This window comes from Gordonia sp. IEGM753 (assembly GCF_050321825.1).
In the GTDB taxonomy this organism is placed as follows: Bacteria; Pseudomonadota; Gammaproteobacteria; order Pseudomonadales; family Pseudomonadaceae; genus Aquipseudomonas.
Map to the genome: position 1 here is coordinate 230687 of NZ_JBNQGB010000006.1, position 56774 is coordinate 287460.

Below are 56774 nucleotides of genomic sequence, written 5' to 3' on the forward strand. Positions count from 1 at the left end.
CGGCCGCCCGACAGGTGATCCAGCGATGCAAACTTGCGTGCCACGTGATACGGCTCGTTGTAGCTGGTGGTGGCGGTGGCGATCAGGCCGATGTGTTCGGTCACGGCGCTCAGGGCCGAGAGCAGCGTCAGCGGCTCGAAGTGATCCGAGCGCGCCATGCGGCTGGCGATCTCGCCACTGGCCGCCGCCACGCTGTCGGCGACGAACAATGCATCGAACTTCGCCGCCTCGGCAATCTGTGCCAGCCGTTTGTAGTGGCTGAAGTCCAGCCCGGCGTCGGCGGGTACGTCGGGGTGGCGCCAGGCAGCAACGTGGTGCCCGGTCGCCATGAGGAACGCTCCGAGTTTCAACTGACGTGTCATGTTCAGAAGTCCTTGCGCAGTTGCACGCCAAAGTAGCGTTCGTCGTCACGCGGCACAGCTCGGTAGATGTAGTTGCCGCCGCTGGCCAATAACGGGGAATAGGATTTGTCGGCGAGGTTCTTGCCCAGCAACGCCACCCGCCAGCCATTGCTGTAGTCCGCCAGTGCGACGCTGGCGTTCCAGATTCCGTAAGCCCCTTGTTGGGTGTCGACGTTCTGGCTGATGTCGTATTGCACCTCACTCTGCCAGCTGAAATCAGTGCCCAGTTCTATGTCCAGACCGTTATCCAGCGGGACGCTGTAGTCGGCGCGCACGTAGCTTTTCCAGTCCGGGCTGAATGGCAGCGGTTTGCCGTTGACGTTGCACGATGCCGCCGCGCCTGCCGGGCAGGCGAACTCATCAATTCGCGCGCGGGTATAGGCCAGCGCGCCAGAAAACTTCAGTTGCCGCGTGGCCTGCAAGGCGTAATCGAGCTCGACGCCTTCGGTGCTGACGCTGCCCGCGTTAATCAAACGCGTCACCACCTGGCCTGCCACTGTGTCGAAAAAGTTTGCCTGGTAGTTGTGGTAGTCGCTGTGGAACACAGCGAGGTTGGTGGTCAGACGATTGTTCCAGCTTGTCGCTTTGACCCCGACTTCCCAAGTGTTGGAGGTTTCCGGTTTAAGCGCGTCGGTGTCCCGTGGCTGCATGTTGAAGAACACGTTATAGGCCGGGCCTTTGTAGCCACGCGAGTAAGTCAGGTAACTGGTGACCGCGTCGCTCAAGTCATATTGCACACCCAGTCGGCCGGACCAGCCGTCCTCGTCCACAGAGCCGGAACTGCTGGTGGCCGGTTGAATGCCGCTGACTGTGGTCGCGGACGTCGACACCCGACGGTGGTCATATTCCAGATCGTCGTGGGTCCAGCGCAAACCGGCAATGCCGCGAAAGTTCGAGGTGAAGTTGAGCGTGCTTTCACCAAATACCGCATAGCTGTCGCTGGTGGTGCCGTAGTCAGCCACGCCGCGATTGACGCTGACAGGCGTGGTAAGCGTGCGCTGGTACGTTTCTTCGTCTTTGCCGTGCATGTAGAACAACCCGCCGACGTACTCCAGAAATTCACCTTTCGGCGAAGCCAGGCGCAGCTCTTGCGAGTATTGATCGAACGCCAGTTCGCCTTTGTCAGCTGTGCCGGGGAATGCTGCAGTGACGGTGCCCAAACGGTCCCCGTCCTGATACTGCGTGTTGTCCCAGCCACGCCATGCGGTGATCGACGTCAGCGTGTAATCGCCCAGGTTCCAGTCGAGTTGGCCAGACAAACCTTTGTTGATGTCGTCGACGTGAGTGCGCGTGTCCGTGTTGATGTCGCGGTTGTCACTGGAGGCCCGCACCGGGTTCAAGGCATTGGCGAATGCCGGGGTCAGCGACTTGCTGACCACACCGTTCGGCGCGTCATCGTGGGACTGCATGTAGTCGGCGATAAAAGTGAATTTAAGGTCATAGTTCGGCGTGAATTCAAGTTTGCCGCGCGCACCTTTATGGTTATACCCGTTGACCTCCTGCCCGTTGTGCTGGTTGTCGACGTTGCCATCGTAGGTACCAAACAGCGTGGTAATCGAGCCCTTGAGGGTGTCGGGGATCAGGCTGCCACCGATACCGAAACGGGTGCGGCTTTCGTTGCCGCTGTAGTACGACTGATCGATAAAACCGTGGTTCTCGGCGGTCGGTGCCTTGCTGGTGATGTTAAGCACACCGGCCGAAGCGTTCTTGCCAAACAGGGTGCCTTGCGGGCCACGCAGCACCTCGACGCGCTCAAGATCGAGCAGGTCCAGAGTCGACTGGCCGGGCCGAGCGTAAACCACGCCATCGATCACCGTGGCCACGGTCGGTTCTACACCTGGCGAAGTGGAAATAGTGCCGACGCCACGGACGAACAACGAGGTGTCCTTGTTTGAAGCGCCGGTGCGGAAGTTAAGCGACGGCACTTGCTGCACGATGCTTGCCACGCCATTTCGGTTATCACGCTCAAGCTGCTCACCATCAATCACCGAAACGGCCACCGGCACTTTCTGCACCGACTCTTCACGACGTGTCGCTGTGACCGTGACGGACTTGAGCGTAGGTTCCTGATCCGGGTTATCGGCGGCGAATGCACCTGGCAGTGGCAACGCGGCCAACCCGGCAAGTAACCAGCTCAACGGCCGTTTGCGTGGTAGGGCAGCACGAATTGATCGCGCCAGTTTCAGTGAATCCCCAGGAATAGTGTGCATGGTCTGTCCGCTCGAAATTTGCCCTGAACCGCTGCCGTTCTGTGACGACAGCGCCTGTGATGTTGTCTTGGGCATTCGCTCGAGCGAGTAGCAGACAGAACGCTTTGTTAGCGCTAACATCGCCAGTATCTGCAAGCGTTACATAGATCGTCCAATACTTATAAATTACTTTTATATGCTTTTTGATTTTTAAAAAGGATTGCCCTTTGAGCGATGAAAAGCCCCGCAAGCGCCGTGGCGCCGGCCGTGTCACCCTCAATACTGTCGCCAGGCAGGCTGGCGTATCGGCGATCACCGTGTCGCGATTTTTCAACCAGACCGAACAAGTCTCGCCAGAGCGACGCGAGCGTATTGCAGCGGTCGTGGCAGCGTTGGGTTACGTCCCGAACCTGGTTGCCGGCGGACTGGCGTCGGCCAAAGGGAAAATCGTCGGCATGGTGATTCCCAACATCTCTGGGCCGATTTTTGCCAATACCATTCAAGGGTTCAGCGACACCCTCAGCCGCCACGGCTATCAGTTGCTGCTGGCATCGAGTTACTTCAGTGCCGATCAGGAAGAAAGCGCCGTGCGGGCGTTTCTCGGTTGGTCACCTGCGGCGTTGGTCCTCACCAGCCACTTTCACAGTGCGGGCACTGAAAAAATGATCGCCGAGGCAGACATTCCGGTGATTGAAACCTGGGATTACCAACCGGAACGGCAGCCGATGCAAATCGGCTTTTCACACTTTGAGGTCGGCGTGACGGCTGCGCGGTACCTGCACGGCAAAGGCTATCGGCGCATCGCATTTGTGCAAAACAGCGTGGCCGCAGACTTCAGTGCGCTGGAGCGACGCGATGGCTACGCGGCAACGGTGGGTGAACTGGGACTGCAGCCGTGGGTGTTTGCGCCCGATGCGGATCGAGCGCCATTCGAGGCTGGCAAACAGGCGATGGAGGTGCTGATGAAAAACTCACCAGCGCCCGATGCCATCATTTTTGCCAACGACAACCTGGCGGCTGGCGGCTTGCTGGCAGGTCAAAGGGCGGGGCTTAAAATTCCCGAGGATTGCGCTGTGCTCGGCTTCGGCGATTACCCGTTCGCTGAAATGTTGCTGCCGAGTTTAAGCACCATCAAACCACCGGCGCTGGAGATCGGTGTGCTCGCAGCAACGCGCGTGCTGCAAAGCCTGGGCGTGTTGCCGGTGGAGGATGAGGTGCAGCGTTTGAATCTGCTGGAGTGCCAAGTGATCGAACGCGAGAGCGCGTAAAATACCGACAACATCCACGGATTCATTCCGCTAAGACGGGGTCGATATCAGGCGGATAACTCGCGCAGCGCCGCGGCCGCCAAAAACCCCGATCTTGAGCTGTATCGCTGATCACGCCTGACTGTCTGGTCGATACGCTCAAGCAACTGCTCAGGCAGCGTCGCATTAAAACGCACCGACCTGCCGAAGTAAGGCGTGATATCAAAATCGACTACACCCCAAACACCTCCCGAGTAATCGGGGTTATCAAGGTGGTCGTCAATTTCACGCACCTGTGGCAGTGGATCACCATCGGCAACCAGGCTTTCATAGTGCAAGGACAACGCTTCTTTCACGTTTTCGAATGCTTGCGCAACAGTAGCTCCAGAAGAGAAGCAACCCGGTACGTCGGGAATGATCACTCCATATTCTGAGTCGGCATCCTTATGTAGAACCACCGGGAATTTCATGTCTGTGAGTCCTTCCTGTAATGCAGCCCATTCTGGGCTTTCATATCCGATGTCGAGCCTCATTTCAGACCCGCCTGTTTCAAAATGCTATTGATTGTTCCTTTTGGAAGGTCCGAATCCGGATGTTTTATCGTCACCCTGCCCGGCCGGGCAGGGTGCTTATACTGATGATGGCTGCCTTTCACAGCCACCAGATACTAGCCATCCTCCTCGATCATCCTGATCATCCTGATCATTTCCCGACTTCGCATTACCTTCGTCCTTGTGGGCAGCATCTGCTGGTGCACACTACGCGAAGATCAATTGCCTTATACACACGATACACACTCAGATAAATAATATCCGAAAACCTGGTCGCTTGATCAGCGCACCAAATGCAAAAACTGCATGTGACGTTCGTACTGGTCGAGGATGTCGTTGATGATCTGCTCTTTGGTGTAGCCGACCAGGTCGTAATCCTGACTGCCTTCGGCCAGGTGCACTTCAGCCCGGTAATAACGCCGGTTGTTGAGTTCTTTCGAGCCCATGCCGCCACGGGCGAAGGATGGCGTGAAGTAGCCGCGCATCTGCACCTGATAGATAAACGGGTGCTGCTCGCCGTGACCGATTTCCAGGCTGACGCTGTCGTTTGACGGATCCGGCTGGGTGACCACGTTCAAGCCTTTTTCGACAAATACCGCAGACACTTCCTCGATCGCCGGGCGCACTGTGGTGTCGAGGAAGCGATAAACCTCATCGCGGGACGGAAAGTGCACCGCCTGACTCAAGCGCTGACGCCAGCCACCACGTCGGGAGCCAGACACCGGCGCCAGGGAATGCAACTGCGCAATCTGCTTCTGAGACTCCAGATAAAACGCCTTGTGCAGTCCCCACATCATCAACAGCAAGATCAACGAGAACGGCAACGAGGTCAGCACCACAGCCGACTTCAACGCGTCGATGCTGCCCGAGAACAGCAGCGCACTGGTGACCAGTGCGGTCATTACGCCCCAGAACACGCGCAGCCATTTCGGCCCGTCCTCATCCGGATTACCGCCCTTGGCCGACAATGTCGAAAGCACCACAGTGCCGGAGTCGGCCGAGGTCACGAAGAACACGAAGCTGATGAACACCGTGACCGCGATGACGGTTTTGCTCCACGGGTACGTTTCCAGCAACAAATAAAGGGTCATCGACGGGTTGTCGATGGCTGACATGCCGAGTGCGCTCATGCCGTGATTAAGGACTTGGTCGATGGCACTGTTGCCGAAAATCGACATCCACGCCAAGGTGAAACCGAGCGGGATCAACAGCACACCGAAGACGAATTCACGGATCGTCCGGCCACGGGAAATGCGTGCGATAAACAGGCCCACAAAGGGCGACCATGCGATCCACCAGGCCCAATAGAACACCGTCCAGCCGCCCAGCCAATCGCTGGGTTTATCGTAGGCATACAGATCGAAACTCTTCATCGGCAGAGCGCCGAGGTAGTCACCGATGTTCTGGATCAGCGTATTCAGCAGGTGCTGCGTAGGGCCGGCGAACAGCACGAACAACAGCAGCGCACAGGCCAGGAGCATGTTGATGTCGGACATCACCCGCACGCCTTTGTCGACGCCGGACACTGCCACAATAATCGCAGCGCCCATCATCAACGTGATCAGGCCAACCTGAATCCACTGGGTGTGAGCGATGCCAAACAGATAGTCCAGGCCCGAGTTGAGGTGCAAGACACCAAAGCCCATGTCAGCCCCGAGACCGAACACCGTGGCGATAATGCCGAAGCCGTCCACCGCGTAGCCAATCGGCCCGTTGATGCGTTTACCAATCAGCGGGTACAGCGCCGAGCGCAGGGCCAACGGCAGGTTGTGACGGTAAGCGAAATAGGCGAGCGCCATGCCGACAAACGCGAACACACCCCAACCATGCAGACCCCAGTGCAGAAACAGAATCTGCATCGCCTGACGTGCCGCCTCAGGCGTACCGGCAGTGCCCTGTGGTGGTTGTGACAAATGCGTGAGCGGTTCGGATACGCAGAAGAAAAAAAGCGTGATGCTGATGCCGGCGGCGAACAGCATGCCGGCCCAGGACAGGTAACTGAACTCGGGTTCGTCGTGGTCGGCACCGAGCTTGATCTTGCCGTAGCCAGACAAGGCGCTGACCACCACGAAGACCAGGTACAGGGACATCGCAAGCATGTAATACCAGCCGACCGTGTTGGCCGCCCAGTTCTGCGCTTCCAGAAGCCAGGCGCCCGCCTGCTTGGGCATGGCGATAACGACGATACCGAACAACAGAATGAAACTCGCCGCGAAATAGAACACGGGCGGGTTCATGCGGACTTGACCGCTGGCGGGGGTGGGCGATGCACTCATGAAAGGTGCACCTCAAGGATGTAACACACGGCGTTCAATAACGGACTCGGCAAAAGCAAGCCTCCTGTTGTGAGCGGGCAGCAAACCGGCGGTTTAAGTTGAATGAACGTTCAATTTAAACATGAATAGCGTGCTGAGGACTAATCGCAGGGCTCGACGGTACGTTGTGTACGCTAGCTCAAGGATGGGTATGAGGCAGGATTTGGAGGATTGGTTCAGTTGAAAATTGGCTGAGGGCCATTTTCTCGGTTCGGGCTCAAACCAATCGCGAGCGACCCCGCTCCCACACGGTTTGTGTCGTTCACAAAACCTGTGGCAACGGGCTTACCCGCGAAGCGGCCGGTGCAGTCAGTCGAAAGTCGGGGCCTACTTCTGCGTCCCGTCATCATGCTGCAGATTGGCCTGCGTCAGGTTGCACCCGGCCGGCACGCTGCGAGTCAACCAGACGTTGCCACCGATGGTGGAGCCTTGGCCAATGGTAATCCGCCCGAGAATAGTTGCCCCGGCGTAGATCACCACATCGTCTTCAACAATCGGATGTCGCGGGTGGCCTTTCTGCAACTGCCCGTCTTCATCTGCCGGAAAGCGCTTGGCGCCCAAGGTGACGGCCTGATAAATCCGTACACGCTCACCGATGATCGCGGTCTCGCCAATCACCACGCCTGTGCCGTGATCGATGAAGAAGCTGCGCCCGATCTGCGCGCCTGGGTGAATATCGATGCCGGTGGCCGAATGCGCGATTTCGGCACTGATCCGCGCCAGCAGCGGCAAACCGGCGCGATACAAATGATGGGCGAGGCGATGGTGAATCACCGCCAGAATACCGGGGTAGCACAGCAACACTTCGTCGACGCTACGCGCTGCCGGATCGCCGTGGTAAGCCGCCAGCACATCGGTATCCAGCAGGGTGCGCAACCCTGGCAACGCCAGCGCGAACTCCTGAATGATCTGGATGCTGCGTGCCTCGACTTCGGTGTCGGCCTGGGCACTGTGGCGAGCGGCGTAACGCAGTTCGAGCCTGGTTTGAGCGAGCAGTGCGTTCAAGGCAACGTCCAGCGTATGCCCGACGTAAAAATCCTCGCTCTCTTCACGTAGGTCCACCGGGCCCAGGCGCATCGGGAATAACGCACCGCAAAGCGCTTCGAGAATGTCCGCCATGGCGGCCCGGGACGGCAGTTCGCGACCGCCCTGCTCGCCGCTGACACGGCCGTTTTGAGCACGCCATTGATCACGTGCTGTACGCAGTTGGCTGACGATGGTCTGCAATTGCCAATGGCTGGAACGCTCGCTCACGTTAAAAAACTCCTGCTGGGCGACCGGACTGTCTGGCCGCGCTTACGGCGATTACTTTACGGCAAGGCCTGCAGGCCAAATTAAGAACCAATAATGCTGAACGCAATACTTTTGGCTATAAGCGATTGACGGTTGCCCGGTTAAAAACCCGTGCCTATAGTCCAGACAACTCTCCCCGCCAGTACGGACCCATGATCAAACAACAGCTTGAGCGCTTTAATCGTCTGGAACTGCTCAGCCACCCAACCCCTCTGGAAAAACTCGACCGACTTTCATCCTGGCTCGGCCGCGACGTGTACGTAAAACGCGATGACCTGACGCCGCTGGCAATGGGCGGCAACAAGCTGCGCAAACTCGAGTACCTGGCCGCTGACGCACTGGCGCAAGGCGCCGATACGCTGATCACCGCAGGCGCCCTGCAATCCAATCACGTACGCCAGACCGCTGCGTTGGCGGCGAAGCTTGGTTTGGGTTGTGTGGCGCTGCTGGAAAACCCGTTGGCCACGGACGACAGTAATTATGTCGGCAACGGCAATCGGCTATTGCTCGACCTGTTCGATACCAAGGTTGAATGTGTGGAAAACCTCGACAATGCCGACGAGCAATTGCTGGCATTGGCTGATCGCCTGCGCAACAACGGCAAGAAGCCTTACCTGGTGCCGATTGGCGGTTCAAACGCACTGGGCGCGCTGGGTTATGTGCGCGCAGGTTTTGAACTTGCCGAGCAAATCAAAGACACCGGCCTGCAATTCGCCGCCGTGGTGCTGGCCTCCGGCAGCGCCGGTACACACAGTGGCCTGGCGTTGGCACTGAGCGAAGTACTGCCGGATTTGCCAGTCATTGGGGTTACGGTTTCACGCAGCGATGAAGATCAGCGGCCCAAGGTGCAAGGGCTGGCAGAGCGTACGGCGCAATTGTTGGGTGTGAGCCTGCCGACGAGCTTCAAGGTCGAATTGTGGGACGAATATTTCGCTCCGCGTTATGGCGAACCCAATGCCGGGACGCTGGCAGCAGTCAAACTGCTGGCGAGCCAGGAAGGCTTGTTGCTGGACCCGGTCTACACCGGCAAGGCCATGGCCGGGTTGCTGGATGGCATCGGCCGTCAGCGTTTTGATGAGGGTCCGCTCATTTTTCTGCACACCGGCGGAGCGCCCGCGCTGTTTGCCTACAAGGACTTCCTGTGACGGGATCAGCGTTCATTCATAAGGCGCTTGATATTCTCTTAAAGAATAACCGATTGATTATTTATTATTTTCCAATCTAAGAAAGCCGTCATATAGTCGCGCCGCAGGCGAATTTGCAACAAGACGCATAAGCTGCTTTAGGGCAGGATATCGCAGTCGTCCGAATGCCGAATTTGCCAACATTCCTAAAAGCGTCTTCATAAGAAAACACAGGGGCTGGTCATGAATTTTTCCGCACTACGTCGAAATCTGCTGGTAGGTTCGCTGGGCCTGGCGCTGAGCGCCGGTCTGCTGGGGCAGGCTGTTGCCGGTGAGCAATTGCAGAAAATCAAAGACGCTGGCGTGATCAACGTCGGCCTGGAAGGCACTTACCCGCCGTTCAGTTTCGTCGACGCCGACGGCAAGCTCTCTGGCTTCGAAGTCGAGTTCTCCGAAGCGCTGGCCAAGGAACTGGGGGTGAAGGTCAAACTGCAGCCGACCAAATGGGACGGCATCCTCGCAGCCCTGGAATCCAAGCGTCTGGACGCGGTGATCAACCAGGTGACCATCTCTGAAGAGCGCAAGAAAAAGTACGACTTCTCTGAGCCGTACACCGTCTCCGGTATTCAGGCGCTGACCCTGACCAAGAACAAAGACACCATCAAGACCGCCGCCGACCTGGCTGGCAAGAAAGTAGGCGTCGGCCTGGGCACGAACTACGAGCAGTGGGTAAAAGAGAATGTGCCCAAGGCTGAAGTTCGCACCTATGAAGATGACCCAACCAAGTTTCAGGACCTGCGCGTCGGCCGCATCGACGCGATCCTGATCGACCGTCTCGCCGCACTGGAATACGCCAAGAAGGCCAAGGACACCAGCGCCGCCGGCGAAGCGTTCTCCCGCCAAGAGGCTGGTGTGACGTTGCGCAAAGGCGAGCCTGAGTTGCTGGCCGCAATCAACAAAGCCATCGACAAGCTGCGTGCCGACGGTACGCTGAAAAAGCTTTCGGAAAAGTACTTCAGCGCTGACGTCACCCAATAATGGAAGAAAGCTTCCAACTTGCGCTGGACTCCGCGCCCTTCCTGCTGAAGGGCGCGTATTACACGGTAGTCCTCAGCCTGGGCGGGATGTTCTTCGGCTTGCTACTGGGATTCGGGCTGGCGCTGATGCGTCTGTCGCGCTTCAAACTGGTGAGCTGGATCGCCCGCGTGTATGTGTCGTTCTTTCGCGGCACGCCGTTGCTGGTGCAGCTGTTCGTGATCTATTACGGCTTGCCGCAGTTGGGCATCGAACTTGATCCATTGCCCGCCGCCCTGATTGGTTTCTCGCTGAACATGGCCGCCTACGCCTGTGAAATCCTGCGCGCGGCGATCAGCTCCATCGAGCGCGGCCAGTGGGAAGCCGCGGCCAGCATCGGCATGACCCGTGGGCAGACCTTGCGCCGGGCAATCCTGCCGCAGGCGATGCGCACGGCATTGCCGCCACTGGGCAACAGTTTCATTTCACTGGTCAAGGACACCGCACTGGCAGCCACCATTCAGGTGCCGGAGCTATTCCGTCAGGCGCAGTTGATTACCGCCCGTACGTTTGAAATTTTCACCATGTACCTTGCCGCCGCGCTGATCTACTGGATTCTGGCAAGTGTGCTCGCGCACTTCCAGAACCGGTTGGAAGACCGGGTCAATCGGCACGATCAGGAGTCCTGACCCAATGATTGTCGTGGAAAAACTGACAAAGCAGTTCAAGGGTCAAGTCGTGCTTAACGGCATCGATCTGCAAGTGAAGGAAGGTGAGGTCGTGGCCATCATCGGGCCCAGCGGCTCGGGCAAGACCACGTTCCTGCGCTGCCTGAATTTTCTGGAAGAACCCACCAGCGGTCGAATCAAGGTCGGTGACATCCAGATTGATGGCAGCCGCCCATTAAACCAGCAGCAAGCACTGGTGCGACGTTTGCGTCAGCACGTTGGTTTTGTGTTCCAGAACTTCAACCTGTTCCCCCATCGCACCGCCCTCGAAAATGTCATCGAAGGTCCGATCGTGGTGAAAAAGATGCCCCGTGAAGAAGCCGTTGCACTGGGTAAGAAGCTGTTGGCCAAGGTGGGGCTTGCCGGCAAGGAAGACGCTTATCCGCGACGCCTGTCCGGAGGTCAGCAGCAGCGTGTGGCGATAGCACGTGCGCTGGCGATGGAACCCGAGGTGATCCTGTTCGACGAACCTACCTCGGCACTCGACCCCGAACTGGTGGGTGAAGTGCTGACGACCATCCGCGGCCTCGCCGAAGAGAAACGCACCATGGTTATCGTCACCCACGAAATGGGCTTTGCCCGGGACGTGGCGAATCGAGTGGTATTTTTCGACAAAGGCGTGATTGTCGAGCAAGGCGAAGCCAAAGCACTGTTTGCCAACCCGAAAGAAGAACGAACGCGTCAATTCCTCAGCAAGTTTCTTAACAACACTCATCATTGATAAAGATGAAATAGACTGCCAACTTCCACGGACGGAAGTTACACCCCTCACCGAACCTTTCTTGCTTCAACTCCCGCCTGCAAACTTATACAACCTCAAACGACCCTGTGCGGTACATAGCTATGCCATGGCGCATTTCTAACCTCTGAGCTGCACCGTACAGGCAATGCCTGGCGCCATTATTCAACGCCCGCCCCCCTGCTGAATCCTGACATCAGGTAGTTATAGTCGACTGTACAGCAGGGCTTACTGACCTGAAGGCGTAGGACACTTCTGAAGTGCATCCCTTGGAACTCCAAACTAACAAACTCTATTGACACCCATTAACACTGACTCTTATCTAGTCATCAACACGACCCACTCGCCACACAAAACACATAATAAAACATGAAGTTCATGAACAGTTTTATTGCCCGGCAATACGCACTTTTTTTGATCTTCCAGAAATGGACTTCGCTGCAATACTCCAAGGAAACCCATGAAAAGCACCTCGAACACCTGCGTACTTGCAGCGCCGACACTCGCGCAAGCGCACAAGAGCGGTATCAACAGTCATTCGGCTGCGCAGTTGCTGATCGACGTGGCGCCCTACCCAGGCATGGATGAAAGCGATTTGATCGAACTGTTCTGGGATAACTGCTACGTGGCCTCCAAGGTGCTGAACGCCTTGGACATCGGCCACCCGATCAACCTGCGGGTGCCCGAAAGCTTTATTGCGAGCGGCTCCTCGCGTGTTCACTACCGGGTTCGGCAAGTCGGCCATGGCACGCAGGTTTCCGCAGCGACACGCCTGCAAATCAAACTCGACTGCCCGGGCGGCCAACCTTCAAGCCTGTGTGGTGATGAAAACCAGAACCTGGCGCCGGTAGGCCTGCCCGATACCATCCGCCGTCAGGGAGTGAACCCGAACCAGATCAAACGCGGCGTTCCGTTGACCATCGACGCCTATTTGAACATGGCCGTCGATGACGAAATCACCCTGCGCTGGGGCGATGTACGCATGGACCTGCCGCGGCTCAAGGCTTGCGATGTCGGCCAAGCAGTGCAGGTCTGGGTGCCGCCGGCCATCATTCTGGAGGCCGGTGAAGACCTCCGACTGGAAGTGACCTACTGCGTGCTCGACCGGGTGGGCAACAACTCGCGCTGGGCACCGGTACGCACCTTGAAAATTGGGTGTGCCAATCCCTACCTCAAGGTCCGGCCAATAGTCATACCGATGGCAGCAGAACCGCGTAAATACTGACGCCCTACAGGTGCACTCACCGGCCCTTGTACGCACAACTGTTGCCCTGCATTCAAAGTGTTGCCCGGCGAACAGTTGCTGAAGACACACTTCTATTCTTATTCCTAAAAGTTAGTTTATTAATTTTTTATACACGCTTAGGGTATATGCACCGGACCACCGGACCTTCTTGTTTTCTTGCGCCGCCACCCCGCGGCGTTCCCATGAGATGTGAGGTAGTTATGGTCCGGAACACAATCACCCCAGTGCAGATCGCCAGGGCATTGCGTGCAGCCAAGGAGTGGCAATGATGTCCAGTCTGGCCGATGCAATTGTCCAGAGTGATCAGGACATCGCCCCGTTATTGTTGCCCGCGCAGGTCTTGCGCAACGATGCCCAAGCCATAGAAGCCGCCCATGAGTTGGCGCACGTCGCCCGCTTGCAGGCGTCGCGCCGTGATCAGCAGCGCAAGTTGCCATGGTCGGAAATCGAACAGTTCACCCGCAGTGGCCTGGGCAGCATTGCCGTGCCCCGCGAGTACGGTGGCCCGCAAGTTTCGTTTGTCACCCTTGCCGAAGTTTTCGCGATCATTTCCGCGGCAGATCCGGCACTGGGGCAAATCCCGCAAAACCATTTTGGCATCCTTAATCTGGTGCTTGGCAGCGCTACCGAAGCACAGAAAAAACAGCTGTTCAAAAGCGTGCTCGAAGGGTGGCGCATTGGTAATGCCGGCCCGGAACGCGGCACCAAAAACACCCTGGAACTGAAGGCGCGCATAACTGCCGACGGCGATGGCTTTGTCATCAATGGCCAAAAGTTCTACTCCACTGGCGCACTGTTTGCGCACTGGGTTGCGGTCAAGGCGCTGAACGATGACGGCAAGCAAGTGCTGGCATTCGTTCGGCGCGGCACACCAGGCTTGCGCATCGTTGATGACTGGTCAGGCTTCGGTCAACGCACCACTGCCAGCGGCACCATTTTGCTGAACAACGTGCGAGTCGATGCCGAGTGGGTGGTGGATAACTGGAAAATCAACGACAAGCCAAATATCCAGGGCTCAGTCTCGCAATTGATCCAGGCAGCGATAGACGCCGGCATCGCCCGCGGCGCCATTGACGATGCCATCGAATTCGTTAAAACCCGCGCCCGGCCCTGGATTGACGCCAAAGTCGACCGCGCCAGCGACGATCTGTACGTGATCGCCGACATCGGCAAATTGAAAATCGAATTGCACGCCGCCGAAGCATTACTGCGCAAGGCCGGAAAAGTGCTGGACCAAGTGGATGCTGCGCCGCTGACCGCCGAGTCCGCCGCACGCGCATCGATCGCCGTGGCCGAAGCCAAGGTGCTAACCACCGAGATATCGCTGCTGGCCAGCGAAAAGCTGTTCGAACTGGCCGGTAGCCGCGCAACCCTCGCCGAATTCAACCTCGACCGGCACTGGCGCAATGCGCGTGTGCATACGCTGCACGACCCGGTGCGCTGGAAATACCACGCGGTGGGGACTTATCACCTCAACGGCACTCTGCCCGCGCGGCATTCCTGGATTTAACGACCAGACATCTGGAGAAACACATGACTCTTTCTCAGCACGTCGCGGTCATAACCAGCGATGAGCAAGCCCTGATTGTCGCCACTGACCTGGCTGAAGACTTTAAACGTGACAGTGCCCTGCGTGACCGCGAGCGCCGCTTGCCACACCCGGAACTTGAAGTATTTTCCCGTTCGGGACTGTGGGGCATCAGCGTGCCGAAGGAATACGGCGGCGCAGGCGTTTCTAACGTAACGCTGGCCAAGGTCATAGCCTTGATCGCGCAAGCAGATGGCTCTCTCGGGCAGATCCCGCAGAATCATTTCTACGCCCTCGAAGTGCTGCGAGTGAACGGCAGTGACGAGCAAAAGCAACGTCTGTACGCCGAGGTATTGGCCGGCCAGCGCTTCGGCAACGCCTTGGCTGAACTCGGCACCAAAACCGCCCATGACCGCACGACCAGCCTGACTCGCGACGGTGACGGCTACCGCGTTAACGGGCGCAAGTTTTACGCCACGGGCGCGATCTATGCCCAGCGCATCCCGACCTCAGTCATGGATGAAAACGGCGTTCAGCAATTGGCATTCGTACCTCGCGATGCCAAAGGCCTGACAGTGATCGACGACTGGAGCGGTTTCGGCCAGCGCACCACTGGCAGCGGTTCGGTGGTATTTGAAGACGTCTACGTTGCCGCCGCTGATGTCATTGCATTCCAGACTGCTTTCGAGCGCCCGACCACCGTTGGCCCGCTGGCGCAAATTCTGCACGCAGCCATCGACACCGGTATCGCTCGCGCAGCGTATGAAGATGCGCTGCATTTCGTGCGCACCAAAACCCGGCCATGGATTGATTCAGGGAACGACAAAGCCACCGACGATCCACTGACCATCAAGAGTTTCGGCCACTTGAGCATTCGATTGCACGCCGCCGAAGCCTTGCTGGAACGCGCAGGCGAATACCTCGACCAAGCACAGGCAAACACCAACGCACAGACTGTGGCTGCCGCATCGATTGCGGTCGCAGAAGCACGCGCCATCAGCACCGAGATTTCCCTGGCCGCCGGCAGCACACTGTTCGAATTGGCCGGCAGCCAGGCCACACTGATCGAACATGGCCTGGATCGCCATTGGCGCAACGCTCGGGTGCACACGCTGCACGATCCGGTGCGTTGGAAGTACCACGCCGTGGGCAATTACTACCTCAATGATGAAAACCCACCACTGCGGGGGACCATCTGATGACGATGCCCGCCGCCGCTAAAAAGAAAATCCTGCTGAACGCGTTCAACATGAACTGCATCGGGCACATCAATCATGGGATGTGGACGCACCCACGTGACACGTCGACCCAGTACAAGACTATCGAATACTGGACCGAACTGGCGCAGTTACTGGAACGCGGATTGTTCGATGGTTTGTTCATTGCCGACATTGTCGGGGTGTACGACGTTTATCAAAACTCGGTGGATGTACCACTGAAAGAATCGATCCAGTTGCCCGTCAACGATCCGCTGCTACTGGTTAGCGCGATGGCGGCGGTCACCAAGAACCTGGGGTTCGGGCTCACCGCCAACCTGACCTACGAGGCGCCCTATCTGTTCGCCCGCCGCATGTCGACGCTCGACCACCTGAGTCGCGGTCGGGTCGGCTGGAACATCGTCACCGGTTACCTCGACAGCGCTGCCAAAGCCATGGGCCTCAGCGAGCAAGTGGAGCATGACCGGCGCTACGACCAGGCCGATGAATACCTGCAAGTGCTGTACAAACTGTGGGAAGGCAGTTGGGAAAACGACGCGGTGCTCAACGATCCGCAGCAACGAATTTATGCGCAGCCAGAAAAAGTGCACAAGGTCGAACACAAAGGCGAGTTCTATCAGGTAGAGGGTTATCACCTGTGTGAACCGTCGCCGCAACGTACGCCTGTGTTGTTTCAGGCGGGCAGTTCGGATCGTGGTTTGTTGTTCGCCGGGCGTCACGCCGAATGCGTATTCATCAGCGGCCAGAACAAACCATCGACCAAGGCTCAAGTGGACAAGGTGCGAACCAGCGTCGTCGAAGCGGGGCGCAATCCCGAGGACGTCAAAGTATTCATGGGCCTCAACGTGATCGTCGGCTCCACTGAAGAACTTGCCTGGGCCAAACACGCCGAATACCTGAGCTACGCCAGCGCCGAAGCCGGCGTGGCACATTTTTCGGCGTCTACCGGCATCGATTTTTCCGAGTACGCCATCGACGAACCGATTCAATACGTGAAGAGCAACGCGATTCAGTCAGCCACCAAAAACCTGCAAAACAACGATTGGACCCGTCGCAAATTACTCGATCAGCACGCACTCGGCGGTCGCTACATCACCGTGGTCGGCTCGCCCGCACAAGTGGCCGACGAGTTGGAATCGTGGATCGCCGAAACCGGTCTGGACGGCTTCAACCTGACGCGCATTGTCACCCCCGAAAGCTATGTCGATTTCATCGAACTGGTGATCCCGGAGTTGCAACGTCGCGGGTCGTACAAGACTGCTTACGACACCGGCAGCCTGCGCGAGAAGCTGTTCCACGACCAAGCGCACTTACCTGAGCAACATACCGGCGCGGCGTTTCGGCGCTAATACCTGTTAATTGACTGGAAATAACCCTCATGACCAAGAATTATCTTTCTCAACCAGTCAAAGCACTGGCCCTGGCCCTTGGCCTTTTCAGTTCCGTGGCGTTCGCTGCGGACGCGCCGCTGAAAGTCGGCACCACCGCAGCCTTCGCCATTCCTCTGGAAGCCGCTGTCGAAGAAGCCAACAAACAAGGCCTGAAAGTAGAACTGGTGGAGTTCAGCGACTGGATCGCACCCAACGTCAGCCTCGCCGCCGGCGACATCGACGTGAACTACTTCCAGCACATCCCGTTCCTGGAAAACGCCAAAGCGGCCGCCGGTTTTGACCTGGTGCCGTTTGCACCGGGCATCATCAACAACGTCGGTCTCTACTCGAAAAAATACAAAAGCTTTGACGAGTTGCCGCAAGGCGCCACCGTGGCCATTGCCAACGACCCGATCAACAGTGGTCGTGGCCTGCAACTTCTGGCGAAGTCCGGTTTGATCACCCTCAAACCGGGTGTCGGCTACAAAGCCACTGAAGAAGACATCATTGCCAATCCGAAGAAAATCAAAATTCTTCAGGTCGAAGCCGTGCAACTGGTACGCGCCTATGACGACGCCGACCTGGTTCAGGGTTACCCCGCTTACATCCGTTTGGCGAAGACATTTGATGCCGGCTCAGCGCTGCTGTTCGACGGTCTCGATCACAAGGAATACGTGATTCAGTTTGTCATCCAGCCAAAAAGTAAAACCGACCCGCGCCTGATCAAATTCGTCGACATCTACCAGCACTCGCCGGCCGTGCGCGCCGCGTTGGATAACGCCCACGGCAAGCTGTACCAACCTGGCTGGGAAAGTTGAGCATGACGGCCGCCACGCCATTGCGACTGGATATTCCAGAGCTTAAGAACGCCGAACACACCGAACTGCACCCGCAGCTCAACCGTGCTCACGTGCGGTTTATCGGCCTGGGCAAGACCTACAACGGCAAACAAGGTCCGGTGGCGGCATTGCACGGCATCGATCTGGCGATCCAGCACGGTGAGGTATTCGGCATCATTGGCCGCAGCGGTGCTGGCAAATCATCGCTGATTCGCACCATCAACCGCCTCGAACAACCGAGCAGCGGCCGGGTGCTGATTGATCAAGTAGACATCGGCGGGTTCGATGAAGACCACTTGGTCGCGCTGCGCCGGCGGATCGGCATGATCTTCCAGCACTTCAACCTGATGTCGGCCAAAACGGTGTGGCAGAACGTCGAGTTGCCGTTGAAAGTCGCCGGAGTGCCCAAGGAAAAACGCCAGCAAAAAGTCCGCGAACTGCTGGAGCTTGTGGGCCTGCAAGAGAAGCACAACGCCTACCCGGCGCAGCTTTCCGGTGGCCAGAAGCAACGCGTCGGCATCGCCCGCGCACTGGTGCACGACCCGCAGATTTTATTGTGCGACGAAGCCACGTCGGCACTCGACCCGCAGACCACCCAATCGATCCTCGGCCTGCTGCGCGAGATCAATCAACGCCTGGGCCTGACCCTTGTTCTGATCACGCATGAGATGGCGGTGATCCGCGATATCTGCGACCGCGTCGTGGTGCTGGAACACGGACGAATCGTCGAGCAGGGCCCGGTCTGGGAAGTCTTTGGCAACCCGCAGCACGAGGTCAGCAAAACCCTGCTCGCGCCATTGCAGCACGCCTTGCCAGAAGAGCTGCACAGTCGCCTTCGGGCCCAGCCACAATCCGCTGACGCCGCCGTGGTATTGCGTTTGCAATTGACCGGTAGCGCCACCGACGAACCGGATCTGGCAGCCTTGTTCGCCGCACTCGGGGGGCGGGTGCGCTTACTGCAGGGTGGCGTGGAACGCATTCAGGGCCATGCGCTGGGGCAATTGCTGCTGGCGGTGAACGGCTCGCCTCTCGGCGCCGAAGAATTGCGGCAACGCGCGGCGAAATGGGCGCAACAGGTGGAGGTGCTGGGTTATGTGGTTTGACCGCTTGCTGCAAGGTTTTATCGACACCTTTTTGATGGTGGGCGTGTCGTCTTTGATCGCGTTGTTAGCGGGTATTCCAATGGCGGTGATTCTGGTCACCAGTGACAAGGGTGGCATCTACGAGGCTCCTGTGCTGAACCGCGTATTGGGCGCATTCGTGAACCTGTTTCGCTCGATTCCTTTTTTGATTTTGATGGTGGCGCTGATCCCCTTCACGCGGCTGATCGTTGGCACCACTTACGGCGTTTGGGCCGCCGTGGTGCCACTGACGATCGCGGCCACACCGTTTTTCGCGCGCATTGCCGAAGTCAGTTTGCGCGAGGTCGACCACGGCTTGATCGAAGCCGCGCAAGCGATGGGCTGCCGACGCTGGCACATTGTCTGGCACGTGTTGTTGCCTGAAGCGTTACCGGGGATTGTCGGCGGTTTCACCATTACGCTGGTGACGATGATCAACTCCTCGGCCATGGCCGGCGCAATTGGTGCGGGCGGTTTGGGCGACATTGCTTATCGATACGGGTATCAGCGCTTCGATAGCCAGATAATGCTGACGGTGATCGTGCTGCTGGTGGTGTTGGTGGCGATCATTCAATTGGGCGGCGATCGATTGGCCCGGGGATTGAACAAGCGATGATGGCTGTGGCGTCTGAAGCGCCGTTGTAGCGCTGCCGCTTAGGGGCTGCTTTGCAGCCCAGCGGGTCAAGGAGCTCTCACCGACATCGAGGTAGCTCGTGCTCGATGACGAGTTGAACAGCATCCTGCTTGAACTGCGCAGTGAACTGGCGTCTAACTTTTTTCTCAGTCATGGGGATCACCTCTTGGGCATTATCTGCCTGAGTTTAGGTGTCCACCAGGCTGGGGGAACATCACGATGACGCCATCGCTGGCAAGCCAGTCTCCTACGGATTGGTGGTGATGCAGGGATTGATGCCTTAACGCACATCCGTAGGAAACCGGCTTGCCGGTGATGGCGCCCGAAAAATCGCCGACGCGGGCAAGCCGGTTTTCATAGGGATGAGTTGTGAACGCCCACGGCGTGTTCGGCACAGATCCACTGTGGTGGATTGCTCGCGATGGCCATTTATCAGGCGACAGCGATGGTGAGTGTTGCTCGCGAATGGCTGCGAAGCAGCCCTCGGTCTGTTGGCGTATATTCGGCGGATTCCAATTGCCTGTGCAGCCACCATGAAACAGTCACCCGAAGACCTCCAGCAGATCACCGCTACCACCGTGGGCCATTACGACTCGGTGGCCGAAGATTTTCGCGAAGGCACTCGCGATCATGACGTCAGCCAGAACATTGATGCGTTGCTGCGGCATATTCCGGGTGCAGCGCCGCGCAGCATTCTCGACTTCGGCTGCGGCCCGGGCCGTGACCTGCAAACCTTTACACGCATGGGCCATACCGCTGTCGGGCTCGACGGCTCGGAAAAGTTTGCGCAGATGGCGCGCGAAGACAGCGGTTGCGAGGTCTGGCACCAGGACTTTCTGAAACTTGAACTGCCGGCTGAGCGCTTTGACGGTATTTTCGCCAATGCGGTGCTGTTTCATATTCCGCGCCAGGAACTGCCGCGAGTGTTGAAGCAGTTGCACGCGACATTGAAGCCCGGCGGCGTGTTGTTCAGCTCCAATCCGCGTGGCGAGAATCAGGAAGGCTGGAACGGACCACGTTACGGGGCTTATCACGATTTGCCAACATGGCAGGCGCTGATGACCGATGCCGGGTTTGTGGAACTGGAGCATTACTACCGGCCGGCCGGACTGCCGCGAGCGCAGCAGCCTTGGCTGGCGAGTGTCTGGCGTAAATCGGTGTAGGCAAATACGTTCTCCAGTGGGAGCGGGCTTGCTCGCGAAGACGGTGTATCAGCCAACACAGATGTTGAATGTCCAACCGCTTTCGCGAGCAAGCCCGCTCCCACACGGCTCAAGTCTTACTGTCTCTCTCACAAGACTTTTGTCCCACTGTGCCTCTCACCAGGTTTGTACCTTACTGCGCCTCTCTCGTAAGGTTTGTGCCTTACTGCGCCTCTTTCTTCGTTTCGCGAATCTTGTACCAGGCCACATACAGCGCCGGTAAAAACAGCAGCGTCAGCAGGGTCGCGATGATGATGCCGCCAATCATCGCGTAAGCCATCGGGCCCCAGAACACCTCCCGGGCAATCGGTATCATCCCCAGGCTCGCCGCAGCCGCCGTTAACAGAATTGGCCGACGTCGATGTTCCGTGGCCTGCACCACTGCATCCCATGGCTCGTACCCATCCTTCTCGTAGGCATCGATCTGGGTCACCAGGATCACCGAGTTACGGATGATGATGCCGATCAGCGCCAGAATACCCAGGATGGCGACAAAACCCATCGGCGTGCCGGTCGGTATCAGCGCCAACACCACGCCAATCAGCCCCAGCGGGGCGACGCTGGCCACCAGGAACATTTTCTGCACGCTGTGCAACTGGATCATCAAAAAGGTTGCCATCAGAAACAGCATTAACGGCACAACCTTGGCAATCGGCCCTTGAGCCTTGCCGCTTTCTTCGACCGTACCGCCCGTGGCCACTTTGTAACCCACCGGCAAACCGGCCGCGAATTTCTCGATGTCCGGCTTCAATTGCTTGACCAGATCGGTCGGCTGAATTTCGTCGCGCACCGCCGCTTTGATCGTGATGGTTGGCTTACGGTCGCGACGCCACACCAGCGGCTGCTCCAGTTCATAACGCACCGTGGCGAACGCCAGCAGCGGAATCGAAGTACCGCTGGGTGTCACTATTTGCAGATTCTGCAGGGTTTCCGGCGTTCCGCGCTCTGCGTCTACGGCGCGACCGACCACGTTGATCAGGTAGATATCGTCGTCGACCTGGGTCACTGGCGAACCCACCACGATGCTGTTCATCAGGTTCGCGACATCCTCTGACGACAAGCCCAATTGCCGGGCCTTGTCTTGCGCGATGTCGATGCGCAGGACTTTACCCGGCTCGTTCCAGTCGTAGATGATTTCGCCGATGTGCGAGTTTTTATCCAGTTCTGTGGCCAGTTCGATGGCGTGTTTGCGCACCTCATCAATGTCATTGCCGCTGACCCGATACTGGATCGGACGGCCCACCGGCGGGCCCATCTCCAGCGCCTGGACATAGCTGCCAATGCCCACAAATTCTTTGCGCAACCGCTCACGCAAACGCTGAGCCAGTGCGGTGCGCGACTCCAGGCCTTTGCTGACGATGACCAATTGCGCGTAGTACGGGTTTTGCAATTGCTGGTCGAGCGGCAGGTAGAAACGGATCGCACCTTCGCCGATGTAGGTGCTCCACCGCACGATGTCCGGATCATCCTTGAGCGTGGCTTCGAGCTTGTCCACAGCCTTGCGGGTTTCGGCGATCGAAGCGTTTTGCGGCAGGTTCAGATCGACCAGAATTTCTGGTCGGTCGGAGGACGGGAAGAACTGGTTCTGCACGAACTGCATCGAAAACACCGCCCCCACGAACAACGCAATCGTGATGCCGATGGCCCACCAGCGGTTGCGCATGGCCCAGAGCATGCCGCCATTGAACGCTCGCCCGATACGCCCGGGTTCTGCCTTATGGGGCTTCACGTTGGCGCTCAGAATGTGCACCCCGAGCACCGGCGCGAACAGCACCGCGACCACCCACGACACCAGCATCGCCACGGCAATCACCGCAAACAGGGTGAAGGTGTACTCGCCCGCAGAGCTGGCGTTCAGCCCGATCGGCACAAAACCTGCGACGGTGACCAAGGTGCCGGTCAGCATCGGGAACGCGGTTGAGGTGTAGGCAAACGTCGCCGCTTGCTCCTTGGTTTCGCCCATCTCCAGCCGCGTGACCATCATCTCGACGGTGATCATTGCGTCATCCACCAACAAGCCGAGGGCGATGATCAACGCACCGAGGGAAATCCGCTGCATGGTGATGCCGCTGTATTCCATGAACACGAAGACCATCGCCAGCACCAGCGGGATCGAGCACGCCACCACCAGACCGGCGCGCACACCCAGGCTGATGAAGCTGACGATCAGCACAATCACGACCGCTTCGAACAGTGCACTGGTGAAACCGCCGACAGCTTTCTCGACCACTTCGGCCTGATCCGAAACGCTGTGCACGCCGACGCCGACCGGCAAGTCGGCGGTCAATTCAGTCATGCGCTGGTGCAGCGCCTTGCCGAACTCCTGAATATTGCCGCCCTTCTTCATGGCGATGGCCAAGCCGATCGCCTGCTGGCCATTGAAGCGAAATTCCGGCGTGGAAGGGTCGACGTAGCCACGGCTGATTTCAGCGACGTCAGCCAAGCGATAAAAGCGATCGTTCAGCCGTAAATTGACGTTAGCCAAATCTTTTTCAGAGGCAAACTGCCCCGTGGTTCGCACCGAAATGCGCTCGGGGCCCGCCTCGATCACGCCTGCTGGAGTCACCGCGTTCTGTGATTGCAGGCTCTGCACCACTTGGCGCTGATCAATGCCGAGTGCCGCCAGTTTGCGAGTCGAGAAATTCAGGTACAGGACTTCATCCTGCTCACCGACCATTTCGACTTTGCCCAGCCCCGGAACATCGCGAATGGCCGCGCGGACCTGTTCGACATAGTCGCGCAACTGGCGCATCGACAAGCCGTCGGCAGTGAAGGCATACACCGAACCGTAGACGTCACCGAACTCGTCGTTGAATCCCGGCCCTTGCAGGCCCTTGGGAAAATCGCCGCGAATATCGTTGATCTTCTTGCGCACCTGGTACCAGATTTCCGGGATGTCCTTGGCGCTGGTGGTGTCGCGCAGGTAGACAAATACCGTGGATTCGCCAGGTCGGGTGTAGCTTTTCACGTAGTCGAGAGAGTCGAGTTCTTCGAGTTTTTTCTCGATACGGTCGGTCACCTGCTTCAGGGTTTCTTCCTGGGTAGCGCCCGGCCAGCGAGTCTGGATGACCATGGTTTTAATGGTGAACGAAGGGTCTTCCTCGCGGCCCAGGTTCATGTACGAAAACACGCCCATCAGCAGCGCGACGAACATCAAATACCAGACAAACGACTGATGCTTGAGGGCCCATTCGGATAAGTTGAAACTCCCTTTCATCGCGGGCTGTCCTCATCGACTTTTACTTTCTGCCCCGGTTTGAGGCTGTTCACACCGGCACTGACCACGCGCTCACCGGACTTCACGCCGCTGGCCAGCACCACGGTACTGTCGGTACGGCTGACAAGACTGACGTCTCGCGGCGCAACGGTTTGTGTGTGCGGGTCGATGACCCAGATTCGCGTTTTGCCATCGACTTCCTGCAGCACACTTGCCGGCAACTCGATACGCGGCTTGATCGCGGAGCGCAGGGTCACGCTGATCGCGGTGCCCAAGCGAAACCCGGGTGGCGATTCCGTTAGCGTCAATCGGGCACGGCGAGTACGTGTGGCACTCTGAGCCTGCGGTTCGATTTCACGAACAATTGCCGTGGTGGTAATGCTCGGGTCCAGTTGCACGGCGACCTGAAACACAACGTCTGATGGCAATTGATCGACCAGCGTATCAGGCAAGTCGATCACGGCTTCCTTGATGTCCGGTTGCGCCAGCGTCACCACTTGCTGGCCGGCAGTGACCACTTGCCCGGCCTCGGCATTCCACGCAGTGACGATGGCTTTGTGATCGGTGCGCAACTGTACATAGTTGAGCTGATCCTTGGCCTGGTTGACCGCAGCTTGTGCCTGATCAAGCGAGGCCTGGGTGGTTTTGAGGTCGGTCTGGGCAACGTCCAGTTGCGCTTGAGCGCCGACGCCACGGTTGAACAATTCCTGCTGCCGCCGCGCGTTTGCCTGTGCGTTGATGAGCTGTGCCTGAACCCGCGCCAAATCACCCTGAGCCGAGCGCAGCTGGTTTTGCTGGTCGGTGGGATCGAGCGTCGCGAGCAAGGCGCCGGCCTCGACTTCAGTGCCCACATCGACATTACGGCTGGCGATTCGACCGGCCACCCGGAACCCTACGTTGCTCTCGTAACGGGCCTGAATACTGCCGGCGAAACGTCCCAGTTCTTCTTGATCAAGGGCTTTGACCTCAACCGACAGCACCGGTCGGACCGACTCCGGCGGCGGTTCTTTTTTCGAGCAGGCAACCAGGACCAACCCGGCAGACAATATCAGCAGGCGCTTCATGGCTTGGCCCCCACTGCCAGATCCTTGTAGGTGTTCTCGGCAATTTCCACCTTGATGCCGGGGTGCAGCAACTGACCACCGGCAATAATGACTTTTTCACCGCCGTTCAAACCGCCGCTAATAATCACTTTGCCGGTCAGGTAACGGCCCACGGTCACCGTATGCAATTGGGCTTTGCCTTCGTCGTCCACCAGCCACACGGCCGGATCACTGATGTTTTTGGTCAATGCCGACCACGGCAGTTCGACCGCGGCTTTACCTGGGGTCTTGGCCGTTGCGCTCACGACCGAACCGAGCTGCATGCCTTCCGGCAAGCTGTCGAGGGTGACTTTGACTTGTACAGTGCCGGTCTGCGCAGAGACGGCCGGGGTGATTTCCCGAACGGTGCCTTTGGTTTTGATCGCCGGGTTGTCGAGCAGGCTGACGATCACGGATTTGTCGGCGGGCGGCTCGGCCAGCAGCGATTCATAGACGTTGAACACCGCGTCGCGCTCCCCGTCACGCGCCAGGCTGAAAATCGGCACCGTGGCTTGTACCACTTGGCCAACTTCAGCTTGGCGTGCGGTAATTATTCCCGGCGCATCGGCAATCAGCGAGGTATAGCTGAGTTGCTCGCGGGCATTGGCGAGTTGAGCCTGGGCAGCCGTCAACGCACTCTGGCTGCTGCGTAATGCGGCCTGGGCAGCATCGTATTCGCTGCGGCTGGTATAGCCTTTGGGCAGCAGTTTTTCCTGGCGTACGAACGCGGCAGCGGTCTGTTTGACTCGCGCCTGCTCGGCAACCACTTGCGCCTGCGCCGAGTCGACATTGGTTTGCAGGTCTTTTGGATCGAGTTTGGCCAGCACCTGTTTGGCGGAGACCCGATCCCCGACATCGACCATGCGCTGGATCATCTTGCCGCCCACACGAAACGACAGCTCGGTCTGAACCCGGGCCTGAACATCACCAGTGAGGGTCACCGAAGCCGCGTAATCAGCCGGTTTAACAACCTGCACGAACACACGCGGGCGGTCCTTATCGACCGGTTTCTTATCACCGCAAGCAGTCAGCAGAACCAAGAGGCTAAGGCCAACCAACATTTTCAATCCGGGACCAGCCATGCAGACTCCTTTGCGTTGTACGGGCGTGCCAGTGACGATACGACTGTGAGCTTAGAACAGGGTTCAACGGTTGCGCGGGTTTGCCACAGGAAACCCACCAACTGCTGCAATAAGGCAAACTGTCGGGCTACGCAGCAGGATGAAACCCATGCTAAAAACCCTCGCGGTGGCCAATTACCGCTCGATCAACAAACTGGTGATTCCACTGGGTCGATTGAACCTGATCACCGGTCCCAACGGCAGCGGTAAATCCAATCTTTACCGCGCGTTGCGCCTGTTGGCCGAAACGGCTCAGGGCGGTGTGGTCAACGCATTGGCACGTGAAGGCGGGCTGGACTCGACCTTCTGGGCCGGGCCGGAAAACATCAGCCGGCGCATGCGCAATGGCGAGGTACCGATTCAGGCGACGGTGCGCCATGGCGCCAAGCGCTTGCGACTTGGGTTTGCGGGCGAAGATTTCGGTTACTCGATCAGCCTCGGCCTGCCCGATTCCAATGGGCATTTCATGCTCCCCGGGCATTCCTCCCCCATTCCCTCTCGTTTCAGTCTCGACCCGCAAATCAAGCGCGAATGCCTATGGGCCGGGCCATTTTATCGTCCGGCCAGCCTGCTGGTGAGTCGCGAAGGCCCGATGATTCGCGCCCGCGCCGACCGCAGCTGGGAAGTACTCGCGCAGCACACACCGAACTTTGACAGCCTGTTTGATCAGGTGGGCAGCCTGCGCACTTCACCGGAAGTGCTGGAGATGCGCGAGTTCATTCGCCGCTGGCGCTTTTATGATCACTTTCGCAGTGATATCGATGCACCTGCGCGTCAACCGCAACTGGGCACGCGCACACCAGTGCTGCATCACGACGGGCGCGATCTGGCGGCGGCCCTGCAGACCATCATCGAAATTGGCGATCCCGAAGCATTGCAGGCGGCGATCAACGACGCTTTTCCGGGCGCACGACTGCACATCGAGCCGTTGCCAGGCGGCCGCTTTGCTATCGAGTTTTATCAGGAAGGATTATTGCGACCTCTTTCAGCCGCCGAGTTGTCCGATGGAACGTTGCGATATCTACTGTTGGTCGCAGCGCTGCTGACGCCTCGTCCACCCAGTTTGATGGTGCTGAACGAGCCAGAAACCAGCTTGCATCCTGACCTGTTGCCAGCGTTGGCGCGGCTGATTATTCGGGCGTCCGAGCAGTGCCAGGTATGGGTGGTCTCCCATGCGCGGCGTTTGATCTCGGCGTTGCAACAGGACCCGGAGTGCAATTGCATCGTGCTGGAAAAAAGCTTTGGCCAAACCGGGATTGTCGGTCAGCGCGTGCTGGATGAGCCGGTGTGGAACTGGCCTGATTGAGGGACGGTTGCCTGTGCAAGGGATGACGGCTATTTTCCCTTTGCTCGTAGGAAGGATCTTTTTATCGGAATACGCCTCCAAGGATGAACGACGTAGGCCAGACTCCCGGCCAAACCATTACAAGGAAGAAACAATGGCTGATGTAAAAGTGCAACAACCCTTGAATCCGCAAGACATCGTGAAATGGCTGATGGCATTGCGCACGGCGCTAAAGACAAAAGCGGCTTAAGCAATAAAAAACGCCGACGCTATTATCAGCCGTCGGCGTTTGAAACCTTGAAGGGGTTTGATGCAACGTCAAATCAGAACGCCGGCAGTACCGCGCCTTTGTACTTTTGCTGGATGAATGCCTTCACTTCCGGGCTGGTCAACGCTTTAGCCAGTTTCTGGATTGCGTCGCTGTCCTTGTTGTCTGGACGCGCAACCAGGAAGTTCACGTAAGGCGAATCGGCACCTTCGATGATCAGCGCATCTGTCGCCGGGTTCAAACCTGCTTCCAGCGCGTAGTTGGTGTTGATCATGTCCAGGTCGACCTGATCCAGAACACGCGGCAACATGGCCGATTCAAGTTCTTTGAACTTGAAGTTGTGCGGGTTCTTGGCGATGTCTTTCGGTGTGGACACAGCGTTTTTCGGGTCTTTCAATTCGATCAGGCCAGCCTTCTGCAGCAAGATCAGCGCACGGCCGCTGTTACTGCCCTCGTTCGGGATAGCGATGGTCGCGCCGTCTTTCAGTTCAGCCAGGCTTTTGACTTTCTTCGAGTAACCACCGAACGGCTCAACGTGTACGCCGATCACGGTCACAAGGTTGGTGCCTTTACCTTTATTGAAGCTGTCCAGGTAGGGCAGCGTCTGGAAGTAGTTGGCGTCGATACGCTTTTCAGCCACTTGCACGTTTGGCTGCACGTAGTCGGTGAACACTTTGATATCCAGGTCCACGCCTTCTTTGGCGAGGGCTGGCTTGATCAGCTCAAGAATCTCGGCGTGTGGAATCGGAGTCGCCGCAACCACCAGTTTCTCGCCAGCCTGGGCCAGGCCCGCAGTCAGGGCAGCCGCCAGAGCGGTGAACAACAGAACCTTTTTCATGCAGTGTCCTTCTCGAAAATCGCGGTCGTCAGCGACGACGGCTTTGAATACAAGTGCCAGTGAAGTGCTATCGCTGGCGTGAGGCGGACAATACCGGGATTTTATATTCCCGAACAATATCTTTTATTCACGTTGATATTCCATTTTGTTCATACAGCATCGACGATCTTGCTCAGCAGCAGCCGCAAGGCTGTTTTCTGTTCTGCGGTTCCTTTGCCGAGGATGTGTTTGACCTGTTGTTCTATCTGCAGCAGGGGCGCCGGCTCCTCAGGGAGGTTCAAATGCTCGGGCAAGATTTCGTCGCCGGTACTCACCAACAATGCAAAGTGAATGACGTTTTCCAGCTCCCGGGTATTGCCTGGCCAACTGTGGCGCTCTAACAGCGCTTGAGCGGCCTCGCTGATCAGCGGCACCGGCAGGTCCAGGCGCTGGCTGTAAATGCCGAGGAAGTATTCGGACAGCGACAGGATATCGCCCACGCGTTCACGCAACGCCGGCAGTTCCAACCGGCCTTCGCTCAGGTAGTGGTAGAGCCGTTCATGAAATTTTCCGGCAGCCACCGCTTGCGCGAGGTCGATGCTGGTGGCGGCCACCAACCGCACATCCACCGGGCTCGGCTGATGAGCCCCGACACGAGTGACTTCATGGTTTTCCAGTGCTGCCAGCAATTTGATCTGAATCGGCAGCGGCAAGTCGCCGATCTCATCCAGGTACAGCGTGCCGCCGTTGGCCGATCCAAACCAGCCAGCGCGGCTGCTGGCCGAACCGGTGTAACTGCCTGGCGCATAACCGAACAACTCGGCATCGGCGTACGTCGGGCTGATGGCTCCGCAATTAACCGAAACGAATAACCCGCCGCGATCACTGCCGCGATGAATGTGTCGCGCCAGCAGTTCTTTACCGCTGCCGGTTTCACCCCGAATCAATACCGAGATCGAGCGCGGTGCCAGTTGTTCGAGCTCCTGGCGCAACTGGCGCGAACGGGGATCGACAAACACCAGTGCCTTGGCGCGGATGCTCAGGGGACTTTTTTCGGCGTCGGGAAAGGTCAGCAATGGCTGACCGAATGTTTCAAAACTCATGGCAGACTCCCGCCCAAAACCGCCGGGAGACGGGGGCGTTTAAAATAGAAAAAGATTCAAGCGCGGCGCAAGGCGTGATGTTCCATGCGGTTCTGCAGGCGATAAAGGTAAGCGAAGCCCTGCTCCCAACGCTGGTGGCCCGACTTCACGTTGATGTGCCCGGCACCCGACAAAATGCCCGCTTCGGCACCCCAGTTGCGCGCCAGCTCCAGCGCTCGCGGCGCACTGACGGCCGAGTCATTGTCGGAGCTGACCACCTGGCTCGGAAAAGGCAACAGGGTGGAAGGTATGGGCGCAAAGTTGCGCAGTGCCGGCGCGCATGCAGGGCGCTCGACGTCTGCCGGCGCGACCAGCAAGGCGCCCCGAACCTGACGCAAAAACTGCACCGGCGCCGTGGCAGCCCAATGCGCAACGGTGATGCAACCCAGGCTGTGGGCGATCAGAATCACTGGCGTGCTGTCGGCAGCAATCGCCTCCGCCAGGGCCGCAACCCAATCTTCGCGACGCGGTGTCAGCCAGTCGTCCTGCTCAACCCGGGCACTGTTTGGCAGACTGTTCTGCCAATGGCTTTGCCAATGATCATCTGGCGATCCTTGCCAGCCCGGCACAATCAGGTAGCGAATTGATTCGTTGCGCATGGGGGAGCTCTCCTGCTGCATGTCTGTTCAGGACTCAGTATAGGGAGCAGAGATATATCCGTTAAGGAATAAGAAGCTATTTATTAAGACCTGTATCGAATATGAAGGAACACCTGCGCAAGTGTTTTCCCCAGGCAAAAAAAAGGGGCCGCACCCTGCCAAGGAGACGGCCCCGCAAACTCTGAAATCTGTTAACGCGCAGTAATCACCGACAACTTGGTAATGCCTGCCCGCTCAATGGACGCCATGGCTCGCGCCACCTCGCCGTAGTTCACGCCATCGTCCGCCTGCAATTGCACACGCACTTCGGGGTCCTTGGCCTTCGCCGCCTGCAGGTTGAATTCCAGCAAATCCGGCTGAACTTCGTCCTTGTTGATAAACAGTTTGCCGGCGCCATCGATGCTCACCACCAGCGGATCTTTTTGCTCCACCGGCGCCACGGCCTCGGTCTTGGGCAGGTTGATCGGTATCGCGTTGGTCAGCAGCGGCGCGGTGACGATAAACACCACCAACAGCACCAGCATCACATCCACCAGCGGCGTTACGTTGATCTCGCTCAGCACCTCATCGCTGTCTTGCGTGGAGAAGGCCATATCAGGACGCCTCCTTCACTTTCTGTGCATTGCCCTGCGCTGCCGCTTTGTGCGTTGCCGGGTGAATCAGTACGCGGAACGAACTCTTCTGCGCCAGGCTGTAGAAGTCATGGGCGAAGTCATCCAGGTCCGCCGCCGTCAGTTTCAGACGACGCAAAAAGTAGTTGTAAACCAGCACCGCCGGCACCGCGACCGCGATACCCACACCGGTTGCAACCAGTGCCGCACCAATCGGCCCGGCCACCGTTTCCAGGCTGGCAGAGCCGGCAGCGCTGATGCCTTTCAACGCTTCCATGATTCCCCATACGGTGCCGAACAAACCAATGAACGGCGACGTACTGCCGATACTGGCGACCACCGCCAGGCCGGTTTCCAGCGAACGGCGCTCCCGCACGATCTGCTGGCGCAAGGCTCGCTCCAGTCGATCCTGATGGTTGATCGCCTGGCTCAAATCCGTTGCCTGTGGCGTGTCGCCCACCTGGATCGCCGCATAACCGGCCTGTGCTACACGTGCCGCAGCGCCGGGCTGGGTTTCGGCCAGCTCCGCCGCCGAATCGAGGCTTGAGGCGGCCCAAAACTGTTTATGAAACTTGCGGTCCTGCGCCTTGAGTCGGCCGAACTGCACACCCTTGAGCAGCGCCAGGCCCCAAGTGGCGACAGAAAAAACCACCAACAGCCAGATCACCGCGCTTTCGATGGATTCCAGTGGAGATGCCAGTAACGTCATGATGTATTCCCTCGTGTAAACGTTTCGCGCGAATTAGGTTTCTGTTTAATGAATCTTGAAGTCGATCGGCACGCTGACCCAACCGTCCTGAGGGACATTGCCCTGCTTGGCCGGCACGAAACTCCAGAGTTTGACGGCGCTTAACGCCGCGTCGTCCAGTTGCTCACGACCACTGCTTTTCTGAATCTGGATCTCACCGGGTTTGCCGCTTGCCAACACATGCACCCGCAACAACACCGTGCCTTCCCAACCGCGACGCTGTGCCAGAGACGGGTATTGCGGCGCCGGGTTTTTCAAATACCCGGCACTCGCCGAGGCCGGCGTCACTGGCGCAGGCGCCGGTGGTGCTGGGGGTGCCGGAGCCGCAACAGGCGCCGCCGGTTGTGGTGGCGCTGGCGGTTGCTCAACGGCTTTGGGAGCAGGCTTGGGCACAGGTTTGGCGACCGGCTTAGGCTTGGGTATCGGCTTGGGTGGTGGCGGTTTTGCCGCGAGTTCGTCTTCCACCGGCGGCGGTGGCTCGACCACCGGCTGCACAGGTTGCGGCGGTGGCGGCTCGACAACGGGCGGCGCCGGACGTGAAAACTCGATGGTCATCGGCGGAATTTCCGGTGGCACGATCGGCAACACTGCGGTGGGTTGCTGATTGACCCAATAGATCACCGCCCCGTGCACCAGCAAGGCCAGTACACCGAGCAGGATGGTTTCCCGTCGACTGAGAATTCCCTTGGGCGCACGCTGCAAACGTAACTGCCCCAAAGGCACGCGGTGCACCCGGCCGAGGTCGACCAACTCGCCACCTGGCGTCTGACGCCAAAGCACCTCGTGTGCGCTGGCGGCGGTCTGGACATTGCCCATTGAATTACTCCTGCGGTCTTTTTGCGAATATCCCGATAAGCCGAACCAGACATCCCCCGTGCGGCGCATCGATGGACGAATCATTGATCCAGACACTTATCTCTTAAAGTGATATTTAATGTTATTGATATAATTTTAAAGAATATGAGAAGCGTGATTTTTCGTCGAACCCACGTCATTCAAGGGCTGCAGGCGAGAGCAAAAACGGCGATGCTTTTTAGGCATTTAAAATAGTTACCAAAGGCATCGCATCTCGCGTCGCTTTATCTGCACAAATGTCGTGTTCAAACTTTGAAATAACCACAGGCGCGCTTAATCCCAATGGGTATTAAAACCCTTTAAGTTCTGTAATTAATGACAGTAGGCAACCCACAACTCTGCCGGCTAAATAAGTGTTCAGACATGAATGCGAAAACCTCATGGGCACTAAATCTGCATATGCCGCTTTATTGTTAGTTTTTTGTTTACCCGTGCAGGCATCGGGATACGGTGATGTGCAGTTTCAAAATGCCACGAAGACCTCCACCATCAATATCTTCATGGAGGGCGAAAACAAGGCAAAAAGCCTGAGACCCGGCGAGTTGTATACCCAAGTGCCCTACCCCGTTGCTGGAGGAACTATCAAGGTCAACGCCGGGCCGGCGGCGGTCAATTCCATTACCTTTTCCGACAGCGACGCCTGCAGGACTGTCTACGCGGCGCTTTGCTTCCGTTTGTTCTCTAACGACCGATGAATAATCCTGTCGGGGCACCCACTGCTTTGCACACGCAAGCATCCGTGAAATCGAGTGTATTGCTGATACTCGCGCTATTGATGTTGAGCCCGTTCGTTTATGCCGCCTCCGACATGACTGACTATATTTTTAATATCAGCAACCAGACGGCCGCCAGTACTTACTCAATTACAGTCATCGGAAAACCCGACGTCATCAATCTTCTCCCCGGTCAGAGCTATAACATCGATAACTTGCCAAAAACCGGCGTGAAAATTGATGGAACGCCGCTGGCAGACCTCATCCTCAGCAAACAGAAATGCGGGTTTGAAGGAAGAGGCTACTGCCTGACCATTCTTGATCCTGCCAAATGAGCACATCGCTAAAACAGGGCATGAAGCTCAGGCTGCATACCCATTGCCAAAGCCCTCGTCAGAAGTCGTAACGACCGGTCACACCCAGCGTCCGTGGTGTGCCGAGCAGGCCTTCATAACCGCCGTTGGCGCCCGTCCAGAGGGTGGTGTAGTAAGTTTTGTCGAAGGCATTTTTCAGCCACAACGAAACGTCCCACTGCCCTTGGTTGAAGTCGCCACGCAGCCCGGTGGACAGGTTGACCACGGCATAACTGGGGATTTGCCCGTAGTCGGAATCTTCCACCGTGCCCACCGCTTTTGAGCGGAAGGCATAACTGGCCGTCACGTACTCTTCAAAGCCGTTACTGAGGTTCCATTTGTATTCACCGTTAGCGTTGCCGATCCATTTCGACGCGCCAACCACTTGGTGCCCGGTCAAGTCGCAAGAGGCTGGTGCGCCCGGAGCCAGACTGACTTCAGGCGGGCACGGGGCATCTTTGTACGACAGATAGCTGACGTCGTTGTACGAGCCGTTGACGTTCAACGTCAGGCCACGCAGCGGAATCAACGTGCTCTCAAACTCCACACCGCGTGAGCGCACTGAACCGGCGTTGGTCAAATACTGCACACGGTTCGCGTCGTCGTAAGCGTTGGTCTGATAGGCATTGACCTGGGTCCAGAAGACGTTGGCATTCAGCTGCAAACGGCGGTCCCACAAGGTGCTTTTGAAACCGAGTTCGGCGTTGTTGGCGCGCTCCGTACCGATCAGCAGCGAGTCGGCACCAGCAGTGGGAGCAGAGCCGACGGCCAGGTTCACGCCGCCGGATTTTTCGCCGTGGGATAAGGTCGCGTAGCCGAGCAAATCGTCAGTGAAGCGGTAGCTGAGGTTCAACAGGCCCGAAGGGCTGGAGCTGTATTGATTCAAGTCGCCGGAGTCGTAAACCCCGGCGCGCCCACGCCTTGCGTTGGCGGCAGCACCGGTTACCGCGACACCACCAATCGGCGCATTGCGCGTGACCCAGGCGCTTTTTTCTTCATAGGTGCCACGCACCCCGGCGGTAAAGTCCAGGCGTTCGCTGAGGTGCCAGGTGCCTTGGGCAAACAACGCAAAGCTGTCGGTTTGAATATGACCGTTGCCCACGCTGCTGACGTTGGCCAGCGCACCGGTTGGCGTGCCGTTCCAGATGTCTGCTTGCGGGCCGTAATACGAGAACGATTTGTTATCCAGACTGTTGCCGAAGTAATACGCGCCAAGCACGTAATCGAAGAACTCGCCCTTGGGTGAAGCCAGGCGAAATTCCTGCGAATACTGTTTGTCTTCCACCGACACGCCAGCGTTGTAGCTCGCCGGAACGTTCAGGCCGTCGTCGTTGCGCGGAGTGAAATTCCACCAGCGATAGGAGCTGACGGAGGTCAGTGTGAAGTCACTCGGCAGTGTCCAGTTAGCCTCTACAGACGTGCCGCCCTGATGCACCGTGACGTGTTGATCGTTGTCCAGGTTGACCTTGCGGTGCGAGCCATTGACCAGTGTCGCCCCTGCCGCACCTGCCCGGGCCTGGTAGAGATTGGTGCCATTGATGGTGGGCCCGGTGTTGTACAACACACGGGTGCCGGCGCTGGAATCCTCTTCGTTGTAGTCACCGATCCAGCGCAGGTTGAACGACTCGTTGGGTTTGAACAGCAGTTGCGCACGGAAACCGTCACGCGAGCCACCGTTCAAATCATGGCCGTCGTATTCGTTTTTGATGTCGCCGTCGCTGCGCGTGCGATAAGCGGAAAAACGCCCGGCGAGTTGGTCATTCAAGGGCCCGGAAATAGTGCCCTTGGTCTGGAAGTAACCGTCCTCGCCCACCGAGGTCTCGATGCTGCGCTCCGGGGTAAAGGTGGGCGCGCGGGTGTTGATGTTGATCACGCCCGCCGTGGTGTTCTTGCCGAATAACGTACCTTGCGGGCCACGCAGCACTTCAAGTTGTTCAATGTCCATCAGATCGAACACGGCCATGCCGGGGCGGCCGAGGTAAACGTTATCGATGTAAAGCCCGACGCTGCCCTCCAGACCATCGCTGGCCGGGTTGTTGCCCAAGCCGCGAATCGACACGCTGGACTGGCGAGCATGCATGTAGGCGACGTTGACGCTGGGCACCAGTTGCTGCAGATCCTGGATGCGATAAACCCTTTGCGTTTCCAGTGCCTGGCCGCTGATTACGCTCATTGGCGTTGGAACATCTTGCGAACTTTCCTCACGGCGGCGAGTGGTCACGGTCACGGTTTCCAGCTGCGAACTGTCGGCAGCAGTTTTACCCGAAGGGGCTGGCGGGGGGCTGGGGTTGTCGGCGGCATAACCGTGGGTCCACGTGGCGCTCCCCGCCAACAATAAAGCCAGGGGCAGGCGTTTGAGCCGTCGTGGTGTTAAGGGTGACGCAAGATTCAACGGACTCATTGGGCGGCTCCTGGTCAAAAAACACACAGTCACTTTTTAGCACTGCATATTCTTAAAAGTTATTTATTTATGTTTTTACAAACATTTACTGCATAAGAGATTGCCTTTATAAGGAGTCGACCTAATGCATATCCAATGCATTTCCCCGATATTTTTTATGTGAAAAATGCATATCGATTTGCGCCAGCTTCGTCACTTCATTGCCCTCGCCGACCAACGCAGTTTTGTCGCGGGTGCGCTGACCGTGAACTTGTCGCAATCGGCATTCAGCCGCAGCATTCAAGCGCTGGAACACAGCGTGGGATGTCAGTTGGTAGATCGCGGGCGTAAGGACCTGGCGCCGACCAAACAGGGCCAGGTGTTGCTCGAACATGCACGGCGACTGGTCAGCGGCGCACAGCAAATGGCCAACGAGATCAGCCAGTTCAATGGGCTGGAGGCCGGCGAATTGCGGTTTGGATGTGGCCCGGCACCGGCCGCCGGACTGATCCCGCGCGCAATCGGCAGCTTCATCGGGCGCTATCCGAAAGCACGGGTGCATTTCCAGGTAGATGACTGGCAAAGCCTGAGCAAGCGATTGCTAAGTGAAGAGTTCGAATTTTTTGTCGCCGACACTCGCCACTTCGAAGCCGATCCGGATTACCTGACACAGCGCCTGCGCCCACGAAAGTGGCACTTCTGTTGCCGCGCCGGACACCCTCTGGCCGGGCGCGACAGCATCACCGCTCAAGAGCTGATGAGCTATCCAATGGCCGCCAGCATCCGCCCGCCCAACCTGCGTAAAGTCATCGTCGACCTCAGCGGTCGCCCGGATTTCACGCCCACTGTGGAATGCGAAAACAGCTACAGCCTGTTGAGTGTGGTGATGCGCTCGGACGCGATCGGCATCGTCGGCGCGTATGCCGATGCCCTGCACAACGCCAATGGCGAGTTGGTGTGCTTGAGGATTGAAGGGCTGGCCGATGACCTGGAGGAGCTGTACACCCGCTACGGCATCGTCAGCCGTGCGGGTTATCGGTTGTCACCGCTGGCCGAGGCGATGATTGCGCAGATCAAGGAGGTTGATGCGCAGGAGGATGACGTGTGCTCACTGGAGAATGTCGCTGTTTGACCCGCCCCCTTCGCGGGCAAGCCCGACTCCCACAGGGTTTGATGTGAAACGCAAATGTGCAGGCAGACTCGACACCTGTGGGCTTGCACGCGAAGGTGACGGCTCGGCTGGCGATGCACCCGCTGCATAAAAACCATTCCCCAAATGCACTTGCCTCAACCCCACGGCAACAGCGAAAAACCTCACCTGTCTTTTGATCGGTGAGCCCCATGTCTAACCCTGCAAACCCTGTGCGTAACGTGCTGTACATCATGTGTGATCAGCTGCGGCGCGATTACCTGTCGTGCTACGGCCACCCACATCTGCACACGCCCAACATTGATCGCCTGGCCGCTGCCGGCGTGCGCTTCAGCCGGGCGTACACCCAAGGCACGATCTGCGGACCGTCGCGGATGTCGGCGTACACCGGGCGCTATGTCAGCAGCCACCAAGTGGCGTGGAATGCGGTGCCGCTACCGCTGGAAGAGCTGACCATCGGTGACTACTTGCGCCCCCATGGCATCCGCACCGCGCTGGTTGGCAAGACCCACGCCACGCCCAACGTGGATGCCCTGCAACGGCTGGCAATCGACCCTGACGGCGAACACGCCAAATCGCTGAACGAAGTCGGATTTGAGCCTTACGTTCGCCACGACGGGATCTTTCCTAACGACCCGCTGTTCGACGATAAGCGTGAATCGGCACCCTATACCCATTACTTGCGCGAGCACGGATTCGCGGGCCGTAATCCGTGGCACGACTGGGCTAACGCCGCCGAAGGCGAGCAAGGCCAAATCCTCAGTGGCTGGAAAATGCGTAACGCGCATCTGCCGGCCCGTGTACCGGAACAACACTCGGAAACCGTCTACACCACTGACCGCGCCATCGACTTTATCGCCGAGCAAAAAGAGCAGCCATGGTGCCTGCATTTGTCGTACATAAAACCTCACTGGCCATACATTGCCCCGGCGCCCTATCACGCCTTATACGGTGCCCTGCAGGTCATTGACCCAGTCCGGGCGCCCGTTGGTGAAACCAGTGATCACCCGGTGTACAACGCGTTTCGACAGCACGAAGAAAGCCTCAATTTTTCCCGGGATGAAGTGCGGTTGAATGTGATTCCGACGTACATGGGCCTGATCAAACAGGTCGACGATCAGCTCGGGCGGTTGTTCGATTTTCTTCAGAGCAATGGCCGCTGGGACGACACCCTGATCGTGTTTACCAGCGATCATGGCGATTTTCTCGGTGACCATTACCTGGGCGAAAAAGAGTTTTTGCTGGAGCCGGCAGTCGGCGTACCACTGATCGTGCGCGACCCGCGTGCGGCAGCCGATGTCACGCGCGGTTCGGTTGATGACAGGCTGGTGGAAACCATCGATGCGCTCCCGACTTTTCTTCAGGCATTGGGTTTACCTGGCGCTGCGCATCGACTCGAAGGACGCTCGCTGATTCCATTGCTGCACGGTGTTGAAATCGACTGGCGCCGCTACGCGATCAGCGAGTACGACTACGCGTTCCAGGCCCCGGCACGTGAGCGGTTAGAGCAACCTATCGACCGCTGCCGCATGACCATGGTCCGCAGCGAACGCTGGAAATACCTGGCGTACGACGGCTTTCGACCGCAGCTTTTTGATTTGCTGAATGACCCGCAGGAGTTGAAGGATTTGGGCGTTGATCCGGCGTATGCGTCGGTTCGCGAAGAACACGCCGGGTATTTGTTTGAGTGGCTGCGCGGGTTGAAACGGCGAACCACCATCAGCCATCAGGAAATAGATTTGCGCGGCCAACGATTCCGCTATGGCGAGCCGCACACCGAGAAAATGGTCCAGATCGGCGTGTGGTAACGCCATCAAATGTGGGCACGGGCTTGCTCGCGAACACTGAGTGTCAGTCGATAACAATGTTGACTGATACACCGCTTTCGCGAGCAAGCCCGCACACAAGGTTTGGTGCCGTTCACATGTGTGTATTCAACACCGCGCCATGGTGGGAGCGAGCCCGCTCGCGATGAGGCCAGTTCAGACGCCGACGATCTCGGCGCCTTTGATCGTTTGGCTGCGCTGCCCCGCCACACCCACAGCCACTTCACCCTTGAGCGTCACGCGCCGCACCACACGGTCCTGAGTGCCGTAGTCGTCTACCGCGTAATGCTGGGTCGAGCGGTTGTCCCAGATCGCCACATCACCGGCCTGCCAGCGCCAGCGAACGGTGTTCTCCAAACGCGTGACATGGCTTTGCAGCAAACCGAACAAGTGTGCCGAATCTGCCTGTGAATAACCTTTGATGCGCTTGACGAAATGCCCCAGCAGCAAGCTCTTCTCACCGCTGATCGGGTGCACACGAACCACCGGATGCTCGGTCTCATAAACGGTAGAGGTAAAGATCTTGCGATACCGCTCCAGCTTCTCGGTTGACACATCAGGCTTGGCGCCCGCGTAGTCATATTCGTTGCTGTGCACGGCCACCAGTTTGTCTGCCAGCTCACGCAATTCCGGCGCCAGTTCGTTGTAAGCCGTCGCGGTGTTGGCCCACACCGTGTCGCCGCCGTAGGCCGGTGCAACGACCGAGCGCAGGATCGAGGCTTTCGGGTAGGCGTCAACGAAGGTCACATCGGTGTGCCAGGAGTTGGCGCGCTGACCTTGCGCACCGTCCAGCTCCAGCAGGTAACGGGTGCCGTCTCGCACCGGAACGGTGGGGTGCGCTACCGGCTCGCCGAGCAGATGAGCAAACGCTTCCTGACGTTGATCGTCGAGGTGAGTCTGCTCGCGAAAGAAGATCACCTTGTACTGCACCAACGCCTGCTGGATGGCTTCGACGGTGGCCGCATCCAGTTCACCAGACAGTTGCACACCTCGAATTTCGGCACCGATGCGGCCGGCCACCGGTTGAATTTCCAATGCATGGACAGCGGGTTTAACAGCTAAAGCGGCATTGCTCATGGGTAGACCCTCGATCTGACTACTGACGGTTAACGGCAAAGAAACAACGCTCTATCTATATTCTATTTAGGTCTAATAGATATTCACATGCTTCGTTGACGGAATAAGAGCTTGCATTTAAAACCTCAAGCACTCTCGTCGCAAATGCCTTCGAGCTATTTTTAGGATGCCGGAAAAGCATATGGATCTTCGTCAGTTGCGCTACTTCATCGCCCTCAACGAGCACCGCAGTTTTGTTCGCGCAGCCGACGCAATGGGCATCACTCAACCAGCGTTCAGCCGCAGTATTCAAGGGCTGGAGCAAGAGTTCGGCTGCGTGTTGGTAGACCGTGGCAACAAGGATTTGCGCCCCACCCCTGAAGGCCAGGTGGTGCTGCAACACGCCCTGACGCTGGTCCAGGGTGCCGCGTTGCTCAACGCTGAAGTGACGCAGATGACCAAACTGGATGCCGGTGAATTGCACTTCGGTTGCGGCCCGGCGCCGGCGGTAAAACTGGTACCGGACGCCGTTGCGCAATTCATCAATGCACACCCGAAAGTGCGCACCTGTTTTCAGGTGGATAACTGGGAAAAACTCAGCCGTGCGCTGAGCCGTGAAGAGATCGAATTCTTCATTGCCGACATCCGTCATTTCGAGGCCGACCCAAACTTCCAGACCCAGGCGCTGACACCCAAGCGTGGGGTGTTTTTCTGCAGGCCGGGGCATCCGTTGCTGGCCAAGGAAAGCCTGTCGACCAACGACATGTTCGATTACCCGCTGGCGACCACGCTGATTCCGCCAGGCATTCGTAAACTGCTGGCGAACCTCAGTGGGCGGATAGATTTTTCACCCACTATCGAGACCGAGCACTTCCCGGCGCTGGTGAAAGTCGTGCTGCAATCCAACGCGATTGGTATAGGCACCGAAGAAGCGTTTATTGAAGACGTCGCGCAGGGCTCGCTGGTACTGCTGCACTGGCGAAATTTACCGCAGAACATCGAAAGCATGAACGCGCGATGCGGAATAGTGAGCCGCACCGGGTTCCGGTTGTCACCGGCGGCGAGGGCAATGATCGAGACGTTGGTGGCGGTGGATAAGCAGCAGATCGCGGTTGCAGTTTAAAACCCCATTGCCAGCAGACTGGCTCCCACACGGGATCTGTGAACAGCACAGAACCCCTGTGGGAGCCAGCCTGCTGGCGATACGGTCGGCAGATTCAGAGTTTTGCGGCAGCCAGTTCAGGCACCACCCAATCGCTCACGTTGAACGGCTTGCGAATAAGCCGCTGCTGCGACGCCAGGTCTACGGCATCCTGCAATTTGCCAAGGAATACCGGGTCCAGTGTCGACGGGAATACCTCACTCAACTTCTGATCCTTCAGGTCCTGAGTGAGAATGATCGGCGGGTAACTCGCCAGCCCCGACACCAGTTGAATGTACGCTTCTTTGTTGCTGTCCTGGGTCAACCAGTCCACAGCCTGTTGCTGCGCTTTGAGCAGCTTCGCCACGACTTCAGGATTCGCCTCGACAAACTTGCCAGTGCCCACCAGCACGCTCTGAATACTGCCTGCGCCGCCCAGGTCCTTGGTGTTCAAGGGCAACTCGGCCAAGCCTTTCGCCTGCAACGCGGTCAGCCCGGAACTGCCCCAGGACGCGTCGATCTGCTTGGCCGCCAACGCCGCAACGGCCCCGCTAAAGTCCAGGTTGATCACCTTCAGGTCTTTCTCGCTCAACCCTTGGCTGGCCAGCGCGGCATCAAACGACAATTGGGTGGCCGTGCCCTTGAAGATCGCCACGCGTTTGCCTTTCAGGTCTTGCAGCGTCTTGATGCCCGACCCCGGCACCACGCCCAGGTACTGTTTCACGCCACGCGCCGAGGCACTCAACAGGCGTGTGTCCAGACCGTTCGCCTTGCCGATGATTGCCGCCAGATCACCCAGGTACGCCAGGTCTACCTGACCGTTGGCAAAGGCTTCGTTGATCACCGGGCCTGCGCCCTTGAAGAAACTCCACTGGATCTTGATGCCCTGATCGGCGAAGGCCTTCTCGTAGATCTGCTGCTCGCGCAATACGTCAACCACGCCGCCACCGCTGTGCTGAGTGCCAGCGCTGAGATCGGGCACCGCGATTCTGATTTCCTTGAGTTCGGCAGCGTTGACGTTCATCGCCAGCAACCCCGCCAATGCCGGTGCAGCAAACAGACTGATGACGCGTTTGAAGGGAATGTGCATGGGTGTGGCTCCTGAAGGCGACGGGCGTTGTGGGGCTGAAAGTAGGCTGAATCAGGAGCTACACTTAAATACTATAAATTCACATTTTTATATCTTTTAGACCTAAGCAAGCAACGATGGGCGTCTTGGACAGGTATGCATAACAAGCATCAAAAATATTCTTCGAATGCATTGGATGCGTGTGGCCTGTAAGCCTTAAATGGCTTGGCTTATCTCTCAATAGCATTGATTTGAATTTTTATAGATCGAATTTGCATACCCGACAACGGAGGTCAATCTTATGGCCCGTGTATCGCCTCTCAGCCTGCCGCTGCCGTCATCGCCGCTTCACGGCAAACGGCGCTGGCCACAACTGAGCCATCGGTTACTGCCCTGGCTGCTGCCTCTGAGCCTGTTCGCGCTGTGGTGGCTGGCCAGCCGCAATCAATGGATGAGCGAGCAAATCCTGCCGGCGCCTTCGCTGGTCTGGAGTAGCGCTTTGGAGCTGGCGCAAGGCGAACTATGGGGCCACTTGTGGATCAGTCTGCAGCGCCTGTTTTGGGGCTTGCTTGCCGGGATTGGCGCAGGCGCCTTATTAGGCGCGGCGCTGGGCTTTAGTAAACGGCTGGAGCGCTTGGTATTTCCTACGTTCGCTGGCCTGGCACAAGTTCCGACGCTGGCCTGGATCCCGTTGTTCATGGTGTTTTTCGGCATCGGTGAAGTGCTGAAACTGGTGGTACTGATCAAAGCCATTGTGGTGCCGGTAACGTTGCACACGCTGGTGGGTGTGCGCGATGCGCAGCCCAAACTGCGTGAAGCTGCCGCCGTGTTACGCCTGCCATCGCACCTGCTGATTCGCCGCCTGGTGTTGCCCGCAGCGCTGCCGGCGTTCATGGCCGGTGTGCGCCTGGCGCTGGCCGCCGGTTGGACTTCGCTGTTGGCGGTCGAACTCTTGGCCTCCAGTGAAGGCATTGGTTACCTGATGGTGTGGGCGCGGCAGTTGTTCATGCTCGACATTGTTTTTGTGTGCATCGTGGTCATCGGCGTGATCGGCGTAGCGATGGATCGCGGCATCGGTTTGCTCGACAAAAAACTGGTGCACTGGCCACACCCGGCGACAGCGGAAATTCGGCGCGGGCCGCGATATGAAGGCTGGCAACGCGTGCAACCGTGGCTGCTGCCCCTGGGGTTATTGGCGTTATGGCAATTGACCACGGATCAGCAGTGGGTCGACGCCAGCATCCTGGTCAGTCCGCTAGCGGTGCTCGCCACTGCCTGGAACGGCCTGCTCGATGGCACGCTGATCGGTGGCATGGCCCTGAGTCTTGGGCGCACGCTTGGCGGTTTGTTGCTGGGAGGTGGCCTGGGGTTCGCGCTGGGATTATTGCTGGGACTGTCACGCACCAGCGAACGCGTACTGGGGCCGACGCTTGCAGCCATCCGCCAGATCGCCATTTTTGCCTGGGTGCCATTGCTGACCGCGTGGTTCGGCCTGGGTGAATTAGCCAAGTGGGTATTCGTCGGCCTGGCAGCGTTTTTTCCGTTGTTCATTGCCACCCAACGCAGCGTCGCCAACCTCTCGCCGCAGCTCAACGAGGCCGCTCAAGTACTGCGCCTGAGCCTGGGTCAGCGCCTGCGTCGATTGGTGCTGCCGGGGGCCGCACCGGGAATTTTCGCAGGCCTGCGGCTGAGCCTTATCTATGCCTGGCTCGGGACCATCGGCGCCGAGTATTTCATGCCGTCCAACGGCGGCATCGGCAGCCAGATGATTGGCGCACAACAACTGCTGCGCATGGACCTGATCATGGCCGGCATGCTGCTGGTGGGCCTGACCGGCGCGCTGCTTAACCTCATTGGCCAACGCCTCGAAATCCGCGCCACACGCTGGAGACACGCATGAACGCACCGATTGTCAGTTTCAACCACGTGGGTAAATCCTTCGACGTCGACGGCTTTCAGCTGGAGGCCATACGTGAATTCAACCTGGACATCGCAGAGGGCGAATTCGTCGCCATCGTCGGTTCCAGCGGCTGTGGTAAATCAACCTTGCTGCGGTTGTTGGTGGGACTGGATACGCAGTTTCGCGGGCAGATAACCGTCGATGGCAAAGCGGTCACCGGCATCGGCGGCGAGCGTGGCATCGTGTTTCAGGAACACCGTTTGTTCCCCTGGCTGACCGTGGCCGACAACATCGGCCTGGGCCTGATCAACGAGCCATTGAGCACCGCGCAAAAACAAAAACGGGTGAGTGATTTTATCGAATTGGTGGGCCTCACCGACTTCACCCGAGCCTATCCGCACCAGCTCTCCGGCGGCATGGCGCAGCGGGTGGCAATCGCGCGTGGCCTGGTGGCGAGCCCACGAATTCTGTTGCTCGACGAACCCTTCGGTGCCCTCGATGCACTGACCCGCCAGCAAATGCAGGATGAGCTGTTGGCCATTCGCGCGCGGGCAAAGATCACCACGATTCTGGTGACTCACGATGTCGAAGAAGCCATTTTTCTGGCCGACCGCGTAGTGGTGATGGAGCCGCGGCCGGGACGCATCAAGCAAGTGGTTGATGTTGCCTTGCCTCATCCACGTCAGCGCAGCAGTTTCGACTTCCATCAACTGCGTGAAGAACTGCTTCACGAGCTCACCAGCGACGATCATTACCAACCCACCGTGCCGGCGCAGATCCGCGATCTGCCGCTGTCCTTCATTGCCTGCTGAACAGGGGATTCCTGATGCCGCAACGTCCCAATTTTCTAGTGATCCTGGCCGATGACCTGGGGTTCTCCGACATCGGTGCGTTCGGCGGTGAAATCGCCACGCCGAACCTCGATGCGCTGGCCAACAATGGCCTGCGCCTGACCGATTTCCATACTGCGCCGACCTGCTCGCCCACCCGTTCGATGTTGCTGACCGGCACCGACCACCATATCGCCGGTATCGGCACCATGGCCGAGGCCCTGACCCCGGACCTGATCGGCAAACCGGGGTACGAAGGCTACCTCAATGACCGGGTTGTGGCGTTGCCCGAGCTGTTGCGCGAGGCCGGTTACCAAACATTGATGAGCGGCAAATGGCACTTGGGCCTGACCGCTGAACTGGCACCACATGCGCGTGGCTTCGAGCGTTCGTTTTCGCTGCTGCCGGGCGCCGCCAACCACTACGGTTTTGAGCCGACCTACGATGCACAAACCCCAGGCCTGTTGAAATCGACCCCGGCGCTGTACATCGAAGACGATAAATTCATCGACGAGTTACCCAAGGATTTTTATTCCTCCGATGCCTTCGGCGACAAGTTGCTGCAATACCTGAAGGAGCGTGATCAGAGCCGGCCGTTCTTCGCCTACCTGCCGTTCTCGGCACCGCACTGGCCGCTGCAGGCACCCGCAGACGTGGTCGAAAAGTACCGTGGCCGTTACGACGCGGGCCCCGAAGTGCTGCGGCTGGAACGCCTGGAAAAACTTAAATCCCTAGGGTTGATCGACGCTGATGTCGAGCCGCATCCGCTGATTCAGCTGAGCGCGCAATGGGACGCGTTGAGTGATGAACAACGGCAGATTTCGGCGCGCGCGATGGAGGTCTACGCAGCGATGGTCGAACGCATGGACTGGAACATCGGGCGTGTCGTGGATTACTTGCGCCAGCAAGGACAACTGGACAATACCTTCATCGTGTTCATGTCCGATAACGGTGCCGAAGGCGCGTTGCTGGAAGCGTTTCCCAAGTTCGGTCCAGAGTTGCTGACGTACCTTAATCAGCACTACGACAACAGCCTGGACAACATCGGCCGCGCCAACTCTTACGTTTGGTATGGCCCGAACTGGGCGCAAACAGCCACCGCGCCGTCGCGGCTGTTCAAGGCCTTCACCACCGAGGGCGGCATCCGCGTGCCGGCGCTGGTGCATTACCCGCAGCTACCACTCAACGGTCAGATCAGCCACGGGTTTGGCACGGTGATGGACATCACGCCGACGATTCTCGACCTGGCCGGCGTGCGGCATCCGGGCAACCACTGGCACGGTAAACCCGTGGCGCCGGTTCGCGGTAAATCGTGGCTCGGTTTTCTGTCAGGCGAGACGGCGCAAGTACATGACGAACACACGGTGACCGGGTGGGAGTTGTTTGGTCGAAGGGCGATTCGTCAGGGCCAATGGAAAGCCGTTTATATTCCGGGGCCGGTGGGGCCGGCAACCTGGCAGCTCTATGATTTGAGCAGTGACCCCGGGGAAATTCATGACCTGGCGCTGAGCCAACCTGAAAAACTCAATGGGCTGATCGAGCATTGGCAGCGCTATGTGGATGAAACCGGGGTGATCCTCAGCGAGTCACCGTTTCAGCCGGATTAAAGATGCCTGACCTGGGGTTTTCGCGAGCAGGCTTGCTCCCACAGTGGATAAGTGTTGAACACACAACCCTGTGGGAGTGGGCTTGCCCGCGCAGCGCTCCTCACGCATAACGAATCAAGCGCTGACGGTACGCGCCGCTTCCCCTGCCACTTCATCCTTGCGCACAAACCGGTTCGCCCGCCCAAACGTCCCGAAATCATTAAAGCGAACGCCCATTTCGCGCATCACTCTGTGCGCCACCGGCACCGTCATCTGGCGGATGTAAAAGGGTTCCTTCACCACAAAGTGATGAACCCCGTGGCTGCTGCCGAAGTTGAAACAAAAGGCCTGCAGCGGCCACATCCACCAAGGGTTCAGTACTTGAGTTTGCTGGATCACATTGCCCGGCTCCACGTCGCCGTAGTAGTGCATGTTGGAGCTGACAAAGTGCAGGCAAAACGTGCGCAGCACGTTCGGGCCGATAATCACCACCGCCGCGATATCGATCACCTGCATCACCGACAGTGTGGTCGCGGACCATTCGACGGTTGTGCCCATCAAATAGGCCATACCGTTAGCCGCATGAAAGCCCAAAAACACATACCACGCGCCCCAATGCACCAGCGCCAGTGGCGCGTACACCTTCAGGCTACGTTTGATGATGCTGAATTTGTGTGCCCAGGTTTTGGCGCGCAGCATGCGGATGAACGCCGACATCACGTTGTCACCCACCATCAGCAACCGCGCGAAACCCCACGGCTCGCCATTGGTGATGGCGCGCTCTTCCATGTCGGCTTCAGTGCCCGATACCTTGTGATGATTGAGGTGCAGGTGCCGGCGAATCCATGGATTGATGGTGCTCGGTCGCGCCAGCCACACCAGTCCCATCATCACGTTGTGCGGCAGCCGCTGTTTGCGAAAGTACATGCTGTGGATCAGGTCGTGCTCCAGCTCATGCGTTAACGAGGCGAAGAACGCGTTGAGCAACAGGCAGGCCCACCACGCCATATGCCCGGTGATGTAAAGCGCTGCCGAACCGATCATGCCGGCCAGCGCAAACGCCAGGATACCTGCGCCCAAGGCGTCCTGATGATTAAGAATCGGGTAGCGTTTACGCAGTTCCACACCCTTGGCCAACACCACTTCGCGAATATGTGCTGATCGCTGGGCTGCATTCAGTCGCTCAGGGCTTGCAGAAGTACCGTCCATGCTTCCATCCTCTGGTTATTGATGTTTGCATCCTGCCTTGCGAACCCTCGCAGCGTGGTAGCCGTGAACGCCAACCTGTTGACCGGAAGCGCCAATCAGCATGAGTGAACCGACCTCTCTCGCCAGCTGGACCCGTGCCTTGCGCAAGCAACTCGATGCGCTGGGCCTGGACAGTACCGCCCTATGCCGACAGGCAGGGCTAGACCCGCAGTTGATGGACGACCCGAACGCCCGTTATCCGCTGACCAATACCACGCGCCTGTGGGAATTGGCGGTTCAGGTCAGCGGTGATCCGGCGATTGGTTTGCGGGTGTCACGGTTTGTCAGCCCGACCACGTTTCACGCGCTCGGTTACGCCTTGGTCGCCAGTGCCAGCCTGAGGGAAGTCTTCGAGCGCATCGTGCGTTATCACCAGGTGGTCAGCGATGCGCTGGAGCTGGAACTGACCCGGACCGAGGATCGCTATCGTTTTCGCCTGAAAATACCGGCAGGCAACCCGGCCCCGGCATTCGAAGCCATCGATGCCTTTACCGCCATTTATGTGCGCACGTGCCGCAATCGCCTGGGCCGCGAGTACGCGCCGCTGGCGGTTTACCTGCGCCGTCCGGAACCGGCAGACCCGCACCAATGGCATAAAGTCTTTCGTTCGCCGGTGTACTTTTCTGCCAAAGAGGATTGGTTGGAGTTCTCGCTGGTTGATTTTGACAGTCACCTGGACGACGCCAACCCGGAACTCGCCGAACATAACGAAACCGTGCTCAAACGCACGCTCGCGCAACTCAAGCCGCTGACCTGGGAACGCAAAGTGCGCGACGCCATTGAAGAGCAACTGCCTGAAGGCGAACCGTCGGCAGAGCGCATCGCGCAGGCCTTGCACCTGAGCTTGCGCAGCCTGCAACGGCACTTGGCGGACGAGGGTTGCCGGTTTGACACACTGCTTAACGAAAGCCGCGAAAACCTGGCGCTGCTGCACTTGCGAGACCCGCAATGCTCGCTCAGCGAAGTCAGTTATTTGTTGGGGTTTGCTGACACCAGCAGTTTCAGCCGCGCCTTCAAACGCTGGACAGGCATTACGCCGGGACAATTCAGGGACGGGTTGCGTTAATCAGCGTTTCGAGAGGCTACGTTCAATGCCTGACTTGCACTGTTCCATCATCGCTGGCCAATGGTGATAGCACTGCGGACTGCCCAGCGAAAATTATGCGGTTGACGAGGTTTGCCAATTTTCTCAGCCAAGCGCAAATCCCAACTCAAACACCGTTCCGGTCGCCTCACTGCTGACCCGCACTTCGCCGCCATGCAAACCCATGATCGAACGCACGATTGCCAGCCCCAAGCCGCCTGAATCCCCAGGTTCCGCGCGCGAGGGGTCGACGCGATAAAACCGGTCGAACACTTTGCCCAGATGCTGCGGCGCAATGGGTGAGCCCAGGTTGTGCACCTGCAACCAGCAAATACCTGCTTCATCCCGTCGACGCAGGCTGATGGTCGAACCCCTGTCGGCATGGCGCACGGCGTTGGCCAAGAGGTTACCGAGGGCGCGTTGCAGCAGTTGCTGATCGGCCAACAGTTCACCGGCCAACCCGTTTACCAGGCGAATGTCACGGTCATCGGCCAAGGCTTCGAAATAGTCGCAGAGTTCGCTGCCGACGGTTTCAAGGTCTAGCGTACGCAGCTCCAACGCCCGTTCGGCCTGTTCGGCGCGCGCGAGGAACATCAGGTTTTCGGCCATACGCTTGAGCCGTTCGAACTCTTCCATGTTCGAGGCCAGTACTTCCTGATATTCGGTGGTGCTGCGCGGCTGATTCAATGCCAAGCCGTTGCTGCCGAGCAGGTTGTGCAACGGCGTGCGGATTTCGTGGGCCAGATCGGCGGAAAACTGCGACAGGCGCTGAACGCTGTCTTCCAGCCTCGCGAGCATGCCGTTCAAGGCCTGAACCGGTTCATGCAATTCCGAGGGTGTACCCGCCGTTGGCAAGCGTTGGTCGAGGCTGCGCAGGTCTATGCCGCGCACGGCTTCACTCAGTTGGCGCAACGGTCGCAACCCCCGGCGCAACAACACCAACCCCAAGGCGAACGCCAATATCGCACCGAGACCGACCGAGAGATAAAGGCGCATTCGATAACTGGCGAGCATTTGTTCGCGCTCAACCAACACCTTGCCCGCAACCACCGTCAGCGCTTCGCCATTCGGGCCTTGCGCTTCACCCGACAGCAAGGCAACAGCGGCCCCCTGCGGCGCTTGCCAAGTGAAAACGTCAGCGCGTTGCGGGGATTGGTCACGGGGAATGGCGGCTAACGAAGGCAGGATTTGCTGGCGAGGGTTGATGCGGATGACGGTCGAACCGTCGGCGCGCGTCACCAGCAACAGGCTGTCCTGATTGCCCAGCATGTTCTGATACAGGCGCGGCCGCGCCTGCAGCGCGTCGAGGCTGTCGCTGTCGGCGAGCAATGCACGCACTTGCTCGAGTCGTCCGAGCAAGGCGATGTCATCGCGAAAGGCAATTTCAGCCGCCAGCGAGCGATAGAGATACAGGCCGATCACGCTCAACACCCATGCACACACCGCCGCAAACGCCAGTGCCAGGCGCCATGCGATGGACCTAGACCGCATCGTCCGGTGCTTCCAGTTGGTAACCGACGCCACGCACGGTGTGAATCAGTTTGGGCATGTACGGGTCGTCCACTTTGGAGCGCAAACGCCGCACCGCGACTTCGACCATGTTGGTGTCACTGTCAAAATTCAGGTTCCAGACTTGAGAGGCGATCAGCGTGCGCGACAAGACTTCGCCCTGGCGACTGGCAAGCAGTTGCAGCAGGGCGAATTCTTTGTTGGTCAGGTTGATGCGTTGCCCGCCGCGGCTGACGCGGCGGCGCAGCACGTCGATTTCGAGGTCGGCAATGGTGTAAGACTCGGCTTCGCGCATCGGCCCGCGCCGTAACAAGGTGCGCACTCGTGCCAGTAGTTCGGCGAAGGCGAAGGGTTTGAGCAGGTAGTCGTCGGCGCCCAGTTCGAGCCCGCGCACACGGTCTTCTATGGCGTCCTTGGCGGTCAGGAACAGCACCGGCGTGGCGCCTCGCTGGCGAATCAACTGCAATAGCTGCCAGCCGTTCAGGCCGGGCAGCATCACATCGAGGATGATCAGGTCGTACTCCTGCTGCTCGATGAAGTAGCGCCCATCGAGGCCATTGAGCGCCACATCCACGGCAAAACCCGACTCCCCCAAGCCCTTGGCAAGGAAATTCGCGGTTTTGGCTTCATCTTCAACGACCAGCAGACGCATGGCACACCTCAATTATTCAGATGTACAGGCTAGGCGCCTTCGGCCCGGTTGCCCATTACAAACTTGTAATCCCACTGACGAGGTTCTGACGAGGACGGCTGGTTAAGGTGGCGACCTTCGCTTCTGGAGCCTGTCCATGATCAACAAAATCCTCGCTGCAAGCCTCGCCGTCAGCCTGAGCGGCAGCGTGCTGGCCGCCGTAGAGCTGCCCCGCCACGCCGATCTCGACCTGCGCACTGCACGATTACTGGCCGACGCAACGCTCGCCAATTGCACCGGTACCGTTTCGGTGATCGACCGTGGCGGTAATTTGCTGGTAACCCTGCGCGCCGACGGTATCGGCCCGCACAACACCGCGGCCAGTCAACGCAAAGCCTATACCGCGCTCTCGAGCAAAACCCCGACCCGGTTGTTCGCCGAGCGCGCTCGCAACAACCCGGAAGCCGCCAACCTGAACACCCTCGATGAGTTGCTGTTGCTCGGCGGCGGTGTGCCGCTGTTTGCCGGCACCGAACTGGTCGGTGCGCTGGGCGTGGCCGGTTCCGGCGGCGCCGAGCAGGACGAAAACTGCGCCACGAAAGCAGCCGGGACTGTCGGCTTGCGTACTGAAAAATCCAATCAAGGAACACCGCAATGACCCATTTACGCATGACCATCGCCGCCCTTGCCCTGAGCAGCCTGTCGAGCCTGGCGTTGGCGGCCGGCAACCCGTTGAGCGTGCACGTGCTCAACCTGGAAAACGGTTTGCCGTCACCGGGTATCAACGTCACCCTGGAAAAACACGTGGGCCAGAACTGGCAGCCGCTGGCGCAAGGCACCACTAACGAGCAAGGACGTATCGCTGAATTGTTCCCCGCCAAGCAGCCTTTTGAGGCCGGCGAATATCGCGTGGTGTTCAAGACCGGCGAGTATTTCAAGAAGAACCAGCGCGAGACGTTTTTTCCAGAAATCCCGGTGATTTTTGAAGTGAAGCAAACGGATCAGCATTACCACATACCGTTGCTGCTGAGCCCTTACGGGTTTTCTACCTACCGCGGTTCGTAGGACGATCGCAGCCGCTCGACATCCAGAATCTCGATCTCACCGTAACTGAGACCGAGAATGCCCAGGCCCTGGAAATCCTTGAGGATCTGGTTAGTGGTCTGACGCGACAGCGACAGCATTGCTGCCAGTTGCTCTTGCGGCAGTTGCAATACACGGCGCGGCGGATCGATTTCGCCGTAGCCCGTGGCGATCATTAGCAAGCGGTGCGCCAGCCGCGCGGGCGCGGGCATCAGGCTCAGTTGCTCCAGATTGATGAAGGTCAGGCGCAATTTCTGGCTCATCAGCAACGCCAGTTGCCGCCAGTACACCGGTTGTTCATCAAGTAATGCCAACAGCGCTGCTTGCGGGATGTGCAGCAAAATGCAGTTGCCCACGCCAAGTGCATCATGGGTACGCGGCTGGCCATCGAATACGCAGATCTCACCAAACCAGTGCGGCGACTCAACCAGGCTAAGCAGCGCTTCTTTGCCCTGCTCACTCACCGCGCCGATGCGAACCGCGCCCTCTAGCACCGCGTACAGGCCACACGGCGCATCACCGCGTTTGAACAACGACTGTCCCGGCGCCAACCGCCGCAGCCTGGCGGCAGACAGCAAGCTATCCTGTAATTGAACCGGTAGATGGCTGAACCACTGTCCGCTCATCAACTGTGCACGCCAGACCTGCATATCCATGAAAACTCCTAAACATTGTCGCCTGCCTGACAGAGCTAGACGTGAACCTGGCTCATGATCAATCACCCTACAGGAGGAATAACAATGAAAAGCCTCGTTGACCATCTCAGTCAATACGCCGCGTATCACCGTGACCCGCGCAACATCGCCAGCCACTTCATTGGCATCCCGTTGATTGTGGTTGCAGTGGCGGTGTTGTTGTCGCGGCCGCAATGGGCCGGCGGCTGGCTGTCTCCGGCAGTCCTGGCTTCGCTGGCATCGGTAGCGTTTTACCTGCGCCTGGAACTGCGTCTTGGACTGTTGATGACCGCGTTGCTGGGATTGTGCGCCTGGGCAGGCCATGTGCTCGCGCAGCAGAGCACGCTGGTCTGGCTGGCCAGCGGCATTGGCATGTTTGTGGTGGGTTGGGCGATCCAGTTTGTCGGCCATCACTATGAAGGGCGCAAACCTGCGTTCGTCGACGACGTGACCGGGTTGATCGTCGGGCCATTGTTCGTGGTCGCGGAGGTGGCGTTTTTGCTGGGAATGCGGCATGACCTCAAAGAGCAGATCGAGGCGCGGGTTGGCGGGGTGAGAATTAATCCAAAGCGTGCGGCGGCCTAGCACACCCTCGCGAGCAAGCCCGCTCCCACAGGGCTTTGTTGGCCACACAGTGTGTGTTCAACACTGATCCAATATGGGAGCAGGCTTGCTCGCAAAAGCGTTCCGACGAAGCTTTTGATACTAGATATTGGCGACTTTCTGCCAGACCTTGGGCTTGAAGAACAACGTTTCGCCCTTCGCCAGTCCGGTCAGGCTGTCATGGTCCTTGACCACTTCCGCTTCGATCAACTCGCTCTGACCTTCGACCTTCAATGTCACCCGGGTCGTGGCACCCAACGGCCGGATGTCACGCACTTCGGCTGCGTGGTGATCTTCCAGTTCATGGCGCGACAGCGAGACTTCGTGTGGACGGAACAGCACGTGGTTGTCTTCACCCAAGTGCAGACGGTTTGAATCGCCGAGAAAGTGATACACAAAATCGCTGGCTGGATTTTCGTAAACGTCGCCCGGTGAGCCAATTTGCTCAATCACGCCCTTGTTCATGACCACGATGCGATCGGCCACTTCCATCGCCTCTTCCTGGTCGTGAGTCACGAATACCGAGGTCAGGTTGATGTCTTCGTGCAGTCGCGCCAGCCAGCGACGCAACTCTTTACGCACCTTGGCGTCGAGGGCGCCGAAGGGTTCGTCAAGCAGCAGCACTTTTGGCTCTACAGCCAAGGCGCGGGCCAACGCGATACGCTGACGCTGGCCACCAGACAGTTGTTCCGGGTAGCGGTCGGCCAGCCAGTCGAGCTGCACCATGTTCAGCAATTCATGCACCTTCACGGCGATCTGGCTTTCGCTCGGGCGCTGGTTTTTCGGCTTCATGCGCAGGCCGAACGCGACGTTGTCGAACACCGTCATGTGGCGGAACAGGGCGTAATGCTGGAACACAAAACCGACGTTGCGATCACGCACGTCATGGCCCGAGACGTCCTCACCGTGGAACACGATGCTGCCCTGATCCGGGGTTTCCAGGCCGGCGATAATCCGTAACAGCGTAGTTTTGCCGCAGCCGGACGGGCCGAGCAGCGCCACGAGTTCACCGCTCTGGATGTCCAGGCTGATGTTGTCCAGCGCCTTGAACGCATTGAAATTCTTGCTGACGTTACGCACTTCGATCGACATGAATTATTCCTCCGCGGCGCTGGCGCGCAGGCGGTTAATACGGTTTTCGCTCCACTGCTTAAGCAGCAGGATGAAGAGCGCCATGATCAGCAACAGGCTCGCTACAGCGAACGCGGCCACGTGGTTGTATTCGTTGTAGAGGATCTCGACGTGCAACGGCAAGGTGTTGGTCACCCCGCGAATGTGCCCGGAAACCACCGACACCGCACCGAACTCACCCATGGCCCGCGCGGTACACAGCACGACGCCATAGATCAAACCCCACTTGATATTGGGAACGGTGACGTGCCAGAACATCTGCCAGCCATTGGCGCCCAGCAAGCGCGCGGCCTCTTCTTCCTGAGTGCCTTGTTCCTGCATCAGCGGTATCAGTTCGCGCGCCACGAACGGCACGGTGACGAAAATCGTCGCCAGTACGATGCCCGGCAACGCAAAAACGATCTGGATGTCATGATCCTGCAGCCAGGGCCCGAAAAATCCTTGGGCGCCAAACATCAGTACATACACCAGACCGGCGATCACCGGCGACACCGAAAACGGCAAGTCGATCAGGGTCACCAACATGCTCTTGCCACGGAACGAGTATTTGCTGACGCACCACGCGGCGCTGACACCGAATACCACGTTCAGCGGTACGGAAATCAGCACTGCAATCAGCGTGAGTTTCAGCGCCGATAACGCATCGGGTTCAAAAATCGCCGTGAAAAAAGCCCCCAGGCCGTTTTTCAAACCCTGGGACACAACGATAAACAGCGGCAATACCAAAAACAGCACGAAGACCAACCAGCACAGGCCGATCAGGATTCGCCGCGAATTGGCACTGCCACGGCGGGCAGCATTGGCCGAGGAAGCGGCGCTAATAGACGATTGGGACATTTTTCGCGCCTCCTTATGGGGTTTCGATACGACGTTGCAGCAAGTTGATCAGCAGCAACAGGACGAAAGAAACCACCAGCATCAGTACACCAATGGACGTGGCGCCGGTGTAATCGTACTGGTCGAGTTTGACCATGATCAGCAACGGCAGGATCTCGGTTTTCATTGGCATATTACCGGCGATGAAAATCACCGAGCCGTACTCGCCAACCCCGCGGGCAAAGGCCAGGGCGAAACCGGTCAGCCATGCTGGCAGCAGCGCGGGCACCAGAATGTAGCGGAAAACCTGCAACGGTTTGGCGCCAAGGCACGCGGCCGCCTCTTCGACTTCACGCGGGATATCGGCCAATACTGGCTGTACCGTACGTACCACGAATGGAAGCGTCACAAACGTCAGCGCCAGCGTGATGCCGAGGGGGGTATACGCGATCTTGAAACCCAGGTCCGCCGCAAACTGACCCACCAGCCCGTTGGGGGTGTACAACGCGGTCAGCGCGATACCGGCAACGGCCGTGGGCAACGCGAACGGCAGGTCGATCATCGCGTCGATGATCTTGCGTCCCGGGAAGGTATAGCGCACCAGCACCCAGGCGAGCAGCGTGCCGATGATGCCGTTGATGATCGCGGCGTACAGCGCCGTGCCGAAGCTCAGCTTCAACGCCGCCAACACGCGCGGCGCGGTGATGATTGCCCAGAACTGATCCCAGGTGAGTTGAGCGGCATGCACGAACATCGCTGCCAGTGGTATGAGCACAATCAGGCTGAGGTACACCAAGGTGTAGCCCAGCGTCAGCCCGAAGCCGGGTATGACGGGGGAGATACGACGCGACATAAAAGTCCTTGGTTGAAAACGCATCAATGTGGGAGCGAGCCCTGTGGCGAGGGGATTTATCCCCTCACCACCAAAGCTCACTCCCACATCTCATGTGCCCAGACATCAGGCTGGTAAGGGTGAGATTACTGCGCCGAATAAATCTGGTCGAACACACCACCATCATTAAAGAATTTCGGTTGGGCAGTTTTCCAGCCGCCGAAGTCTTTGTCGATGGTCACCAGCTCCAGTTTCGGGAACTGCTGCCCGTACTTGGCGGCTACGTCCTTGTCACGCGGACGGTAGAAGTTTTTCGCAGCAATCTCCTGACCCGCCGGGCTGTACAAGTGCTTGAGGTACGCTTCGGCGATCTGCTCGTTACCCTTTTTCTCGGCGTTCTTGTCGACCACGGCCACCGGTGGCTCGGCGAGGATCGACAGCGAAGGTACAACGATGTCGAATTTGTCGGCACCACCGTCCTCTTTCAGCGCCAGGAATGCTTCGTTTTCCCAGGCCAGCAACACATCGCCCTGACCGTTATTGACGAAGGTGATGGTCGAGCCGCGAGCGCCGGTGTCCAACACTGGCACGTGCTTGAACAGCGTTTGTACGTATTCTTTAGCCTTGCCTTCGTCACCACCGTTGGCTTTCAGGCC

52 protein-coding genes (2 of these 52 running past the window's edge) are annotated in these 56774 nt (G+C 58.3%); 26 read left to right on the top strand and 26 right to left on the bottom strand.

Going from position 1 to position 56774, the window contains the following annotated elements; translation table 11 throughout:
* Nucleotides 1-362: the beginning of an NtaA/DmoA family FMN-dependent monooxygenase gene (locus tag ACQR3R_RS25025; protein WP_428276446.1), read on the bottom strand. The gene continues 958 nt to the left of window position 1, outside the view; the window shows 362 of its 1320 coding nt (coding positions 1-362); the start codon lies at nucleotides 360-362; the stop codon falls past the left edge of the window.
* Between the two features lie 2 nt (nucleotides 363-364).
* A complete protein-coding gene (locus tag ACQR3R_RS25030; RefSeq protein WP_428276448.1) occupies nucleotides 365-2611 on the bottom strand; it encodes a TonB-dependent receptor domain-containing protein in 2247 nt (748 codons plus the stop codon).
* Between the two features lie 206 nt (nucleotides 2612-2817).
* Between ACQR3R_RS25030 and ACQR3R_RS25035 the strand changes: the two genes are divergently transcribed.
* A complete protein-coding gene (locus ACQR3R_RS25035) occupies nucleotides 2818-3858 on the top strand; it encodes a substrate-binding domain-containing protein (protein ID WP_428276450.1) in 1041 nt (346 codons plus the stop codon).
* Nucleotides 3859-3905: 47 nt separating this feature from the next.
* On the opposite strand, the gene ACQR3R_RS25040 is transcribed toward ACQR3R_RS25035, so the two are convergent.
* The 4 genes from ACQR3R_RS25040 to epsC form a co-directional block, all read right to left on the bottom strand.
* Nucleotides 3906-4370: a type II toxin-antitoxin system HicB family antitoxin gene (locus tag ACQR3R_RS25040; RefSeq protein ID WP_428276452.1), complete on the bottom strand. Its 465-nt coding sequence runs from the start codon at nucleotides 4368-4370 to the stop codon at nucleotides 3906-3908.
* A complete protein-coding gene (locus tag ACQR3R_RS25045; RefSeq protein WP_428276454.1) occupies nucleotides 4367-4498 on the bottom strand; it encodes a type II toxin-antitoxin system HicA family toxin in 132 nt (43 codons plus the stop codon). Before ACQR3R_RS25045 ends, ACQR3R_RS25040 begins: the two co-directional genes overlap by 4 nt.
* 171 nt (nucleotides 4499-4669) lie before the next feature.
* Nucleotides 4670-6664: a choline transporter BetT gene (betT, locus tag ACQR3R_RS25050; RefSeq protein WP_428276456.1), complete on the bottom strand. Its 1995-nt coding sequence runs from the start codon at nucleotides 6662-6664 to the stop codon at nucleotides 4670-4672.
* 366 nt (nucleotides 6665-7030) lie between these two features.
* Nucleotides 7031-7957, bottom strand: a complete 927-nt coding sequence (epsC, locus tag ACQR3R_RS25055) for a serine O-acetyltransferase EpsC (RefSeq protein WP_428276458.1) — start codon at nucleotides 7955-7957, stop codon at nucleotides 7031-7033.
* A 191-nt stretch (nucleotides 7958-8148) separates the two neighbouring features.
* Between epsC and ACQR3R_RS25060 the strand changes: the two genes are divergently transcribed.
* The 12 genes from ACQR3R_RS25060 (at nucleotide 8149) to ACQR3R_RS25115 (ending at nucleotide 20719) form a co-directional block, all read left to right on the top strand.
* Nucleotides 8149-9141 (top strand): D-cysteine desulfhydrase, encoded by a 993-nt coding sequence (locus ACQR3R_RS25060; protein ID WP_428276460.1) that lies wholly within the window; start codon nucleotides 8149-8151, stop codon nucleotides 9139-9141.
* Nucleotides 9142-9363: 222 nt separating this feature from the next.
* Entirely contained in the window at nucleotides 9364-10158 is a 795-nt protein-coding gene (gene tcyJ, locus ACQR3R_RS25065; RefSeq protein ID WP_428276462.1) for a cystine ABC transporter substrate-binding protein, read from the top strand.
* Nucleotides 10158-10823, top strand: coding sequence for a cystine ABC transporter permease (gene tcyL / locus ACQR3R_RS25070; protein WP_428276464.1), 666 nt, complete (start codon nucleotides 10158-10160; stop codon nucleotides 10821-10823). The genes tcyJ and tcyL overlap by 1 nt, the downstream gene beginning before the upstream one ends.
* A gap of 4 nt (nucleotides 10824-10827) precedes the next feature.
* Nucleotides 10828-11583: an L-cystine ABC transporter ATP-binding protein TcyN gene (gene tcyN, locus ACQR3R_RS25075; protein WP_428276466.1), complete on the top strand. Its 756-nt coding sequence runs from the start codon at nucleotides 10828-10830 to the stop codon at nucleotides 11581-11583.
* A 478-nt stretch (nucleotides 11584-12061) separates the two neighbouring features.
* On the top strand, nucleotides 12062-12826 hold the full coding sequence (locus tag ACQR3R_RS25080) for a hypothetical protein (RefSeq protein WP_428276468.1): 765 nt from the start codon (nucleotides 12062-12064) through the stop codon (nucleotides 12824-12826).
* Nucleotides 12827-13112: 286 nt separating this feature from the next.
* Nucleotides 13113-14357, top strand: coding sequence for an SfnB family sulfur acquisition oxidoreductase (locus tag ACQR3R_RS25085; protein ID WP_428276470.1), 1245 nt, complete (start codon nucleotides 13113-13115; stop codon nucleotides 14355-14357).
* 23 nt (nucleotides 14358-14380) lie between these two features.
* Nucleotides 14381-15574, top strand: a complete 1194-nt coding sequence (locus tag ACQR3R_RS25090) for an SfnB family sulfur acquisition oxidoreductase (protein ID WP_428276472.1) — start codon at nucleotides 14381-14383, stop codon at nucleotides 15572-15574.
* The gene (locus tag ACQR3R_RS25095) at nucleotides 15574-16941 is read left to right on the top strand and encodes an NtaA/DmoA family FMN-dependent monooxygenase (protein WP_428276474.1); all 1368 of its coding nucleotides are present in this window, start codon (nucleotides 15574-15576) and stop codon (nucleotides 16939-16941) included. The genes ACQR3R_RS25090 and ACQR3R_RS25095 overlap by 1 nt, the downstream gene beginning before the upstream one ends.
* Nucleotides 16942-16970: 29 nt before the next feature.
* A complete protein-coding gene (locus ACQR3R_RS25100) occupies nucleotides 16971-17780 on the top strand; it encodes a MetQ/NlpA family ABC transporter substrate-binding protein (protein WP_428276476.1) in 810 nt (269 codons plus the stop codon).
* A gap of 2 nt (nucleotides 17781-17782) precedes the next feature.
* Nucleotides 17783-18904, top strand: coding sequence for an ATP-binding cassette domain-containing protein (locus ACQR3R_RS25105; protein WP_428276478.1), 1122 nt, complete (start codon nucleotides 17783-17785; stop codon nucleotides 18902-18904).
* Nucleotides 18894-19538 (top strand): methionine ABC transporter permease MetI, encoded by a 645-nt coding sequence (locus ACQR3R_RS25110; RefSeq protein WP_428276480.1) that lies wholly within the window; start codon nucleotides 18894-18896, stop codon nucleotides 19536-19538. The genes ACQR3R_RS25105 and ACQR3R_RS25110 overlap by 11 nt, the downstream gene beginning before the upstream one ends.
* Before the next feature lie 551 nt (nucleotides 19539-20089).
* A complete protein-coding gene (locus tag ACQR3R_RS25115) occupies nucleotides 20090-20719 on the top strand; it encodes a methyltransferase domain-containing protein (protein WP_428276482.1) in 630 nt (209 codons plus the stop codon).
* A gap of 202 nt (nucleotides 20720-20921) precedes the next feature.
* On the opposite strand, the gene ACQR3R_RS25120 is transcribed toward ACQR3R_RS25115, so the two are convergent.
* The 3 genes from ACQR3R_RS25120 to ACQR3R_RS25130 are packed head-to-tail and all read right to left on the bottom strand — an operon-like array spanning nucleotide 20922 to nucleotide 26139.
* A complete protein-coding gene (locus tag ACQR3R_RS25120; RefSeq protein WP_428276484.1) occupies nucleotides 20922-23975 on the bottom strand; it encodes an efflux RND transporter permease subunit in 3054 nt (1017 codons plus the stop codon).
* Entirely contained in the window at nucleotides 23972-25039 is a 1068-nt protein-coding gene (locus ACQR3R_RS25125; RefSeq protein WP_428276486.1) for an efflux RND transporter periplasmic adaptor subunit, read from the bottom strand. The genes ACQR3R_RS25120 and ACQR3R_RS25125 overlap by 4 nt, the downstream gene beginning before the upstream one ends.
* A complete protein-coding gene (locus ACQR3R_RS25130; RefSeq protein WP_428276488.1) occupies nucleotides 25036-26139 on the bottom strand; it encodes an efflux RND transporter periplasmic adaptor subunit in 1104 nt (367 codons plus the stop codon). The genes ACQR3R_RS25125 and ACQR3R_RS25130 overlap by 4 nt, the downstream gene beginning before the upstream one ends.
* Nucleotides 26140-26287: 148 nt before the next feature.
* Here ACQR3R_RS25130 and ACQR3R_RS25135 point away from each other — a divergent pair, with 148 nt between their 5' ends.
* Complete coding sequence (locus tag ACQR3R_RS25135; RefSeq protein WP_428276490.1) at nucleotides 26288-27484, top strand: AAA family ATPase; 1197 nt, start codon at nucleotides 26288-26290, stop codon at nucleotides 27482-27484.
* A gap of 302 nt (nucleotides 27485-27786) precedes the next feature.
* Here the strand turns inward: ACQR3R_RS25135 and ACQR3R_RS25140 are convergent, their stop codons facing one another.
* The 6 genes from ACQR3R_RS25140 to ACQR3R_RS25165 form a co-directional block, all read right to left on the bottom strand.
* A complete protein-coding gene (locus ACQR3R_RS25140) occupies nucleotides 27787-28569 on the bottom strand; it encodes a MetQ/NlpA family ABC transporter substrate-binding protein (RefSeq protein WP_428276492.1) in 783 nt (260 codons plus the stop codon).
* Nucleotides 28570-28718: 149 nt separating this feature from the next.
* A complete protein-coding gene (locus ACQR3R_RS25145; protein ID WP_428276494.1) occupies nucleotides 28719-29651 on the bottom strand; it encodes a sigma 54-interacting transcriptional regulator in 933 nt (310 codons plus the stop codon).
* Nucleotides 29652-29707: 56 nt separating this feature from the next.
* Nucleotides 29708-30289, bottom strand: a complete 582-nt coding sequence (locus ACQR3R_RS25150; RefSeq protein ID WP_428276496.1) for an alpha/beta hydrolase — start codon at nucleotides 30287-30289, stop codon at nucleotides 29708-29710.
* 191 nt (nucleotides 30290-30480) lie between these two features.
* Nucleotides 30481-30882 carry a biopolymer transporter ExbD gene (locus ACQR3R_RS25155; protein ID WP_428276498.1) on the bottom strand — a complete coding sequence of 134 codons (402 nt, stop codon included), beginning with the start codon at nucleotides 30880-30882 and terminating at the stop codon, nucleotides 30481-30483.
* 1 nt (nucleotide 30883) lies between these two features.
* Nucleotides 30884-31609 (bottom strand): MotA/TolQ/ExbB proton channel family protein, encoded by a 726-nt coding sequence (locus tag ACQR3R_RS25160; RefSeq protein WP_428276500.1) that lies wholly within the window; start codon nucleotides 31607-31609, stop codon nucleotides 30884-30886.
* A 45-nt stretch (nucleotides 31610-31654) separates the two neighbouring features.
* Nucleotides 31655-32464, bottom strand: coding sequence for a TonB family protein (locus tag ACQR3R_RS25165; RefSeq protein ID WP_428276502.1), 810 nt, complete (start codon nucleotides 32462-32464; stop codon nucleotides 31655-31657).
* Between the two features lie 419 nt (nucleotides 32465-32883).
* On the opposite strand from ACQR3R_RS25165, the gene ACQR3R_RS25170 reads away from it, so the two are divergent.
* Both ACQR3R_RS25170 and ACQR3R_RS25175 read left to right on the top strand, forming a co-directional pair.
* On the top strand, nucleotides 32884-33198 hold the full coding sequence (locus tag ACQR3R_RS25170; RefSeq protein WP_428276504.1) for a hypothetical protein: 315 nt from the start codon (nucleotides 32884-32886) through the stop codon (nucleotides 33196-33198).
* Nucleotides 33195-33551 carry a hypothetical protein gene (locus ACQR3R_RS25175; RefSeq protein WP_428276506.1) on the top strand — a complete coding sequence of 119 codons (357 nt, stop codon included), beginning with the start codon at nucleotides 33195-33197 and terminating at the stop codon, nucleotides 33549-33551. Before ACQR3R_RS25170 ends, ACQR3R_RS25175 begins: the two co-directional genes overlap by 4 nt.
* Nucleotides 33552-33609: 58 nt before the next feature.
* Here the strand turns inward: ACQR3R_RS25175 and ACQR3R_RS25180 are convergent, their stop codons facing one another.
* Nucleotides 33610-35970 carry a TonB-dependent receptor domain-containing protein gene (locus ACQR3R_RS25180; RefSeq protein ID WP_428276508.1) on the bottom strand — a complete coding sequence of 787 codons (2361 nt, stop codon included), beginning with the start codon at nucleotides 35968-35970 and terminating at the stop codon, nucleotides 33610-33612.
* Between the two features lie 166 nt (nucleotides 35971-36136).
* On the opposite strand from ACQR3R_RS25180, the gene ACQR3R_RS25185 reads away from it, so the two are divergent.
* On the top strand, nucleotides 36137-37081 hold the full coding sequence (locus ACQR3R_RS25185) for a LysR substrate-binding domain-containing protein (RefSeq protein WP_428276510.1): 945 nt from the start codon (nucleotides 36137-36139) through the stop codon (nucleotides 37079-37081).
* A gap of 209 nt (nucleotides 37082-37290) precedes the next feature.
* Nucleotides 37291-38907 carry a sulfatase-like hydrolase/transferase gene (locus ACQR3R_RS25190; RefSeq protein WP_428276512.1) on the top strand — a complete coding sequence of 539 codons (1617 nt, stop codon included), beginning with the start codon at nucleotides 37291-37293 and terminating at the stop codon, nucleotides 38905-38907.
* Between the two features lie 174 nt (nucleotides 38908-39081).
* On the opposite strand, the gene ACQR3R_RS25195 is transcribed toward ACQR3R_RS25190, so the two are convergent.
* Complete coding sequence (locus ACQR3R_RS25195) at nucleotides 39082-40002, bottom strand: TauD/TfdA family dioxygenase (protein WP_428276514.1); 921 nt, start codon at nucleotides 40000-40002, stop codon at nucleotides 39082-39084.
* A gap of 181 nt (nucleotides 40003-40183) precedes the next feature.
* Between ACQR3R_RS25195 and ACQR3R_RS25200 the strand changes: the two genes are divergently transcribed.
* Nucleotides 40184-41104 carry a LysR substrate-binding domain-containing protein gene (locus ACQR3R_RS25200; RefSeq protein WP_428276516.1) on the top strand — a complete coding sequence of 307 codons (921 nt, stop codon included), beginning with the start codon at nucleotides 40184-40186 and terminating at the stop codon, nucleotides 41102-41104.
* 94 nt (nucleotides 41105-41198) lie between these two features.
* Here ACQR3R_RS25200 and ACQR3R_RS25205 read toward each other — a convergent pair whose 3' ends face one another.
* On the bottom strand, nucleotides 41199-42212 hold the full coding sequence (locus ACQR3R_RS25205) for an ABC transporter substrate-binding protein (protein ID WP_428276518.1): 1014 nt from the start codon (nucleotides 42210-42212) through the stop codon (nucleotides 41199-41201).
* Nucleotides 42213-42492: 280 nt separating this feature from the next.
* Here ACQR3R_RS25205 and ACQR3R_RS25210 point away from each other — a divergent pair, with 280 nt between their 5' ends.
* From ACQR3R_RS25210 to ACQR3R_RS25220, 3 genes are read left to right on the top strand one after another with little or no spacing between them, the layout of a single operon-like run.
* The gene (locus ACQR3R_RS25210) at nucleotides 42493-44091 is read left to right on the top strand and encodes an ABC transporter permease subunit (RefSeq protein ID WP_428276520.1); all 1599 of its coding nucleotides are present in this window, start codon (nucleotides 42493-42495) and stop codon (nucleotides 44089-44091) included.
* Complete coding sequence (locus tag ACQR3R_RS25215) at nucleotides 44088-44903, top strand: ATP-binding cassette domain-containing protein (protein ID WP_428276522.1); 816 nt, start codon at nucleotides 44088-44090, stop codon at nucleotides 44901-44903. The genes ACQR3R_RS25210 and ACQR3R_RS25215 overlap by 4 nt, the downstream gene beginning before the upstream one ends.
* A 14-nt stretch (nucleotides 44904-44917) precedes the next feature.
* The gene (locus ACQR3R_RS25220) at nucleotides 44918-46528 is read left to right on the top strand and encodes a sulfatase-like hydrolase/transferase (RefSeq protein WP_428276524.1); all 1611 of its coding nucleotides are present in this window, start codon (nucleotides 44918-44920) and stop codon (nucleotides 46526-46528) included.
* 114 nt (nucleotides 46529-46642) lie between these two features.
* Here the strand turns inward: ACQR3R_RS25220 and ACQR3R_RS25225 are convergent, their stop codons facing one another.
* Nucleotides 46643-47716 (bottom strand): fatty acid desaturase, encoded by a 1074-nt coding sequence (locus ACQR3R_RS25225; RefSeq protein WP_428276526.1) that lies wholly within the window; start codon nucleotides 47714-47716, stop codon nucleotides 46643-46645.
* A gap of 100 nt (nucleotides 47717-47816) precedes the next feature.
* Here ACQR3R_RS25225 and ACQR3R_RS25230 point away from each other — a divergent pair, with 100 nt between their 5' ends.
* A complete protein-coding gene (locus tag ACQR3R_RS25230) occupies nucleotides 47817-48821 on the top strand; it encodes an AraC family transcriptional regulator ligand-binding domain-containing protein (RefSeq protein ID WP_428276528.1) in 1005 nt (334 codons plus the stop codon).
* A 123-nt stretch (nucleotides 48822-48944) separates the two neighbouring features.
* Here the strand turns inward: ACQR3R_RS25230 and ACQR3R_RS25235 are convergent, their stop codons facing one another.
* Entirely contained in the window at nucleotides 48945-50330 is a 1386-nt protein-coding gene (locus ACQR3R_RS25235; protein WP_428276530.1) for a heavy metal sensor histidine kinase, read from the bottom strand.
* The gene (locus tag ACQR3R_RS25240; protein ID WP_428276532.1) at nucleotides 50320-51000 is read right to left on the bottom strand and encodes a heavy metal response regulator transcription factor; all 681 of its coding nucleotides are present in this window, start codon (nucleotides 50998-51000) and stop codon (nucleotides 50320-50322) included. The genes ACQR3R_RS25235 and ACQR3R_RS25240 overlap by 11 nt, the downstream gene beginning before the upstream one ends.
* A 136-nt stretch (nucleotides 51001-51136) precedes the next feature.
* On the opposite strand from ACQR3R_RS25240, the gene ACQR3R_RS25245 reads away from it, so the two are divergent.
* The gene (locus ACQR3R_RS25245) at nucleotides 51137-51637 is read left to right on the top strand and encodes a heme-binding protein (protein ID WP_428276534.1); all 501 of its coding nucleotides are present in this window, start codon (nucleotides 51137-51139) and stop codon (nucleotides 51635-51637) included.
* Entirely contained in the window at nucleotides 51634-52044 is a 411-nt protein-coding gene (gene uraH / locus ACQR3R_RS25250; protein WP_428276536.1) for a hydroxyisourate hydrolase, read from the top strand. Before ACQR3R_RS25245 ends, uraH begins: the two co-directional genes overlap by 4 nt.
* On the opposite strand, the gene ACQR3R_RS25255 is transcribed toward uraH, so the two are convergent.
* Complete coding sequence (locus tag ACQR3R_RS25255) at nucleotides 52029-52718, bottom strand: cyclic nucleotide-binding domain-containing protein (protein WP_428276538.1); 690 nt, start codon at nucleotides 52716-52718, stop codon at nucleotides 52029-52031. The two genes, uraH and ACQR3R_RS25255, sit on opposite strands and share 16 nt — an antisense overlap.
* Before the next feature lie 84 nt (nucleotides 52719-52802).
* Here ACQR3R_RS25255 and ACQR3R_RS25260 point away from each other — a divergent pair, with 84 nt between their 5' ends.
* Nucleotides 52803-53321: an Mpo1-like protein gene (locus ACQR3R_RS25260; protein WP_428276540.1), complete on the top strand. Its 519-nt coding sequence runs from the start codon at nucleotides 52803-52805 to the stop codon at nucleotides 53319-53321.
* 120 nt (nucleotides 53322-53441) lie between these two features.
* Here ACQR3R_RS25260 and ACQR3R_RS25265 read toward each other — a convergent pair whose 3' ends face one another.
* The 4 genes from ACQR3R_RS25265 to ACQR3R_RS25280 all read right to left on the bottom strand — a co-directional run.
* Complete coding sequence (locus ACQR3R_RS25265; RefSeq protein WP_428276542.1) at nucleotides 53442-54431, bottom strand: TOBE-like domain-containing protein; 990 nt, start codon at nucleotides 54429-54431, stop codon at nucleotides 53442-53444.
* A gap of 3 nt (nucleotides 54432-54434) precedes the next feature.
* On the bottom strand, nucleotides 54435-55307 hold the full coding sequence (cysW, locus tag ACQR3R_RS25270) for a sulfate ABC transporter permease subunit CysW (RefSeq protein WP_428276544.1): 873 nt from the start codon (nucleotides 55305-55307) through the stop codon (nucleotides 54435-54437).
* Nucleotides 55308-55320: 13 nt separating this feature from the next.
* Nucleotides 55321-56139 carry a sulfate ABC transporter permease subunit CysT gene (gene cysT / locus ACQR3R_RS25275; protein WP_428276546.1) on the bottom strand — a complete coding sequence of 273 codons (819 nt, stop codon included), beginning with the start codon at nucleotides 56137-56139 and terminating at the stop codon, nucleotides 55321-55323.
* Nucleotides 56140-56264: 125 nt separating this feature from the next.
* On the bottom strand, nucleotides 56265-56774 hold the 3' portion of the coding sequence (locus ACQR3R_RS25280; protein ID WP_428276548.1) for a sulfate ABC transporter substrate-binding protein. The gene runs 504 nt beyond the window's last position; only the last 510 of its 1014 coding nucleotides appear in the window; the start codon falls outside the window, past its right edge; the stop codon is at nucleotides 56265-56267.

Coding starts and splice junctions, on each gene's coding strand:
- ACQR3R_RS25030 (WP_428276448.1), bottom strand. CDS start 2,611: ATGCACACTATTCCTGGGGATTCACTGAAACTGGCGCGATCAATTCGT.
- ACQR3R_RS25040 (WP_428276452.1), bottom strand. CDS start 4,370: ATGAGGCTCGACATCGGATATGAAAGCCCAGAATGGGCTGCATTACAG.
- betT (WP_428276456.1), bottom strand. CDS start 6,664: ATGAGTGCATCGCCCACCCCCGCCAGCGGTCAAGTCCGCATGAACCCG.
- ACQR3R_RS25060 (WP_428276460.1), top strand. CDS start 8,149: ATGATCAAACAACAGCTTGAGCGCTTTAATCGTCTGGAACTGCTCAGC.
- tcyJ (WP_428276462.1), top strand. CDS start 9,364: ATGAATTTTTCCGCACTACGTCGAAATCTGCTGGTAGGTTCGCTGGGC.
- tcyL (WP_428276464.1), top strand. CDS start 10,158: ATGGAAGAAAGCTTCCAACTTGCGCTGGACTCCGCGCCCTTCCTGCTG.
- tcyN (WP_428276466.1), top strand. CDS start 10,828: ATGATTGTCGTGGAAAAACTGACAAAGCAGTTCAAGGGTCAAGTCGTG.
- ACQR3R_RS25080 (WP_428276468.1), top strand. CDS start 12,062: ATGAAAAGCACCTCGAACACCTGCGTACTTGCAGCGCCGACACTCGCG.
- ACQR3R_RS25085 (WP_428276470.1), top strand. CDS start 13,113: ATGATGTCCAGTCTGGCCGATGCAATTGTCCAGAGTGATCAGGACATC.
- ACQR3R_RS25090 (WP_428276472.1), top strand. CDS start 14,381: ATGACTCTTTCTCAGCACGTCGCGGTCATAACCAGCGATGAGCAAGCC.
- ACQR3R_RS25095 (WP_428276474.1), top strand. CDS start 15,574: ATGACGATGCCCGCCGCCGCTAAAAAGAAAATCCTGCTGAACGCGTTC.
- ACQR3R_RS25100 (WP_428276476.1), top strand. CDS start 16,971: ATGACCAAGAATTATCTTTCTCAACCAGTCAAAGCACTGGCCCTGGCC.
- ACQR3R_RS25105 (WP_428276478.1), top strand. CDS start 17,783: ATGACGGCCGCCACGCCATTGCGACTGGATATTCCAGAGCTTAAGAAC.
- ACQR3R_RS25110 (WP_428276480.1), top strand. CDS start 18,894: ATGTGGTTTGACCGCTTGCTGCAAGGTTTTATCGACACCTTTTTGATG.
- ACQR3R_RS25115 (WP_428276482.1), top strand. CDS start 20,090: ATGAAACAGTCACCCGAAGACCTCCAGCAGATCACCGCTACCACCGTG.
- ACQR3R_RS25120 (WP_428276484.1), bottom strand. CDS start 23,975: ATGAAAGGGAGTTTCAACTTATCCGAATGGGCCCTCAAGCATCAGTCG.
- ACQR3R_RS25125 (WP_428276486.1), bottom strand. CDS start 25,039: ATGAAGCGCCTGCTGATATTGTCTGCCGGGTTGGTCCTGGTTGCCTGC.
- ACQR3R_RS25130 (WP_428276488.1), bottom strand. CDS start 26,139: ATGGCTGGTCCCGGATTGAAAATGTTGGTTGGCCTTAGCCTCTTGGTT.
- ACQR3R_RS25135 (WP_428276490.1), top strand. CDS start 26,288: ATGCTAAAAACCCTCGCGGTGGCCAATTACCGCTCGATCAACAAACTG.
- ACQR3R_RS25140 (WP_428276492.1), bottom strand. CDS start 28,569: ATGAAAAAGGTTCTGTTGTTCACCGCTCTGGCGGCTGCCCTGACTGCG.
- ACQR3R_RS25145 (WP_428276494.1), bottom strand. CDS start 29,651: ATGAGTTTTGAAACATTCGGTCAGCCATTGCTGACCTTTCCCGACGCC.
- ACQR3R_RS25150 (WP_428276496.1), bottom strand. CDS start 30,289: ATGCGCAACGAATCAATTCGCTACCTGATTGTGCCGGGCTGGCAAGGA.
- ACQR3R_RS25155 (WP_428276498.1), bottom strand. CDS start 30,882: ATGGCCTTCTCCACGCAAGACAGCGATGAGGTGCTGAGCGAGATCAAC.
- ACQR3R_RS25160 (WP_428276500.1), bottom strand. CDS start 31,609: ATGACGTTACTGGCATCTCCACTGGAATCCATCGAAAGCGCGGTGATC.
- ACQR3R_RS25165 (WP_428276502.1), bottom strand. CDS start 32,464: ATGGGCAATGTCCAGACCGCCGCCAGCGCACACGAGGTGCTTTGGCGT.
- ACQR3R_RS25170 (WP_428276504.1), top strand. CDS start 32,884: ATGGGCACTAAATCTGCATATGCCGCTTTATTGTTAGTTTTTTGTTTA.
- ACQR3R_RS25175 (WP_428276506.1), top strand. CDS start 33,195: ATGAATAATCCTGTCGGGGCACCCACTGCTTTGCACACGCAAGCATCC.
- ACQR3R_RS25180 (WP_428276508.1), bottom strand. CDS start 35,970: ATGAGTCCGTTGAATCTTGCGTCACCCTTAACACCACGACGGCTCAAA.
- ACQR3R_RS25185 (WP_428276510.1), top strand. CDS start 36,137: ATGCATATCGATTTGCGCCAGCTTCGTCACTTCATTGCCCTCGCCGAC.
- ACQR3R_RS25190 (WP_428276512.1), top strand. CDS start 37,291: ATGTCTAACCCTGCAAACCCTGTGCGTAACGTGCTGTACATCATGTGT.
- ACQR3R_RS25195 (WP_428276514.1), bottom strand. CDS start 40,002: ATGAGCAATGCCGCTTTAGCTGTTAAACCCGCTGTCCATGCATTGGAA.
- ACQR3R_RS25200 (WP_428276516.1), top strand. CDS start 40,184: ATGGATCTTCGTCAGTTGCGCTACTTCATCGCCCTCAACGAGCACCGC.
- ACQR3R_RS25205 (WP_428276518.1), bottom strand. CDS start 42,212: ATGCACATTCCCTTCAAACGCGTCATCAGTCTGTTTGCTGCACCGGCA.
- ACQR3R_RS25210 (WP_428276520.1), top strand. CDS start 42,493: ATGGCCCGTGTATCGCCTCTCAGCCTGCCGCTGCCGTCATCGCCGCTT.
- ACQR3R_RS25215 (WP_428276522.1), top strand. CDS start 44,088: ATGAACGCACCGATTGTCAGTTTCAACCACGTGGGTAAATCCTTCGAC.
- ACQR3R_RS25220 (WP_428276524.1), top strand. CDS start 44,918: ATGCCGCAACGTCCCAATTTTCTAGTGATCCTGGCCGATGACCTGGGG.
- ACQR3R_RS25225 (WP_428276526.1), bottom strand. CDS start 47,716: ATGGACGGTACTTCTGCAAGCCCTGAGCGACTGAATGCAGCCCAGCGA.
- ACQR3R_RS25230 (WP_428276528.1), top strand. CDS start 47,817: ATGAGTGAACCGACCTCTCTCGCCAGCTGGACCCGTGCCTTGCGCAAG.
- ACQR3R_RS25235 (WP_428276530.1), bottom strand. CDS start 50,330: ATGCGGTCTAGGTCCATCGCATGGCGCCTGGCACTGGCGTTTGCGGCG.
- ACQR3R_RS25240 (WP_428276532.1), bottom strand. CDS start 51,000: ATGCGTCTGCTGGTCGTTGAAGATGAAGCCAAAACCGCGAATTTCCTT.
- ACQR3R_RS25245 (WP_428276534.1), top strand. CDS start 51,137: ATGATCAACAAAATCCTCGCTGCAAGCCTCGCCGTCAGCCTGAGCGGC.
- uraH (WP_428276536.1), top strand. CDS start 51,634: ATGACCCATTTACGCATGACCATCGCCGCCCTTGCCCTGAGCAGCCTG.
- ACQR3R_RS25255 (WP_428276538.1), bottom strand. CDS start 52,718: ATGGATATGCAGGTCTGGCGTGCACAGTTGATGAGCGGACAGTGGTTC.
- ACQR3R_RS25260 (WP_428276540.1), top strand. CDS start 52,803: ATGAAAAGCCTCGTTGACCATCTCAGTCAATACGCCGCGTATCACCGT.
- ACQR3R_RS25265 (WP_428276542.1), bottom strand. CDS start 54,431: ATGTCGATCGAAGTGCGTAACGTCAGCAAGAATTTCAATGCGTTCAAG.
- cysW (WP_428276544.1), bottom strand. CDS start 55,307: ATGTCCCAATCGTCTATTAGCGCCGCTTCCTCGGCCAATGCTGCCCGC.
- cysT (WP_428276546.1), bottom strand. CDS start 56,139: ATGTCGCGTCGTATCTCCCCCGTCATACCCGGCTTCGGGCTGACGCTG.